This window comes from Peribacillus sp. Bi96, assembly GCF_918698115.1.
Lineage (GTDB): Bacteria > Bacillota > Bacilli > Bacillales > DSM-1321 > Peribacillus.
Map to the genome: position 1 here is coordinate 57,672 of NZ_CAKKLV010000017.1, position 57,312 is coordinate 114,983.

General features: G+C 39.7%; 63 protein-coding genes, 3 pseudogenes and 2 riboswitches (2 of these 68 running past the window's edge). Of the genes and pseudogenes, 52 read left to right on the top strand and 14 right to left on the bottom strand.

The annotated features are described in order from the left end of the window. The 9 genes from LQ203_RS19035 to LQ203_RS19075 all read left to right on the top strand — a co-directional run. Window positions 1–164 carry the end of a dihydrofolate reductase gene (locus LQ203_RS19035; protein WP_230160293.1) on the top strand. It extends 322 nt beyond the left edge of the window, so 164 of the gene's 486 nt are visible here — the last part of the coding sequence; its start codon lies off the left edge, out of view; its stop codon occupies window positions 162–164. A 150-nt stretch (window positions 165–314) separates the two neighbouring features. Then, entirely contained in the window at window positions 315–1,583 is a 1,269-nt protein-coding gene (gene ilvA / locus LQ203_RS19040) for a threonine ammonia-lyase IlvA (RefSeq protein ID WP_230160295.1), read from the top strand. A gap of 193 nt (window positions 1,584–1,776) precedes the next feature. Beyond that, window positions 1,777–1,968, top strand: a complete 192-nt coding sequence (tatA, locus tag LQ203_RS19045) for a twin-arginine translocase TatA/TatE family subunit (protein WP_230160297.1) — start codon at window positions 1,777–1,779, stop codon at window positions 1,966–1,968. Between the two features lie 85 nt (window positions 1,969–2,053). After that, a complete protein-coding gene (tatC, locus tag LQ203_RS19050; RefSeq protein WP_230160299.1) occupies window positions 2,054–2,800 on the top strand; it encodes a twin-arginine translocase subunit TatC in 747 nt (248 codons plus the stop codon). A 153-nt stretch (window positions 2,801–2,953) separates the two neighbouring features. Then, window positions 2,954–3,199: a DUF2535 family protein gene (locus LQ203_RS19055; RefSeq protein ID WP_230160301.1), complete on the top strand. Its 246-nt coding sequence runs from the start codon at window positions 2,954–2,956 to the stop codon at window positions 3,197–3,199. Between the two features lie 221 nt (window positions 3,200–3,420). Continuing rightward, complete coding sequence (locus LQ203_RS19060) at window positions 3,421–4,263, top strand: DegV family protein (RefSeq protein ID WP_230160303.1); 843 nt, start codon at window positions 3,421–3,423, stop codon at window positions 4,261–4,263. Between the two features lie 152 nt (window positions 4,264–4,415). Beyond that, complete coding sequence (locus LQ203_RS19065; RefSeq protein ID WP_230160305.1) at window positions 4,416–5,006, top strand: SCO family protein; 591 nt, start codon at window positions 4,416–4,418, stop codon at window positions 5,004–5,006. 289 nt (window positions 5,007–5,295) lie between these two features. Beyond that, entirely contained in the window at window positions 5,296–6,138 is an 843-nt protein-coding gene (locus LQ203_RS19070; RefSeq protein WP_230160307.1) for an SGNH/GDSL hydrolase family protein, read from the top strand. Next, entirely contained in the window at window positions 6,135–6,719 is a 585-nt protein-coding gene (locus LQ203_RS19075) for a YpmS family protein (protein ID WP_230160309.1), read from the top strand. The genes LQ203_RS19070 and LQ203_RS19075 overlap by 4 nt, the downstream gene beginning before the upstream one ends. 53 nt (window positions 6,720–6,772) lie before the next feature. Here LQ203_RS19075 and LQ203_RS19080 read toward each other — a convergent pair whose 3' ends face one another. Beyond that, complete coding sequence (locus LQ203_RS19080) at window positions 6,773–7,516, bottom strand: DUF4397 domain-containing protein (protein ID WP_230160311.1); 744 nt, start codon at window positions 7,514–7,516, stop codon at window positions 6,773–6,775. Between the two features lie 155 nt (window positions 7,517–7,671). Here LQ203_RS19080 and msrA point away from each other — a divergent pair, with 155 nt between their 5' ends. Further along, entirely contained in the window at window positions 7,672–8,244 is a 573-nt protein-coding gene (gene msrA, locus LQ203_RS19085) for a peptide-methionine (S)-S-oxide reductase MsrA (protein ID WP_230160412.1), read from the top strand. Further along, complete coding sequence (msrB, locus tag LQ203_RS19090; protein WP_230160312.1) at window positions 8,234–8,662, top strand: peptide-methionine (R)-S-oxide reductase MsrB; 429 nt, start codon at window positions 8,234–8,236, stop codon at window positions 8,660–8,662. The genes msrA and msrB overlap by 11 nt, the downstream gene beginning before the upstream one ends. A gap of 51 nt (window positions 8,663–8,713) precedes the next feature. On the opposite strand, the gene LQ203_RS19095 is transcribed toward msrB, so the two are convergent. After that, window positions 8,714–9,802: an SGNH/GDSL hydrolase family protein gene (locus LQ203_RS19095; protein WP_230160314.1), complete on the bottom strand. Its 1,089-nt coding sequence runs from the start codon at window positions 9,800–9,802 to the stop codon at window positions 8,714–8,716. 306 nt (window positions 9,803–10,108) lie between these two features. Between LQ203_RS19095 and LQ203_RS19100 the strand changes: the two genes are divergently transcribed. The 12 genes and pseudogenes from LQ203_RS19100 to LQ203_RS19155 all read left to right on the top strand — a co-directional run. Next, window positions 10,109–10,258, top strand: coding sequence for a YjcZ family sporulation protein (locus LQ203_RS19100; protein ID WP_230160316.1), 150 nt, complete (start codon window positions 10,109–10,111; stop codon window positions 10,256–10,258). A gap of 390 nt (window positions 10,259–10,648) precedes the next feature. Further along, a complete protein-coding gene (locus tag LQ203_RS19105; RefSeq protein WP_230160319.1) occupies window positions 10,649–11,623 on the top strand; it encodes a S66 peptidase family protein in 975 nt (324 codons plus the stop codon). Between the two features lie 216 nt (window positions 11,624–11,839). Beyond that, window positions 11,840–12,169 (top strand): hypothetical protein, encoded by a 330-nt coding sequence (locus LQ203_RS19110; RefSeq protein ID WP_230160321.1) that lies wholly within the window; start codon window positions 11,840–11,842, stop codon window positions 12,167–12,169. 168 nt (window positions 12,170–12,337) lie between these two features. Next, window positions 12,338–13,702 (top strand): aspartate aminotransferase family protein, encoded by a 1,365-nt coding sequence (locus LQ203_RS19115; RefSeq protein WP_230160323.1) that lies wholly within the window; start codon window positions 12,338–12,340, stop codon window positions 13,700–13,702. Window positions 13,703–13,704: 2 nt separating this feature from the next. Further along, entirely contained in the window at window positions 13,705–14,415 is a 711-nt protein-coding gene (locus LQ203_RS19120; RefSeq protein WP_230160414.1) for a CoA transferase subunit A, read from the top strand. After that, the gene (locus tag LQ203_RS19125) at window positions 14,382–15,047 is read left to right on the top strand and encodes a 3-oxoacid CoA-transferase subunit B (RefSeq protein WP_230160325.1); all 666 of its coding nucleotides are present in this window, start codon (window positions 14,382–14,384) and stop codon (window positions 15,045–15,047) included. The genes LQ203_RS19120 and LQ203_RS19125 overlap by 34 nt, the downstream gene beginning before the upstream one ends. A gap of 9 nt (window positions 15,048–15,056) precedes the next feature. Beyond that, window positions 15,057–16,328: a peptidase gene (locus tag LQ203_RS19130; RefSeq protein ID WP_230160327.1), complete on the top strand. Its 1,272-nt coding sequence runs from the start codon at window positions 15,057–15,059 to the stop codon at window positions 16,326–16,328. Window positions 16,329–16,409: 81 nt separating this feature from the next. Then, on the top strand, window positions 16,410–17,258 hold the full coding sequence (ablB, locus tag LQ203_RS19135) for a putative beta-lysine N-acetyltransferase (protein ID WP_230160329.1): 849 nt from the start codon (window positions 16,410–16,412) through the stop codon (window positions 17,256–17,258). A gap of 84 nt (window positions 17,259–17,342) precedes the next feature. Beyond that, entirely contained in the window at window positions 17,343–18,728 is a 1,386-nt protein-coding gene (locus tag LQ203_RS19140; RefSeq protein WP_230160331.1) for a sigma 54-interacting transcriptional regulator, read from the top strand. Window positions 18,729–18,849: 121 nt separating this feature from the next. Further along, entirely contained in the window at window positions 18,850–20,253 is a 1,404-nt protein-coding gene (gene ablA / locus LQ203_RS19145) for a lysine 2,3-aminomutase (protein WP_230160333.1), read from the top strand. Beyond that, window positions 20,246–20,536, top strand: a complete 291-nt coding sequence (locus tag LQ203_RS19150) for a YokU family protein (RefSeq protein WP_230160335.1) — start codon at window positions 20,246–20,248, stop codon at window positions 20,534–20,536. Before ablA ends, LQ203_RS19150 begins: the two co-directional genes overlap by 8 nt. A gap of 151 nt (window positions 20,537–20,687) precedes the next feature. Beyond that, window positions 20,688–20,789: pseudogene (locus LQ203_RS19155) on the top strand (aspartate--ammonia ligase); the annotation flags it as partial. Window positions 20,790–20,851: 62 nt separating this feature from the next. On the opposite strand, the pseudogene LQ203_RS19160 reads toward LQ203_RS19155, so the two are convergent. Further along, window positions 20,852–21,034, bottom strand: a pseudogene (locus tag LQ203_RS19160) (amino acid permease); the annotation flags it as partial. Between the two features lie 193 nt (window positions 21,035–21,227). Here LQ203_RS19160 and qoxA point away from each other — a divergent pair. The 11 genes from qoxA to LQ203_RS19215 all read left to right on the top strand — a co-directional run bounded on the left by qoxA (window position 21,228) and on the right by LQ203_RS19215 (window position 32,533). Next, window positions 21,228–22,172: a cytochrome aa3 quinol oxidase subunit II gene (gene qoxA, locus LQ203_RS19165; protein ID WP_230160416.1), complete on the top strand. Its 945-nt coding sequence runs from the start codon at window positions 21,228–21,230 to the stop codon at window positions 22,170–22,172. 50 nt (window positions 22,173–22,222) lie between these two features. Then, window positions 22,223–24,181, top strand: coding sequence for a cytochrome aa3 quinol oxidase subunit I (qoxB, locus tag LQ203_RS19170; RefSeq protein ID WP_230160337.1), 1,959 nt, complete (start codon window positions 22,223–22,225; stop codon window positions 24,179–24,181). After that, the gene (gene qoxC / locus LQ203_RS19175) at window positions 24,172–24,768 is read left to right on the top strand and encodes a cytochrome aa3 quinol oxidase subunit III (protein WP_230160339.1); all 597 of its coding nucleotides are present in this window, start codon (window positions 24,172–24,174) and stop codon (window positions 24,766–24,768) included. Before qoxB ends, qoxC begins: the two co-directional genes overlap by 10 nt. A gap of 2 nt (window positions 24,769–24,770) precedes the next feature. Further along, window positions 24,771–25,058 carry a cytochrome aa3 quinol oxidase subunit IV gene (gene qoxD, locus LQ203_RS19180; protein ID WP_230160341.1) on the top strand — a complete coding sequence of 96 codons (288 nt, stop codon included), beginning with the start codon at window positions 24,771–24,773 and terminating at the stop codon, window positions 25,056–25,058. A gap of 509 nt (window positions 25,059–25,567) precedes the next feature. Next, window positions 25,568–25,795 carry a YozE family protein gene (locus LQ203_RS19185; RefSeq protein WP_230160343.1) on the top strand — a complete coding sequence of 76 codons (228 nt, stop codon included), beginning with the start codon at window positions 25,568–25,570 and terminating at the stop codon, window positions 25,793–25,795. Between the two features lie 29 nt (window positions 25,796–25,824). Beyond that, on the top strand, window positions 25,825–27,591 hold the full coding sequence (locus tag LQ203_RS19190) for an ATP-binding protein (protein ID WP_230160345.1): 1,767 nt from the start codon (window positions 25,825–25,827) through the stop codon (window positions 27,589–27,591). A 185-nt stretch (window positions 27,592–27,776) separates the two neighbouring features. Then, the gene (locus tag LQ203_RS19195; protein WP_230160347.1) at window positions 27,777–28,484 is read left to right on the top strand and encodes a hypothetical protein; all 708 of its coding nucleotides are present in this window, start codon (window positions 27,777–27,779) and stop codon (window positions 28,482–28,484) included. Between the two features lie 166 nt (window positions 28,485–28,650). Further along, complete coding sequence (locus LQ203_RS19200) at window positions 28,651–28,821, top strand: YozD family protein (RefSeq protein WP_064505166.1); 171 nt, start codon at window positions 28,651–28,653, stop codon at window positions 28,819–28,821. A gap of 246 nt (window positions 28,822–29,067) precedes the next feature. Next, window positions 29,068–29,772: a purine-nucleoside phosphorylase gene (gene deoD / locus LQ203_RS19205; protein WP_057912766.1), complete on the top strand. Its 705-nt coding sequence runs from the start codon at window positions 29,068–29,070 to the stop codon at window positions 29,770–29,772. Window positions 29,773–30,071: 299 nt separating this feature from the next. Next, window positions 30,072–31,529, top strand: a complete 1,458-nt coding sequence (locus tag LQ203_RS19210; protein ID WP_230160349.1) for a S41 family peptidase — start codon at window positions 30,072–30,074, stop codon at window positions 31,527–31,529. A gap of 116 nt (window positions 31,530–31,645) precedes the next feature. Further along, window positions 31,646–32,533, top strand: coding sequence for an LCP family protein (locus tag LQ203_RS19215; protein ID WP_230160351.1), 888 nt, complete (start codon window positions 31,646–31,648; stop codon window positions 32,531–32,533). A 137-nt stretch (window positions 32,534–32,670) separates the two neighbouring features. Here LQ203_RS19215 and mtnA read toward each other — a convergent pair whose 3' ends face one another. The 3 genes and pseudogenes from mtnA to LQ203_RS19230 all read right to left on the bottom strand — a co-directional run bounded on the left by mtnA (window position 32,671) and on the right by LQ203_RS19230 (window position 35,660). Beyond that, window positions 32,671–33,717 carry an S-methyl-5-thioribose-1-phosphate isomerase gene (gene mtnA / locus LQ203_RS19220; protein ID WP_230160353.1) on the bottom strand — a complete coding sequence of 349 codons (1,047 nt, stop codon included), beginning with the start codon at window positions 33,715–33,717 and terminating at the stop codon, window positions 32,671–32,673. Window positions 33,718–33,731: 14 nt separating this feature from the next. Beyond that, window positions 33,732–34,934, bottom strand: coding sequence for an S-methyl-5-thioribose kinase (gene mtnK, locus LQ203_RS19225; RefSeq protein WP_230160355.1), 1,203 nt, complete (start codon window positions 34,932–34,934; stop codon window positions 33,732–33,734). Between the two features lie 74 nt (window positions 34,935–35,008). After that, window positions 35,009–35,163, bottom strand: a riboswitch (SAM riboswitch). Between the two features lie 71 nt (window positions 35,164–35,234). Beyond that, window positions 35,235–35,660 (bottom strand): annotated as a pseudogene (locus LQ203_RS19230) (nitrilase-related carbon-nitrogen hydrolase). Between the two features lie 99 nt (window positions 35,661–35,759). Here LQ203_RS19230 and LQ203_RS19235 point away from each other — a divergent pair. From LQ203_RS19235 to LQ203_RS19265, 7 genes are all read left to right on the top strand, one after another. Then, entirely contained in the window at window positions 35,760–36,932 is a 1,173-nt protein-coding gene (locus LQ203_RS19235; RefSeq protein ID WP_290370618.1) for a pyridoxal phosphate-dependent aminotransferase, read from the top strand. 122 nt (window positions 36,933–37,054) lie between these two features. Then, window positions 37,055–37,207, top strand: a riboswitch (SAM riboswitch). 102 nt (window positions 37,208–37,309) lie between these two features. Beyond that, window positions 37,310–38,542, top strand: a complete 1,233-nt coding sequence (mtnW, locus tag LQ203_RS19240) for a 2,3-diketo-5-methylthiopentyl-1-phosphate enolase (RefSeq protein WP_230160358.1) — start codon at window positions 37,310–37,312, stop codon at window positions 38,540–38,542. A 6-nt stretch (window positions 38,543–38,548) separates the two neighbouring features. Further along, a complete protein-coding gene (locus tag LQ203_RS19245) occupies window positions 38,549–39,208 on the top strand; it encodes a 2-hydroxy-3-keto-5-methylthiopentenyl-1-phosphate phosphatase (protein ID WP_230160360.1) in 660 nt (219 codons plus the stop codon). Continuing rightward, the gene (locus LQ203_RS19250) at window positions 39,205–39,834 is read left to right on the top strand and encodes a methylthioribulose 1-phosphate dehydratase (protein ID WP_230160362.1); all 630 of its coding nucleotides are present in this window, start codon (window positions 39,205–39,207) and stop codon (window positions 39,832–39,834) included. Before LQ203_RS19245 ends, LQ203_RS19250 begins: the two co-directional genes overlap by 4 nt. Before the next feature lie 25 nt (window positions 39,835–39,859). Further along, window positions 39,860–40,393 carry a cupin domain-containing protein gene (locus LQ203_RS19255; protein ID WP_230160364.1) on the top strand — a complete coding sequence of 178 codons (534 nt, stop codon included), beginning with the start codon at window positions 39,860–39,862 and terminating at the stop codon, window positions 40,391–40,393. Between the two features lie 124 nt (window positions 40,394–40,517). Continuing rightward, a complete protein-coding gene (locus LQ203_RS19260) occupies window positions 40,518–41,444 on the top strand; it encodes a CobW family GTP-binding protein (protein ID WP_230160366.1) in 927 nt (308 codons plus the stop codon). Window positions 41,445–41,503: 59 nt separating this feature from the next. Beyond that, window positions 41,504–41,671: a hypothetical protein gene (locus tag LQ203_RS19265; RefSeq protein WP_230160424.1), complete on the top strand. Its 168-nt coding sequence runs from the start codon at window positions 41,504–41,506 to the stop codon at window positions 41,669–41,671. Window positions 41,672–41,707: 36 nt separating this feature from the next. On the opposite strand, the gene LQ203_RS19270 is transcribed toward LQ203_RS19265, so the two are convergent. Next, window positions 41,708–41,950, bottom strand: coding sequence for a hypothetical protein (locus LQ203_RS19270; RefSeq protein WP_048688669.1), 243 nt, complete (start codon window positions 41,948–41,950; stop codon window positions 41,708–41,710). 75 nt (window positions 41,951–42,025) lie between these two features. On the opposite strand from LQ203_RS19270, the gene LQ203_RS19275 reads away from it, so the two are divergent. The 6 genes from LQ203_RS19275 to LQ203_RS19300 all read left to right on the top strand — a co-directional run bounded on the left by LQ203_RS19275 (window position 42,026) and on the right by LQ203_RS19300 (window position 47,175). Beyond that, window positions 42,026–42,325, top strand: coding sequence for a hypothetical protein (locus LQ203_RS19275; protein ID WP_230160368.1), 300 nt, complete (start codon window positions 42,026–42,028; stop codon window positions 42,323–42,325). A 119-nt stretch (window positions 42,326–42,444) separates the two neighbouring features. Beyond that, a complete protein-coding gene (locus tag LQ203_RS19280; protein WP_230160370.1) occupies window positions 42,445–43,407 on the top strand; it encodes a WD40 repeat domain-containing protein in 963 nt (320 codons plus the stop codon). A 6-nt stretch (window positions 43,408–43,413) separates the two neighbouring features. Next, on the top strand, window positions 43,414–44,100 hold the full coding sequence (locus LQ203_RS19285; protein ID WP_230160372.1) for a response regulator transcription factor: 687 nt from the start codon (window positions 43,414–43,416) through the stop codon (window positions 44,098–44,100). Beyond that, entirely contained in the window at window positions 44,097–45,512 is a 1,416-nt protein-coding gene (locus tag LQ203_RS19290) for a HAMP domain-containing sensor histidine kinase (RefSeq protein ID WP_230160374.1), read from the top strand. Before LQ203_RS19285 ends, LQ203_RS19290 begins: the two co-directional genes overlap by 4 nt. Window positions 45,513–45,531: 19 nt before the next feature. Continuing rightward, window positions 45,532–45,969, top strand: a complete 438-nt coding sequence (locus LQ203_RS19295; RefSeq protein WP_230160376.1) for a FixH family protein — start codon at window positions 45,532–45,534, stop codon at window positions 45,967–45,969. Window positions 45,970–46,437: 468 nt separating this feature from the next. Further along, window positions 46,438–47,175 (top strand): CAP domain-containing protein, encoded by a 738-nt coding sequence (locus LQ203_RS19300; RefSeq protein ID WP_230160378.1) that lies wholly within the window; start codon window positions 46,438–46,440, stop codon window positions 47,173–47,175. Window positions 47,176–47,367: 192 nt separating this feature from the next. Here LQ203_RS19300 and LQ203_RS19305 read toward each other — a convergent pair whose 3' ends face one another. Beyond that, window positions 47,368–47,844, bottom strand: a complete 477-nt coding sequence (locus LQ203_RS19305) for an Hsp20/alpha crystallin family protein (RefSeq protein ID WP_230160380.1) — start codon at window positions 47,842–47,844, stop codon at window positions 47,368–47,370. 159 nt (window positions 47,845–48,003) lie between these two features. On the opposite strand from LQ203_RS19305, the gene LQ203_RS19310 reads away from it, so the two are divergent. Beyond that, window positions 48,004–48,777: an SDR family oxidoreductase gene (locus tag LQ203_RS19310; protein ID WP_230160382.1), complete on the top strand. Its 774-nt coding sequence runs from the start codon at window positions 48,004–48,006 to the stop codon at window positions 48,775–48,777. Window positions 48,778–48,840: 63 nt separating this feature from the next. Here LQ203_RS19310 and LQ203_RS19315 read toward each other — a convergent pair whose 3' ends face one another. Next, window positions 48,841–50,196 (bottom strand): MATE family efflux transporter, encoded by a 1,356-nt coding sequence (locus tag LQ203_RS19315; protein ID WP_230160384.1) that lies wholly within the window; start codon window positions 50,194–50,196, stop codon window positions 48,841–48,843. Between the two features lie 427 nt (window positions 50,197–50,623). Continuing rightward, window positions 50,624–51,736 carry a mechanosensitive ion channel family protein gene (locus LQ203_RS19320; RefSeq protein ID WP_230160386.1) on the bottom strand — a complete coding sequence of 371 codons (1,113 nt, stop codon included), beginning with the start codon at window positions 51,734–51,736 and terminating at the stop codon, window positions 50,624–50,626. A gap of 192 nt (window positions 51,737–51,928) precedes the next feature. On the opposite strand from LQ203_RS19320, the gene LQ203_RS19325 reads away from it, so the two are divergent. Both LQ203_RS19325 and LQ203_RS19330 read left to right on the top strand, forming a co-directional pair. Further along, window positions 51,929–53,017, top strand: a complete 1,089-nt coding sequence (locus LQ203_RS19325; protein WP_290370619.1) for an undecaprenyldiphospho-muramoylpentapeptide beta-N-acetylglucosaminyltransferase — start codon at window positions 51,929–51,931, stop codon at window positions 53,015–53,017. A 52-nt stretch (window positions 53,018–53,069) separates the two neighbouring features. Then, entirely contained in the window at window positions 53,070–53,219 is a 150-nt protein-coding gene (locus LQ203_RS19330; RefSeq protein ID WP_230160388.1) for a DUF2639 domain-containing protein, read from the top strand. 34 nt (window positions 53,220–53,253) lie between these two features. On the opposite strand, the gene LQ203_RS19335 is transcribed toward LQ203_RS19330, so the two are convergent. The 4 genes from LQ203_RS19335 to LQ203_RS19350 all read right to left on the bottom strand — a co-directional run bounded on the left by LQ203_RS19335 (window position 53,254) and on the right by LQ203_RS19350 (window position 56,192). Then, on the bottom strand, window positions 53,254–53,937 hold the full coding sequence (locus tag LQ203_RS19335) for an LrgB family protein (RefSeq protein WP_230160389.1): 684 nt from the start codon (window positions 53,935–53,937) through the stop codon (window positions 53,254–53,256). Further along, window positions 53,912–54,304 carry a CidA/LrgA family protein gene (locus LQ203_RS19340; RefSeq protein ID WP_230160391.1) on the bottom strand — a complete coding sequence of 131 codons (393 nt, stop codon included), beginning with the start codon at window positions 54,302–54,304 and terminating at the stop codon, window positions 53,912–53,914. Before LQ203_RS19340 ends, LQ203_RS19335 begins: the two co-directional genes overlap by 26 nt. A 203-nt stretch (window positions 54,305–54,507) precedes the next feature. Beyond that, entirely contained in the window at window positions 54,508–55,062 is a 555-nt protein-coding gene (locus LQ203_RS19345) for a GNAT family N-acetyltransferase (RefSeq protein ID WP_230160393.1), read from the bottom strand. Between the two features lie 350 nt (window positions 55,063–55,412). Then, a complete protein-coding gene (locus LQ203_RS19350) occupies window positions 55,413–56,192 on the bottom strand; it encodes an undecaprenyl-diphosphate phosphatase (RefSeq protein ID WP_230160422.1) in 780 nt (259 codons plus the stop codon). Window positions 56,193–56,415: 223 nt separating this feature from the next. Between LQ203_RS19350 and LQ203_RS19355 the strand changes: the two genes are divergently transcribed. Then, window positions 56,416–56,736 carry a DUF4870 domain-containing protein gene (locus tag LQ203_RS19355; RefSeq protein ID WP_230160395.1) on the top strand — a complete coding sequence of 107 codons (321 nt, stop codon included), beginning with the start codon at window positions 56,416–56,418 and terminating at the stop codon, window positions 56,734–56,736. Between the two features lie 237 nt (window positions 56,737–56,973). Beyond that, on the top strand, window positions 56,974–57,312 hold the start of the coding sequence (locus LQ203_RS19360; RefSeq protein ID WP_230160397.1) for a hypothetical protein. 456 nt of this gene lie beyond the right edge of the window; 339 of the gene's 795 nt are visible here — the first part of the coding sequence; the start codon lies at window positions 56,974–56,976; its stop codon lies off the right edge, out of view.

Sequence of the window (57,312 nt, forward strand, 5' to 3'; positions counted from 1 at the left end):
TTACCGACCGATTGTATATAACGGAAATTCATGAAACCTTTGAAGGTGATACTTTCTTTCCATTGATTAATGAAAAAGAATGGGATAAAACCTCTTCAATCCAGGGCACCATGGATGATAAAAATCGATATGCACATGATTTTATTATTCTGCAAAAAAAATAAATGTTAAAAACCGATTATGGGCAATGACCATAATCGGCTTTTTTTGGTGTAGAATGAGCAAAAGAAAGAATTTTTAGAAAAATCAATTACATTAATAACAGTAAAGTGCTATAATGATTGAATTGATTAGGAAGGAAATGAGGGATTAATATGAATCAAACTGCATCCATGAATAGGGGGATTCAATTGGAAGACATTCTAATTGCCTATAGAGAACTGAAAGAGATTGTTTTACATACTCCATTACAAAAAAATCAGAGGCTCTCTGATAAATATGAATGTAATGTTTATTTAAAACGCGAGGACCTTCAACATGTTCGCTCTTTTAAATTAAGAGGGGCTTACTATAAAATGAAAAGTTTGACCCAGGAAGAGACGAAGAATGGGGTCGTTTGCGCCAGTGCAGGAAACCATGCACAAGGAGTTGCTTTTTCGTGCAGTCAATTAGGTATCCACGGAAAAATTTATATGCCTGCCACAACACCAAGGCAAAAGGTCGATCAAGTTCAGTTATTCGGCAGGGATAATGTGGAAATCGTCCTGATTGGTGATACATTCGATGATGCGTTTGTGATGGCAATGGAATGCTGTGAAAAAGAAGAGCGTACCTTTATCCATCCGTTTGACGATGTAAAGGTAATTGCCGGTCAGGGTACGACCGCTGTTGAAATCCTGAATGATTGTGAAGATGGAATCGATTATGTATTCGCAGCTATCGGTGGTGGCGGATTAATGGCAGGGGTATCAAGTTATTTCAAATCGGTTTCACCAAAAACGAAATGCATTGGGGTGGAGCCGCAAGATGCTGCTTCGATGAAATATTCGTTCAAGGAAGGAAAAGTTACCGAACTTGAAAACATCGATACATTTGTTGACGGGGCAGCTGTCAAGTGCGTAGGACAGCTGACATATCAGACCTGTAAGGAAAACCTGGAAGATATCGTTGTCGTTCCTTCAGGGCAAATCTGTACGACGATACTCGATTTATATAACCAGCATGCGATTGTCGCTGAGCCGGCAGGGGCTATATCTGTAGCTGCTTTGGATTTGTACAAAGAACAAATCAAAGGCAAAACGGTTGTTTGCATGGTCAGCGGGGGAAACAACGACATTGGACGTATGCAGGAAATTAAGGAAAAATCGTTACTATATGAAGGACTGCTATATTATTTTATCGTGAATTTTCCACAACGAGCTGGAGCTTTAAGGGAATTCCTAGATGAGGTGTTAGGACCGAATGACGATATAAGCCGTTTTGAATATACGAAGAAAAACAATAAAGAAAGTGGTCCGGCCCTTGTTGGTATAGAGCTAAAATATAAAAATGATTATGATGGACTCATTCAAAGAATGAACAAAAAAGGATTTTCGTTCGTTGAGGTCAATAAAGACAGTAATTTATTTCACTTATTGATTTAATCATGGACAAAATGATAAATTAGGATAGAATAATACTTATGTTTTTACATTTTATTCTACCTGCCCGGCGGTTACGAGCATACTGTCGATAATTGTTACCATTGTATGACGAATTGCGGGTTTACTTTCAAATGGTTGGAAATGGTATTATAATCGGAATAGGTCTAATTACAACACCAAAGGGGATGTATCCATGTCAAACATTGGAGTACCAGGTCTAATTCTCATCTTAATATTGGCATTAATTATTTTTGGTCCAAAAAAACTTCCCGAGATTGGCCGTGCTTTTGGGCAAACACTTCGTGAATTTAAAAAGTCCACGAACGATTTGACAAAAGGTGATTATGAAGAAGATAAGAAATTACAACAAAAAAATCAAGAATGATTGAATGCTGGGCGTAAGATGGAATCGTCTTACGCCTTTATGCTGGAACAAAGATACGGATTTTCAGATGAAGGCGTGATCAACTTTGGAAGATAAAGAATTAAATATCATCGATCATCTCGATGAATTGAGAAAACGGCTTATTATTACTGCGGTTGCTTTTGTCATCTTTTTTATCGCCAGTTTTATTTATGTGGAAGAGATTTACAATTGGTTTGTGAAGGATCTCGATTTTGACCTGATGGTATTGGGACCGAGTGATATTATCTGGATTTACTTTATGCTTTCAGGTGTTGTAGCCATTGCTGCAACGATTCCGATAGTAGCTCTGCAAATCTGGTTATTCGTTAAACCCGCTTTGATGCCAAATGAAGTAAGAGCGACCCTTTCCTATATACCGGCACTTTTCTTGCTTTTTATCGGAGGGCTTGCTTTTGGTTATTTTGTCATCTTCCCGACCATTCTTCAATTTTTGATTGAATTGGGCGATGGGATGTTCATAACCAGCTTTACAGCGGATAAATACTTTTCATTCGTCTTTAATATGACAATACCTTTTGCTGTTTTATTCGAGCTTCCTGTCGTTACTATGTTTTTGACCTCCATTGGGATAATTAATCCATATGTGCTTCAAAAATTAAGAAAGTACGCTTATTTTGTACTTGTGGTCATAGCGATTTCGATTACGCCGCCTGACTTTATGTCAGACTTTTTGGTAATGGTTCCACTACTGTTGTTATACGAAGTCAGTATTTCATTATCTAAATTTGTCTATAAACGCAAGGTGAAGCGTGAAAGCTTGCGGGAAAGCAACTACGAGGAAGGTATATGATAAAAGGACTCATGAAGGCTTTTGGCCCTTATGGGTCTTTTTTAATGGAAGACAGGCAGGATTTGTGCTTTTTTTATACATTTGAATATTTATACTTTTTGATTTATTGTGTATAATGTAAGCAATCGGTTAAAAATGAGGATTGATATTTTGATGTTCAAATGCTTGGAATTCAAAGATTGTTTTGGACATAAGGTCACAATTTCAGAAATACCTGTCTTACTGCCAAGTGATCCGAATTTTTTTATGTTGACCGTGCGTTTGGAAGTATTTGTAAAGAAAGTTTTTGCTAATAAAGATCATAAAGAAAATTACTCATTCAAGCATTATTTAGCATCCGTACTCAAATGGCCTGTTTATAACAAGATTTTTTTTGGGAGTTTACTAAATAATGCTTAATCTGGACTGTTCCATAGCTAACTTCTCCGATAAAAGAGATGCCACGAATTTCATGCAATATCGAATAATGCGGCATGCTCTGGTTAGCTAATGGGATGGTCTTTTTTTGTGTAATCTTTTCGTTCAGTATTAATCCTTCTGCAAAAAAGTAACCTTTAGTTTGAATGCCTACCTTGAATAGGTATAATACAATAGATATGTTAATCTAGGGATGTGTAATGATGAATAAAGTTAAGATTGTAACAGACTCAACAGTGGATATGACACCGGAAGAACTGGAATATTATGATATCACAATGGTTCCTTTATCGATCTTTATTGATGGGGAGACTTTTTTAGATAAGGTTGAAATCGAACAAGAGGAATTCTTGAAAAGAATGAACCAGTCAAAAGAACTTCCAAAAAGCTCACAGCCAGCCGTAGGTACATTTGTGGAGGTGTACGATGAACTTGGTAAGGACGGCAGTGAGATCATTTCCATTCATATGACAGGTGGTATGAGCGGCACTGTACGCTCAGCGGAGAGTGCAGCAAGCATGTCTGAAGCGAAGGTCACCGTTTTGGACTCGAAATTCATTTCCAAGGCGATGTCTTTTCAGGTGATCGAGGCAGCGAAACTGGCGAAGGAAGGGAAATCCGCAGCAGAGATAATTGAACGCCTTGAACAAATTAAAAAGCAGTCAAGTTTGATCATTGTCATAGAAACACTAGATAACCTCGTCAAGGGCGGAAGGATTGGTAAAGTTTCCGCTTTAATCGGTTCACTTTTGCACATAAAGCCAATAGCGCTACTGGATGATGGTGTACTGAATCCTGTATCCAAAGCTCGAAGCCAGTCCCAGGTCGTGAAGTTCATCATCAAGAAGTTTAAAGAAGATACACAAGGAAAAAAAGTTAGGGGCATTGGTTTTGTACATGCAAATGGACTTGGAATTGCAGATAAAGTCCGCCATGCCATTTCAGAATTATCGGGTTTTCAAGACATAAAAATAGAAGCAACCACTGCCGTCGTCAGTACCCATACAGGTGAAGGTGCCATGGCAATCATGTATTATTGGGACTGATAAAGCCGATTGAAATATGCCTATTGCAGAAGGGTCCAAAACATTTTTACACATGTCTTTATTTCGTTGAAAGAGTTGCTGTTCTCATTTCAATTGGTCTGTTAAAATTAATGAAGTAACAGAATATTTTATACATAAAGGACGGGGTAGAGATGAGAAAGCTGCATTTGCTTATGGCAGCTATGGGGGCTTCAATTTTATTGCTATTAACGGCATGCGGTTCCAATGGAGTACCTGATGCTAAAAATTGGGATTTGGAAGACTTTAGTTACATTGATCAGGAAGGCGAGCCTTTTTCAAAAAGTGATCTTAAAGGAAGGGTTTGGGTGGCGGATTTTATATTTACAAGCTGCGAGACAGTTTGTCTGCCCATGACTGCCAATATGTCGAAGCTGCAACAGCAATTGAAGGATGAAGGTATATCAGATGTAGAGTTCGTTTCTTTTTCTGTGGATCCTGAGATAGACAAGCCGGATGTTTTAAAAAAGTTTGGAGATCAATTTAACGTTGATTACGGGAACTGGCATTTTCTAACCGGTTATGGTCAGGAAGAAATCGAGCAGTTTGCATTGGATAACTTTAAAACGATCGTCAAAAAACCTGAAGCAGAAGATCAGGTGATTCATGGGACAAGCTTTTTTCTAATGGATCAAGATGGAAAAATCATTAGGGATTACACAGGTCTGCAGGATATCCCTTTTGATGAAATCATTAAGCATATTAAAATTTTACAGAATTATTGAACAGGTTAATTGACCTGTTCTTTCTGTTTTCTTTTATTCTTTATTGATTTTTAACAAGAGCCTATTTGCGACGGTGAATATGAAGCATGTAGTTTTTGAAGAAACAGCGGAAGTGAAGAATGATTTTACCTGCACAGTACATGCTAAATTTTATAGGACTAGCTTTAATTCCTTGCATTTTTCATAGTGTATAGGAAGGAATGCTCTAGCTAGATATGCAATGAAGGTATATTGTTTGCAATCTTTGGTTTTCTACATGATATAATATATGGGTAGGAAGGTGAGGGTCATGAGGTACAGAATCACCTGTCTTTTCATATGCATAGTTTGGATTTCAGGTTGCGGTCAAAGTGAAACAGCTTCAAATCAACCATCCGTTCAGCAGAAAAGCATAATAGAGCTGAGTGAAAAGGATACTATTCCTGCCAGCTTTTTCCCGGATCCTGTGCAAATCGTGTCGATTGGCGATTCCTTGACTCAAGGGGTCGGTGATAGTAAAGATAATGGCGGCTATCTGCCTTATTTACAAAATAAGCTGGAAAAAGAACCATCCATTACTTCTGTAGAGATGATAAATCATGGCATACGTGGAAATAGGACCGACCAACTATTGAAAAGACTGGATAAGGCTAGGATTAAAGAAGACATAAAACAAGCAGATTCGATTGTTGTCACTATCGGTGGAAATGATATCATGAAGGTCTTTAAACAGAATTTCTCCAATTTGGAACTGAATCAGTTTGAATCGGCAAAGGTAGGGTATGAAAAAAGATTAAGGCAGATACTTGATAAGGTGCGCTCTGAAAATGACCATGCCCAAATATACCTTGTGGGCGTATACAATCCATTTTCCAAATGGTTCGCAGATTTTTATGAACTTGATATGATCATGAATGAATGGAATGAAAGTGGGAAAGAGATTATAGAAGAATATGATTCAGCCTATTTTATTGAAATAGCAGATATTTTCAAGAATTCCGAGGAAGATTTACTCTATGCAGAGGATTATTTTCATCCCAATGACCGAGGATATGAATTAATCGCGACAAGAATCTATAATGACATGGATATAACCACAATTGGAGAGGACACGTTGGAGGCGAGTGCCAAAGGAGATGATGACCAAGAATGACAAATGTCAAATGGAAGGCTTTGTTTATTTCCCTATTAGCCCTAAACATCCTGGTCATCCTATTTGTTCTGATTTTAGTTAATCTACCGACTAAAGATGATGAGCTGATACCAAAAGTAAGCCACGAAGAAGATATCCAATTTCAAATCCATACGAATCGGGAAGATTTGACAAGGTTAATCAACCAGTATCTTGATAAAGAAGGATTGACGGGATCCATTCATTACGAAGTATATTTAACGGACGTAGTCGAATTATATGGAACCATGCCATTTTTCAATCGTGAAGTAGAAATGAAATTAACTTTTGAACCAATAGCCCAAAAAAATGGGGACTTGATCCTAAAGCAAAAATCCATTGCTGTCGGAAAAATGAACCTTCCTGTTTCATATGTAATGAATCTAATAAACGAGCGTTATAATATGCCGGATTGGGTAAGCATTAGCCCCAATGACGAAAGTATTTATGTGTCATTACAGGATATGGAATTGAAAAGTGACATTAGGGTTAAGGCAAAAAAATTCGATCTTGAAAATGATGACATTTCATTTTTATTGACCATCCCCTCATCATTGCAATGATAGTGATTAAATCGATTAAAAACCAGGATCAATGTTTCCTGGTTTTTATCCATTTATGGGGATAACGTTAGGGCTTCTAACGTCGATGATTCCCGGTTTAACCCTAATATATAAATGGTTGAGGAGGTATTTCCCTGGAAATCCTTGTTAGGAAGTGAAAGTATAATCTCTTTTGTCCCTGCTTTCCTTACTTCGAAGTCAACGATCATGGGATGTATATTAAGGTATTCACTTGCTTTCCTGAAGGAGAGATTTTCAAAAACGACATCTCCATCTTTGACGGCAATATCGACTGACGGTAATGGGGATGATAGATGGATGAATCGAACCTTGGCTTCATTTTTGGGAACAAATGGATTATCTTCGAAAGTTAATATCTTCACCGATTCATATGACAATGCAGCGGCCACTGTATAGGATATCCCGCTTTCAAGCCCCACTTTACGGCTTAGCAGGGGTGAGGTGGATTGTCCGCTGGGGTATAAATCCAATTGGTACTTGCCGGGGGCGAATGGTAAATACCCATTGATATCTCTATATGAAAAGTTTTTGAGAATAGGCATTTCATTGACATAAATATCAATTGAAGGAGTTGTTGGCGCAGCATGTAAAATGCGTACTTGTGCAGGAAGTAAGACCTTCATATGTTCATATCTTACTTGTTGCCTTGCTTTTTCAAGATTTATCAAGTACTTATGGTAATAATAATCATGCAGATGTGGTTTGCTGTACTTATAATAAGACGATAGTAAATCATAAGTTACAGCTTTTTGTAAATATGATTGTTTATCGCTCATTTCCAACACCTCTCATTTTCCATTATGACCTATCATATGGTGTGATGCTTGGGCATGTGTCAACCCTTGAGTGGGAAAGGAGCGCTTTCGTTAGAAGGATTGGTCGGCATATTATTTTACAAGGCAAAATAAAAGCGTTAAAATGCTTTCAATGGATGGTTTGTAAAAAAAGGAGGATTTTTCATTTGACAAAACTATTGGAGAAAGCAACATTCGCAGGTGGATGTTTCTGGTGCATGGTGAAACCGTTCGATGAACAGCCTGGTATCGAATCCGTCATTTCGGGCTATACGGGCGGGACAACGGAAAATCCCACGTACAAAGAAGTCTGCTCAGAAACGACGGGACATTATGAGGCTGTACAGATTACCTTCGATCCAAACGTATATCCATATGAAAATATAATCGAGTTATTTTGGCAGCAAATAGACCCGACCGATGCTGGCGGGCAATTTTATGACCGGGGAAGTTCTTATCAAACTGCCATTTTTTATAATGACGAAAACCAACGTGAAATTGCTGAGACATCCAAGGCGAAGCTGCAGGCGAGCGGGAAATTTTCCAAACCGATTGTAACGCCGATAATACCAGCCAAAACGTTTTATCCAGCTGAGACCTATCACCAGCAATATTATAAAAAGCAACCTGAGCATTATGAAAGATATTCGATTGGATCAGGACGAAAAGCATTTATCCAACATCATTGGGGGGAAAAAAATGAAAAGTAAAGAAGAATTAAAACAGAAACTTTCACCAATTCAATATGAAGTCACCCAAAATAATGGAACGGAACCAGCTTTTCACAATGAATACTGGAACTTGAAGGAGGATGGGTTATATGTGGACATCGTTTCAGGTGATCCGCTTTTCACTTCAAAAGAAAAGTTCGATTCAGGCTGCGGTTGGCCAAGCTTTACCAAACCGCTAAAAGAAGAGGAAGTGGTGGAAAATCTCGATACGAGTTATGGAATGAGAAGAATCGAGGTTCGCTCAAAAAAAGCCGATTCTCATCTTGGTCATGTTTTCAATGATGGTCCGGGACCGCCGGGATTACGCTATTGCATCAATTCTGCCTCTTTGAGATTCATCCCAATCCAAGATCTTGAAAAAGAAGGATACGGAGAATACAAGAAGCTATTTGATTGACTGAAAAACCCCTATCATAGGATGATAGGGGTTTTATCAATTTTGCGGGATTTAATCGGTGATGATCGACGCGATCCGGACATATGGAAAGGTGATATGATCTATTGCATTTGTTCTGGCAGTTACCTCAAAACGGACCGTATGTGAACCTGGAGGCAGTCCATTGGTGATAAATAAATATCTTTCACGGGCAAATGGCCACCATGTATTCAAAGTCGTGATTTCATTGCCATCGATCCATACATTTACTTCCCCTCCATCGGGACTTCTAAGCAATTTCACACCAAGAATACTTCCCTTGAAGTTATATTCAATGACACTGCCTTTTTCTTTACTTGAAAAATACCCCCCCATTGGACGAAAACCTTTCATTTTTACATAGTGGTCAACTTCCTTTAAATCTAAATCAGAGCGGGCATGAAGTTTAGGGGGAAGGGCTGCAACGGTCTTCTCCCGTTTTATATTATCTAGGAAGTGATCATAAATTGCATTGGCATAAAATTTATAGCCCAGGCCATTTGGATGAATCAAATCTCTAGTCAACTGTTTCTCCGTATAGCCTGAATCCTTGAATATAGGACGCATATCCACATTCGTTGCACCATAATGCTCGGATAAAAGTTTGATGGCAGATCCAAATTCCTTGAATTTCAAGGAACTTTCAGTTATTGTGAATAATTCTGCATGAGGGTGGAGACGTTTTGCCTCTCTGATTAAAGCTTCATACGTCATCGTGAAATCATCGACACTCATATACTTGCGGTCATTTTCACCGAATACGATGAAAATCAAATCCTTATGGTCATGCTGCCTTCTTTGGGAAAGCTTAAAAAGACCTTCAAAAGCAGTGGACCCGCTTTGGACCACGTAATCCCCGTGGAAAGGGATATCATTTGTTTCATACATCTTATTTTCTAACTGTTTGAACCATGTTAGATTAGGAGTTTCAGCTCCTGACCCTCTTCCAATACTATCTCCAATAACAAGATACTGAATGGGCTTGCCTGATTGGAATTTTTGATAAACATCTATCGAATCATCCGATCCATATGTTTTAGGAGTTTTTTGAAGGATATAGCTGATTAGAAGAATCGTGGCGATTGCAGCGAAAGGGATGAAGGATTTTGCTTTCTTTTTCAATTGTGTTCCCCCGTATTAACCTTTTATGTATCTATTATAGGAATGAGATAGCTTAAAGAGGCTAAGAATTGTTTTTTCCTTATTATATCCTAAATAAAAAGTAACACAATAAATATGAAACGTTTTTAGCCATTTCTCATAGTTATATTTGGTGGGCCTCATTTAATTAGTAACGATGATGAAGGTGCTCATTCGAAAGTTTTTTCTTAAATCAAGAAAAATAGGCATATGCACAGACCGAGGCGGGCGTATTGTCATATGGTAAGGTGTAAAGAGAAATCAGAAATCTAAAAGGAGTGAATCTTAATGTACGGATATGGTGGATTTGGTGGCGGAGGATACGGTTATGGTGGTGGCTGCGGCGGCGGCGGCGGTTGCGGATTTGGATCAGGCTTCGCTTTAATTGTTGTCTTGTTCATTCTGTTGATTATCATCGGTGCTTCATTTTGCTGCTAATTGAATAACCCAAAGACCAGTTGAAAAAGCTGGTCTTTTCTTAATGTAAGGGATTTTTTAATTGGACGGGGTATCGCTCTGACTCGAAAGGTTGTTGTACTTAAATAAGAAGATCCTACTATGTACCAGGGACAAGCGATACATAACAAAATTTCAGTACCGGCAAAACGCGATTAACAAGGATGCCAATGATGAGGAAAACGAAGTAAAGCGGAACTGGAGGGCAATCGGGACATCCAGTTTTTTTTTAGGGGAAATGGCAAAAAAAGAATGATGGAAGCCTCATTACATGGAGTTGCCCGACTGTTGTTCCTTAAGGTTCTTGATTTTTATTTATTCCCCATATCTGCTAAAATAACGATTATGTTATTAATTTAGGGGGATAAAGATATGAAACCTTCCCGTTTACAAGCAGGGGATGAAATTCGCGTTATTGCACCTTCGAGAAGCTTGGCGATCGTCAAAGGGGAACAACGCAGATTGGCAGAAGAAAGATTGACGGAGCTTGGTTTTAAAGTGACATATGGTAAAACGGCTTTGTTCCATGATGACTTTTTCTCGAATTCGATTGAAGATCGGATCGAGGATTTGCATGATGCGTTCAGGGATCCGAATGTAAAGGGGATCTTTACAGCCATCGGCGGTTATAATGCCAACCAATTGTTACGATATATTGACTACGATTTGATTAAGGAAAATCCAAAAGTAATGATGGGGTATAGTGATATAACCGCAATCTTATTGGCTATTTATAAAAAAACTGGCTTGACTACATACTCAGGTCCCCATTTCTCGACGTTCGGGATGAAGGCAGGTCTGGAATATACGATGGAACATTTTAAAAAGGCCATAATCGAAAGTGAAGGCTTTTATCTTGAGCCAAGCGAAACGTGGAGTGATGACTCTTGGCATTTAGAACAGGATGATCGAACTTTCCACCCGAATGCAGGATATATGGTCATTCAGGAAGGGGAAGCGGCTGGAACGGTCATTGGTGGGAATCTTTGTACACTCAATCTTTTACAAGGTACCGAGTTTATGCCATCCTTGCAAGACAGTATCCTGTTCATAGAAGATGACGAAGAAAGCCATCCATTCAGTTTTGACCGGGATTTACAATCATTGCTGCATCAGCCCGATGCAAGTGGGATTAAGGGAATCGTAATTGGCCGTTTCCAAAAGGAATCCGGTATGACTGAATATGCTTTACAGGAAATCATTGCAACCAAAAAGGAGATAAATGGCATACCAGTGATCGCTAATGCCAATTTTGGCCATGTTCATCCATTTGTGACGATGCCGGTCGGTTCAAAAGCTGTTATGAAGGTTAAGAACGGTAAAGCAACGATACAAATCGATTCATAAAACAAAATAAAGACGCCGTTCAAAAAGTGGACGGTGTTTTAACGAATATATATAAATATAGTATTCGTTTTTGGTGTTTTTTAGGAGTCTGTCCTCTTATCTTCTCTGGAAATTTTCCGATTTTCCATGCATTATTAGGGAATATGAGTCTAATTGTTCAAATTCTATATTTTTCTGATATAATACTAAGAGATTTAAAATAGAAAAGGTGATTATGTGTTATTAACAATTCCCGCATCCATACGTTTAGAAGGGGTTTTGGCCGAGTATAATAAAAAAGGCCGTGTGAGCCATACATGTTTCGTTTGTAACGAAGACACTTCTAATGGGGATGCAAGTAACTTGAACTACTATAAGTTAGGAACAAAAAAAGTTTGTCTTTCCTGCATGAAAAATGTTTTGCGTCATCCATCTTTAAAAGAGTATGAATATGTACATACCTCAGTTATTGATAAAACTGCTTTTTATAAAAATGTGCTGGCTGTTTTAAAGGATGAAAGTTTTTTGGAGTCAGTTCGTGAAGAAAAACTAAATAGCGCATTGTAAGAAAAAAAGTGTATCTCTTGCGGATACACTTTTTTTGTCCCCTTTTTTAGACAAATTCATTTACACACTTTACGAGCATAGGTCAATTTCCTTAGCAAGATTCCCTTCTTCTGGACATACACTTTACTATATTGCATTTGTTTTATAAAAGAAGGAGAGTGTGGGCTAATGGAGCAGTCTTCATTGATCAAGCCGATCTTGGGAGGAGCCTACCCGACTATCAGTCATGGTCAGGGCGTATTTTTATACGACAAAGAAGGAAAGGATTACCTGGATGCTTCTTCCGGTGCTGTAACTGCCAACATTGGCCATGGTGTTCAGGAAATCTATGAAGCAATGGCAAAACAGGCTAGATTGGTTTCGTTTGTATATCGTTCTCAATTTACCAGTGAGGCTGCAGAGAAACTTGCCGAAAAAATTGCTGAATTAACCAAAGGGGACCTGACTTATAGTTTTTTTGTAAACAGCGGCTCTGAAGCGACTGAAACGGCCTTGAAAATCGCCATTCAGCATTGGCAGGAAAAAGGCAAGCCCAAGAAACAAAAAATCATATCGAGGTGGATGAGCTATCATGGCATCACCATGGGGGCTCTTTCGATGTCTGGACATCCGATTCGCCGGGAACGGTTTACTCCAATGCTTGAATCATATCCTTCAGTATCTCCTCCATATTGCTACCGATGTCCACTTCAACTTGATTCCCATACGTGCGGAATGGCCTGTGCTTCGGAATTGGAAGCATCAATCCGACGTATTGGCAGTGAAAATATAGCGGCTTTCATCGCAGAACCTGTCATCGGCGCAGCAGGGGGGGCCATCGTTCCTCCTGATGGTTACTTTCAAAAACTCAAGAAAATCTGCGAAGAGAATGACATTTTATTCATTGCCGATGAAGTCATGACTGGCTTTGGCCGAACCGGTAAAATGCTTGCTTCCGAATATTGGGATGTGGAACCTGATATCGTAACATTTGGTAAAGGCATGAGTGGCGGGTATACCCCGATTGCTGCCGCAGTAATGACCAAAAGTGTGATGGAGCCAATCATGAAAGGCTCACGGTCAATTATCGGAGGCCATACGCTTAGTGCGAATCCATTGTCGTGTGCGGTATCTTTAGCCGTTTTGGAATATGTCGAAAGGAATGAACTTGTCGAAAAATCTGCCGATAGAGGGAAAGACCTGATTAGGGGGCTGAAGAAGATAGCCAGGAAGTACTCCTTTATCGGTGACATCCGCGGCAAGGGTTTATTGATCGGCATCGAATTTGTCCAGGATAAGGCCACGAAGGCCCCATTTCCAAAAGAAGCCAATGTGACGAATGAAATGATTGAATTGGGTAGTAGAAATGGAATCCTCCTGTACCCCGCAGCAGCAGGCCAAGACGGTGTAACAGGGGCAGCCATCATTATTTCCCCTCCTTTAACGATATCGGAAGAGGAATGTGCCGAATTGTTAATGAGGGTTGATATAACTTTTCAGCAATTCAATGAGTCCATAGGAAAACGGCCATCCAAACAAGGAAGTGAGTCATAGTGTTGGAAAATACTTTCCGGAAAATTTGTCGTTTGGAGGATGTCCTCCACCTTTTTAAAGATAACCAGTCCATTCTTTATGGGGGATTCGGTGGTATAGGGACACCTCCGGGATTAGTTAACCTGATATTGGAATCAGGTATAAAGGATTTAACCTTGATTGGGAATGATACAGGTTTCCCCGATATAGGAATCGGAAAACTGGTCACGCAACGCCGAGCGAAAAAAATCATCGTTTCCCATATCGGTTCCAATCCAAATGCAGGACTATTAATGAACAATGGTGAGCTTGAAGTGGAGTTTTCTCCGCAAGGGACGCTCATCGAACGCATCCGGGCCGGAGGGATGGGGCTAGGAGGGATTTTGAGTGATATTGGCATGGACGCCGATATCGTCCGGGACGGCAAGCAAACGGTTAGTATAGATAAGAAAAATTATCTGGTGGAACCGGCATTAACGGCCGATATCGCAATTGTTTACGCAGAAATGGCAGACCCTTATGGAAATCTGATATTTGATAAAAGCGCAAGGAATACGAATCCACTCGTGGCTACGGCCGGACAAATCACGATAGTTGAAGCCATGCAGATCGTTCCCCTTGGCTCTCTGGATCCAGAGGACATCATTGTACCGGGTGTTTTTGTGGATTATATCATTCCATCAAAAGGAGTCGATTGGAAATGGGTATGGGAACCAGTGATAGAAATAAAATAGCGAAACGTGCAGCAGCAGAAATAAGCGATGGAATGCTGGTCAATTTGGGAATTGGCATTCCATCACTTGTTCCGAATCATCTTTTACATGACCATAAAGTTATGTTTCATGCTGAAAATGGCCTCGTGGGAATGGGCAGTTCACCTGAAAGTGGGAAGGAAGATGCGCATCTTTGCAATGCAGGGGGACTACCGATCACCATTAGAGCCGGGGCATCCTACTGTGACAGCTCGGTTGCATTTGGAATGATACGGCGCGGAAAGGTGGATATCACGATTCTTGGTGCCCTTCAAGTAAGTGAAGGGGGAGATCTCGCAAATTGGATTGTCCCGGGTAAGCGAGTGCCAGGTATGGGCGGTGCCATGGAACTGGCTGCTAAGGCAAAAAAGGTCATCGTCCTGATGGAACATACCGATAAAGCGGGGATGTCAAAATTGGTCGAAAAATGTACGTTGCCGTTAACTGCCAAAGGATGCGTACATATGATCATCACGGAATTAGGCGTGTTTTCTGTAACTTCAGAAGGCCTCCTATTAACGGATGTATTTGAAACGTCCAATATCCGGGAAATCAGGAATCGGACCGAAGCCACGTTTACCGTCTCTGAAAACATCCATATTTTAAAAGAATGAGAGAGGAGAATGGATATGTATGAGGAAAAAATAAGAACATGGTTGACTGAACATCGGATGAATGGGGTTCAGCTTTTGCAAAAACTGGTTCAGGAACCAAGCAAGAGGGGGCAAGAAGGGAGTGCACAAGCCATTGTAGTCGAGAAGTGCAGACAGCTTGGTCTTGAAATAGATCTATGGGAAATCGGGGATGAACAATTGAGAAATCATCCTCATTTTTATTGCGATCGCAGGGACTTTAAAGGAAATCCGAACCTTGTTGCTATTAAAAGAGGAACCGGCAAGGGGAAATCTATTATTTTAAACGGACATATTGATGTCGTTCCCGAAGGAGATCATGCAGCATGGCATGATGATCCTTATAGCGGCAAGTTACGTGATGGGAAAGTGTTTGGGCGGGGAACGACAGATATGAAAGGCGGCAATGTTTCTTTATTGCTAGCAATTGAAGCAATCGTCGATTCTGGCATCCAATTGAAGGGAGACCTGATATTCCAGAGTGTGATTGAAGAGGAAAGCGGCGGTGCCGGTACACTTGCGGCAGTCATACGTGGATATAAAGCTGATGGGGCAATCATTCCGGAACCCACCAATATGAAACTATTTCCATTACAGCAAGGTTCGATGTGGTTTCGCCTCAAAATAAAAGGCAAGTCTGCACATGGAGGCACGAGGTATGAAGGAGTTAGTGCAATAGATAAAGCAGTTGGTGTAATGAAAGAAATCAAGAAGCTTGAACAAGAAAGAAATGAGTCACTTCGTCATTCACTTTATAAAAATGTCACCATCCCCATTCCAATCAACATAGGAAGCATTCAAAGCGGGAATTGGCCTTCTTCCGTGCCGGATACGGCTGTCCTTGAAGGTAGATTCGGCATTGCCCCGACAGAAACCATGGAAGAGGCACAAAGCTCGCTGATACAACGAATCGAGGCTCTAAACCAGAGTGATGCATGGTTCAAAGAAAAACCGATTGAATTAGAATGGTTTGGTGCAAGATGGTTGCCTGGCAATCTCGAAATTGATCATTCACTTATGAAAACCATTGGCACATGCTATGAAAAAGTGGTGGGTGAAGAACCACTTGTCGAAGCCTCCCCTTGGGCGACGGATGGGGGGTATCTTTCATCGGTTGGATCAACCCCTGTAGTTGTATTTGGACCAGGGGAGACGAAGCTGGCACATGATTCGAACGAATATATAGAAGTGGATAAAATGATGAAAACCGCAGAAATCATCGCATTGACCATTATTGAATGGTGTGGCGTGGAACACAAATAATTATGTTCCCATTGGTCTGATTCTAAAAAGGGGGTCAGGCCTTTTGCTACAATAATCGTCGATGGGAAAGGAGCGAAACAAATGGAAACGGGAATTATTGAAAGAAGAATTCAAAAGCCACGGTCCACTATACATATTACGATCGACCATTTTAATAAGCGGGTCAGGGTTGAAGATTATCTTGGTCATTTTCAAGAATGCATAGAGGAATCTTTGAAGGCGGCCAAGGACATATCAGCAGAGAAAATCATCTTCAAGACACGCAAAGAAAATGTTCTGGAATTACTTGCTCAGGGCTTCTTATATGAGGGAAGCATTGATAAATTCTTCTTGGGAAGTGATTGTTTCTTCCTTGTTAAGTATATTAGGAATGATAGGCGAAACAGTGAGGAATGGGAAAAGGAAGATCGGCTCATCACCGATGTTCTGAATCTGCCGATAAAATCAGAACTGGATGTTTTGCCGCCAGCTTATCAAGGTCGAAAGGCAGAAGTTACAGATGCACCTCAGCTTGCACAATTGTATGGGAAGGTATTCAAAGTGTATCCCACTCCGATGAATGATCCGGTATATGTGCAAAAATGCATGGAAAATGGAACGGTTTTTTATATTTTTATCCATGATGGTAAGATCGTCAGTGCGGCTTCAGCAGAAATTGATGGCTTTTACCATAATGCGGAAATCACTGATTGTGCAACATTGCCGGAACATCGGCAGTACGGTTTGATGAAGCACTTGATTGCAGCGCTTGAAGACTATCTAATTTCGCATGAAATTTATTGTATCTATTCAATTGCAAGATCGCTCTCATTCGGCATGAACGCTGCATTGCACCAGCATGGTTATTCATATCGCGGACGTTTGGCCAATAATTGTTACATCTTCGAAAAGCTTGAGGACATGAATCTTTGGGTAAAAAATTATACATGATTGCTCAATTTTAGGCGGTTCATGACAAGTTTTCGGCATTTCCCTCATATACATCTAGCAAGAATCAACTTGAGGAGGGATATTTTGCCAAGTGAATTTTTTAATACAAGTGAAGTATTGGAAGCAATATTAGAAACCATTGATGAAGGCATTCATGTGGTTGATCCAAAGGGACAGACCATCTTTTATAACGGAGTGGCTGCCAATCATGATGGAATGAAAAGAAGTGAGGTACTTGGGAAACCGTTGCTTGAAGCCTTCCCTTCTTTGAATCACAAATCATCGACCTTACTCCGTGTCATTAAAACCGAAAAACCAATCTACAACTATAGCCAATCGTATGTAAATGCACATGGGCGAATCATCGAGACGCTAAATACAACGCTGCCCATATATGTTGATGGGTTTATGATAGGTGCAATAGAAATTGCTAAGGATTATTCACGTCTAAAGCAACTATCTGAACGGTTAGCTGATCTAGAAAGCTCGCTCAAGACAATCAAAAGTCCTGAAAAGAAAGAGGTGGCTGGGAAAAGCGGATTGTATTCGTTCACTGATATCTTAACTAGTGATACTCCATTCAGAAGTCTGATATCACACGGAAAAAAGGCTGCGCGTTCCTCATCATCGGTTTTGGTATATGGTGAAAGCGGTGTAGGAAAAGAGCTTTTTGTTCAAAGCATCCATCAGGATTCCAGTCGCCGAAAAGAACCATTCATCGCGCAAAATTGTGCAGCTTTGCCGGAAAATTTGTTGGAATCACTATTATTCGGTACGGCTAAAGGCAGTTACACCGGTGCTGTCGAACGTCAGGGATTATTTGAATTAGCTAACGGGGGAACGTTGTTTCTGGATGAATTGCAATCGATGCCGATTGACTTGCAGGCCAAGCTTTTGCGTGTGCTTGAAGAAGGGTTCATCAGGAGGATAGGTGGCGCTAAGAGTGTGCAGGTGGACGTCAGGATCATGGCAGCAATGAATATAGATCCTAAAAAGGCTGTCTCGGAAAACAAGCTAAGGCCTGATTTATTTTACCGATTAAATGTATTGAGCTATGAGCTGCCTCCGCTAAGGGAGCGTGCTGATGATATTGAGCTCCTTACTGACCATTTCATATCAATATTTAACAGGGAATTAGGACTGTCCATTAAAGGAATGGATGAGAAGACAAAGGTTTTTTTTCAGAAATATCATTGGCCAGGAAATGTAAGGGAGCTTAAGCATACGATTGAATTCATGATGAACCATACGGAGAAGGAGGTTTTGAACCTTGAAGATTTGCCCCAGTTCTTAAAAAAACGTTCCCCTTCATCAGAAAAAATACTTCCGCTTCGTGAGGCCATGATGGATATCGAAACAAAATTGATTACAGAAGCCCTTCTTCAAACAAATGGAAATGTATTTCAGGCATCGAAGCTATTGCAGATTCCACGGCAGACACTGCAATATAAAATAAAAAAACATATTTGAATGGAGAAACATCCGGATTGCAGTCTGCAGTCCGGAATTTTTTTATGGCAAGTGAATTTTTGGGTCATTTTGGCACCCTTCTTGCATTTAATAGTACTATCATAACTCAGGAGGTATTACCATGTTATTTGACTTATATAAGCCAGAGCGCAATTGGAAAGATATAGAGCTATGGAAAGATGTAACCGAAGAACAATGGAACAACTGGCTGTGGCAGCTTACGAATACTATCCGAACTGTTGATGATTTGAAAAAAGTAATTAACCTGACTCCGGATGAAGAGGAAGGCGTAAGGATTTCCACTAAAACCATTCCATTGAATATCACCCCATATTATGCTTCGTTAATGAATAAAGATGACCCACGATGTCCTATCAGAATGCAATCAGTCCCCATCTCGGAAGAAATGCATAAAACCAAATATGACATGGAAGATCCCCTTCATGAAGATGAGGATTCCCCTGTCCCGGGCCTGACCCATCGATACCCTGATCGAGTCCTTTTTTTGGTGACGAATCAGTGCTCCATGTACTGCCGTTATTGTACGAGAAGACGCTTTTCAGGACAAATCGGGATGGGCGTGCCAAAAAAACAATTGGATGCTGCAATCGGCTATATACGTGATACACCAGCAGTTCGGGATGTCCTTATATCCGGTGGGGACGGATTATTGATTAATGACACGATCCTTGAATATATCCTTAAAAACTTAAGGGAAATACCTCACGTAGAAATAATCAGGATAGGTACGCGGGCCCCAGTTGTCTTTCCTCAAAGAATCACGGAAAATTTATGTACCATTTTAAAAAAGTATCATCCGATTTGGTTGAATACTCACTTCAATACCTCGATAGAAATTACCGAAGAGTCGAAGAAAGCATGTGAGATGCTTGCTGATGCAGGTGTACCGGTTGGCAATCAGGCCGTTATATTAGCAGGGATAAATGACAGTGTCGCAATCATGAAAAAGCTGATGCATGACCTTGTCAAGATTCGAGTCCGGCCTTACTATATTTATCAGTGCGATCTCTCGGAAGGCATCGGTCATTTCAGGGCTCCCATATCAAAAGGGATTGAAATCATAGAGGGACTCCGCGGACATACATCAGGGTATGCCGTTCCTACATTTGTCGTCGATGCTCCAGGAGGGGGAGGGAAAATTACACTGCAGCCGAATTATATCCTCTCACAATCCCCAACCAAAACGGTGCTCCGCAATTTTGAAGGTGTGATTACAACATATCCTGAACCAGAGCATTATACTCCTGGACTTGCAGATGATTATTTTAAAGGGGTATATCCTGATATGGAAAAAAAACGGTCAGATATAGGTGTTTCCGGTTTAATGAACGACAAGCAATTCAATTTAGTGCCTGAAGGACTAAAGCGAATGAATCGACGGGAAAAATACGTGACCAACCCAGAGCATGCTACATTGAAAAACCAACGTGAAAAGAGAGATCTGTTAAAAGAAAAGAAATTTCAGGCACAGCAAAAAAAGAGCACTCCAAAGGGAGATGAATAGAGTGGAGACGTGTCCATGGTGTGAGGTAGGAACATTACAATCGGTAACTGATACAGTGTTTTGGGAGTTGCCAGATGGATCGAGAGCGGTTGAAATTGATAAAACGCCATCGTTCTATTGTGGTAATTGCCATGCGCTATTTCAGAGTGATGAAACGACTAAAGAGATTGAAGACCAGCTGTTTTTAATTGATACGAAACAGTTAGGGAAACAGACGACGTATGACGAGTTATTGAAGATGAAACGGTTGTTAAAGCGGAATTATTTTGATTTTGGGAAATAACAAAATAATTAGAAGTTGCCTCATCTACTTTTTGTGGTGAGGTTTTTCTGTGCGCCCGGCGGTGCGGTCTATAGGGTGCGCATCTCGAACAGTGAAGGCATTATTAGCGGTTGCTTTCCCTGGAGACGCGGAATTCTGAAGGAAGCAAGCGGTAAATTGAGATATATTATTTTGGAAGCCTCTTTTGGAGAGGTTTTTTGAAATTTCTTCAATGGGTATTAGGGTAGATGAAAAAGCACTGTTAAAACAACTAATTTTTATTTTCAAAATACGAAGAGCAGAAGTAATTGTGAAAGACCAATTGAACAAAATTCAGATCCCTGGGGCTATCGTAAAGGAAAGGACAATTGAAGGGCCTGTTATTTTTATACCAATGGCCGACCCAAGAAAAAATCCAGTACCAATCGTGCAGCCAAACCCTATTAAGGACAACTGCCACCATTTTAAATTTTCATCTTCACTCCCCTTACTTTGCCCACTAGGCATAAAAAAATCCATGCAGTATCTCCTCACATATACAAATTCCTTTTCAAAGCAAGTAGGTATTTAGATTACCTGTTTCTCTGAACATTCCCCAAATGAATTCATACATACTCATCCCGCCTATAAATGTGATTGTGAGAAATTACCATTCTTAATAAACATTTTTTGGGATAACTTAGAAATGAATCTTAAAAGAAAGGATACATATATGAAAATAAAATGGGTTTTATTAGCTATTCTTTCTACTACCATAGTCAATGTGCTTTCTGGCTGTGAATCATTAGCGGTCTTAGATCCTAAAGGACCTCAAGCCCAAACGCAAGCCAATGTGATTTGGCTATCAATTGCGATCATGGCGGTTATTGTTATAGTTGTTTGTGCTATTTTAGTCTTTGTGTTAACGAAATACCGTGACTCTAAACTACCTAAAGATTATGAACCACCCTACATTGAAGGGAATCATGTTGTTGAAACGATTATTGTTGGGGTGCCAATTTTAATCGTCATTTTCTTCTCCGTTGTTTCTGTAATTTCCAACAATAAAGTGGAAGCCACTCCGGAAGGGTACAAAGGTCAAGATCCATTAGTTATTTACGCTTCGTCATCTGACTGGAAGTGGCATTTTAGTTATCCAGAAAACGATATCGAGACAGTAAACTACTTGTATATTCCAACAAATAGACCACTTGAATTTAAACTTTATTCATTCGGGCCTATCACGAGTTTCTGGATTCCACAACTTGGCGGTCAAAAATATGCCATGTCTAACATGGTGACCACATTACACTTAGCAGCGGACGAATCAGGGGAAATGATGGGACGAAATGCAAACTTTAGTGGGAAAGGATTCGCTGAAAATACGTTCCACGTCGAAGCGATCTCACAAGATAAGTTTGATGAATGGGTAAAGGAAGTTAAAGAAACTGCGAAACCTATTACTGAAGTAAGATTCAATGAATTATTAAAACCGGGTCATGAGGGACAGTTAACGTTTACTGGAACGCATTTAGACTTCTCACCAGCTCCAGAAGGTGAAAATGCTGGACATCATCATGGCTCAAGTGACTCTAACGCGAATTCAAAAGGTGAACATATGAAGCATGATCATAAGTCAAGTAATAGTAAAGAAAAATCAGGACACAATCATGAATAATTTATTAGTCTATCTCAAGAAAAATATGTTCAGAAAGGAAACACAAAAGTATGGGTTTTTTCTCTAGATTTCTTATACCTAATCCTAGTCCCGTCATATACTCATCAATGGTTGCCATTGGTGTTACTGTTCTCTTGATCATTTTTGGTTTAACCCACTTTAAAAAATGGTTTTATTTATGGAGTGGCTGGCTAACAACAGTCGATCATAAAAGAATAGGTATTATGTATTTAATATCTGCTTTGTTGATGCTTTTTCGTGGTGGGGTAGATGCTGTGATGATGCGTGCGCAACTTGCCGTACCGGATAATAAATTATTAGATTCACAGCACTATAATGAAATTTTTTCAACACATGGGGTTGTGATGATCCTCTTTATGGCGATGCCGTACATTATGGCCTTAATGAATTTCGTAGTGCCATTACAAATTGGAGCCCGAGATGTAGCATTCCCACGTCTAAATGCCATAAGTTTCTGGTTATTTTTTATGGGTGCGATGCTATTCAACATCTCTTTTGTAATTGGTGGTTCGCCTGATGCAGGGTGGTCATCTTATTTCCCGCTTGCAGGTAATGAATTTAGCCCGCATGTTGGAACGAATTATTATATGATTGGTATTCAGATAGCCGGAATAGGTACATTAATGACGGGGATTAATTTTTTGACGACTATTCTTAAAATGAGAGCACCCGGTATGACATTAATGAAAATGCCAATGTTTACATGGTCTGCTTTAGTCACAAGCATTATTATCATTTTCGCATTCCCTGTATTAACAGTGGCGCTGATCATGGGAACAATGGATCGACTATTCGCAACCAAGTTTTTCACAATGACTGATGGCGGTATGGATATGCTTTGGGCTAACCTGTTCTGGGTTTGGGGACATCCTGAAGTATACATCTTAATCTTGCCTGCATTTGGTCTTTTTAGTGAGATAATCCCAACCTTTTCACGACGTAACCTATATGGCTATCGATCAATGGTTGCTTCAATGGTATTTATCTCTATATATTCATTCTTCGTTTGGACGCACCATTTCTTTACAATGGGGCAAGCAGCATATGTTAATAGTATTTTCTCGATTACAACGATGGTAATTGCTATTCCGACTGGAATCAAGATCTTTAACTGGTTGTTCACGATGTGGAAAGGTAGAATCAGATTTACCGTACCTATGCTTTATTCAATAGGTTTCATACCTCTCTTCACAATCGGTGGAGTTACCGGGGTTATGCTTGCGATGTCAGCGGCGGATTATCAATACCATAATACAATGTTTTTAGTAGCTCATTTCCACAATGTCATTATTCCGGGTGTAGTATTTGCTGTGCTTGGTGCCGGAACTTACTACTGGCCGAAAATGTTTGGTTTCATGTTGAATGAAAGGATTGGGAAATGGGCGTTCTGGTTTCTAACCATTGGTTTTTGCTTAGCATTCTTCCCTATGTATATCACTGGTTTAGATGGTCAAGCACGTCGTATATACACATACTCTGAATCGAGTGGATTTGGACCATTGAATATGATTTCGTTTATCGGGGCAGCTTTAATGGCAATCAGCTTTGTATTAATCGTGTATACGATTTACTATAGCATTCGCCATGCTCCGAGAGATGTTGTTGGTGATGATCCGTGGGATGCACGTTCCCTTGAATGGGCTACTCATAATCCAGTACCAGAATATAACTTTGCTATTATTCCACAAGTGAACTCAAGGGAAACGTTTTGGGATGCTAAATATAAAGGTCATGAATTATTCAAGGGTGACTATGAAAAAATTCATATGCCCAATAACAGCGGCGGACCGTTTATCATGTCCTGTATCTTCTTTGTCTTTGGATTTGCGTTAGTATTCAGCATATGGTTTCTTGCGATTATTGGGTTAATCGGTATCTTTGTTTGCATGGCTCATCGTTCATTCGAAATAGATCATGGGCATTACATTTCTGTAGAAGAAATTAAAGCGACAGAAGCAAAATTCGGGGGTGTTAATAAATGGAAATAGATCACTCGCAACCTCTTGAATATAGTACAGAACAAAATCGTCTAAATATTTTAGGCTTCTGGATTTTCCTTGGAGCCGAAATTATGCTTTTTGCAACACTCTTTGCATCTTATTTTACATTAGTAGATCGTACCGGTAACGGTCCTACTGGAGCAGAAATTTTTGAAATCACTCCAGTACTTGCTGAAACATTCTTGCTCTTAACAAGCAGTTTTGTCATCGGGCTTGGAATTCATGCCATGCGACTTGGCAACAAGAAAGCCATGTTGACATTCTTCATAATCACTCTCCTTCTTGGATTAGGATTCTTAGGATTTGAAATTACTGAGTTCATTACCTATTATCGCGAAGGAGCTACACTGCAAACTAGTGGATTTACATCAATGCTCTTTACAACATTAGGGACACATGGAGCACATGTTACATTAGGACTTTTCTGGGGGTTATTTATTATCCTTCAAGTGAAAAAACGCGGGTTGACACCTGAAACAGCCAATAAATCCTTCATTTTCTCTCTTTACTGGCATTTCTTAGATATCGTTTGGATCTTCATCTTCACCTTTATCTACATGAAAGGAATGACATAAACATGAAGGAATTATTCCCGGCTAAACAAGTATGGGGTTTTGTATTTTCATTGATTTTGACGGTTGTAGCTCTTTTGGTTTACTTCTTCAATATGTCAAAAGCAACAGGCATGACGATTTTTATATTGACAGCATTCATACAAGCAGCTGTTCAACTAGTTGTGTTTATGCATGCTCGTGAAACTGATGATAGCAAATCAATTTTTATGACTCTATATGGCGCTATATTCCTAGCTCTAATTACTGTCTTCGGTACAATACTATGTATGATCTGGGGTTGGAGTTATTGATATGAAACAGCTTGCAAAACAGACAAAGTACATGGAGTTAATGAACATGAAATTGTTGCTGAAACGTACTATTTTGACTTTTAGCGTAGGGAAAGGCTACTTTTCCATATATGTTTGAATAAATAAAACCCCTCATTTAACTGGAACGATGGAAACGACTTATGCCATCGTCCATGTAGGGGTTTTTCCCATTCGCAAAATGGGAATTTAAAGTAAGATTGGAGTCTGCTGGATCAAAAAGAACTCTTTCTCCATCAATTGAAGTACTAAGCACTTTTAAAAGCTAAAAAAGATTTCCCGTCTATAAAAAATGGAAGCAATATGGATTGAGAACTATATCTATATTACAGGACGATATATATCGATTGCCTCTCCTGATGAAAAATCGTTGATGGTCTATGAACAGGAGGAAGAAGATTCTCATATTGATTTTAAAAAAGTGGACGGAAGGGAAAGTTTCCGATATATTAAAGCAGAAATCATAGTTATTTTTAAGGGGGCTCGACAATATGAGACCATTTTATTTATATTTAATGAAGTTTCGACAACCGAAGGAAATTGACGCCATCACTAAATTTGCCAATTATGCCTATCAGGACCATGGCTTCCCAAAGCAATCGACTGATTATAATGAAGTGAGCAGTTATTTAGAATTGAATGCAGACTATCTCGAAAGTATGTCTGTGTTTGATCATGCTTGGGAGCAATATGTCCAAATAGAAGAAGGACTTCTTTAGGGAAATCAGGAATAGGGAGGATCGGAAGGATGTTTAAGAGCCTTCAAACCCGAATTTTGCTTTATTCTTTGCTTATAGCCAGTGTACCTGTTCTCATATTGGGTATCATTTCATATGGATCACAACGATCCTTGCTTGAAAAGGAAGCAAGAAATGCCTTGAATGCAGGCTCATTGAATATTGTCAATGAAACATATAACTATTTGAACGAACGGATCAGTGATGTGAAGCTAATGAGTGCAAATTCGGTAGTCATCAATCCTGACTCATCAAAAGAAGAGAAGTCCGTTGAACTAAAAAAGTTCATCGATGCAAAAGGAAATTATTACGGGATATTGTACTTGGATTTGGAAGGGAATGTAATTGTTGATACCTCCAATAAAATGATTGGAGATCGATTCGCGAATAGGATATGGTTTAAAGAGGCCTTGGAAGGTCATGAGTTCCTTTCTGACGTAAATAAAACCAAAGCTTACACAGAACCCTTTATAGCTGTAAGTGCACCGGTACATGATGTCACAGGAGAAATGATCGGTGTCGTCTCGCCAGCTTTCCGTTTGGAAAGGCTTTGGGAGATGATGGAGAAAAAGGCTAATGAAATTAGCGATAAGTATCCAGTGAACTTTTTCATGATTAACCAAGAAGGCATCATGATATCAAAAAAAGACCCGCATGGTGTATTAAAGGATTCGGCCTTGGAGGAAATGGGACTAACAAAAGAGAAACTGATGGAAGCTTCGATATCTGATGAATTGTACAGTGCAGAGAATGGAGAAAAAATATATTCCATTCAGCCTGTCCATACGATAGCGCAAACGGAGAATAAATGGTTTGTAGTTGTGGGTGCAGATAAGAAACAGGTGTTTCAGCCTTTGCATGACCTTTTAACACGTTATCTGATAATCTACAGTATCGTATTTGTTTCTATTATTCTGGCTGTCTATTTACTTACTAGGACTCTTGTGAGGCCTGTTCAGGATCTAGTGGTGGCGACAGAGGATTTCATTGAAGGGAAAGAATTCGTCGTTTCCGATAAGAGTAGCTTCGAAGAAATGGAAAAATTGCACCTTGCCTTTGTAAGAATGATGGAAACGATTGAAGATCGCGAAAAGGAAATCGTCCGAACTGAAAAATTAAAATATGTTGGTCAGCTTGCTGCCGGGGTTGCCCATGAAATCAGGAACCCACTGACGACAATAAAGGGTTTTTTCCAACTATTGAAGAGCCAGGACCATGATAAAACATTAATAGAAAAATATAGTGATGTCATGCTTGATGAAGTGGATCGGGTCAATGTATTCGTGACACAACTCTTGGATTTGGCAAAACCTCATCAACTCGAATGGGAAAAAATGGATTTGAAAGATCTTATTGATGAAATTATAGATACCTATACCTCTTCAACTCCGAGTTCTCATGTAAAGTTAATTAATGGATTGTCACAATCCGTCTTTGTTTATTCCGACAAAAACCGGTTACGGCAGGTTCTCTTGAATGTCTTGAATAATTCTTGTGAAGCCATCGATGGAAATGGGCAGATAGAACTGCGAATGACTGCCGTTTCACAATATGTCAATTTAATGATCAGAGATGATGGAAAAGGTATCAGTCCCGAGAACTTAAAAAATATCGGCATGCCCTTTTATACCACTAAGCCTGATGGAAACGGCTTAGGTGTAGCGACCTGCATCCAGATCATGGAGGAATTGAAAGGGAAATTCCAAATTGAAAGCACCTACAGCGAAGGAACGAAAGTGACCCTCGTTATCCCTACTACGAACCGTCTCATTAAATGAGGCGGTTTTTGGTCGTCGCAAGAAAAGGTAACAGGTTTTTCATTATTGGAACCTGCCCCGTATTAAGGGTGGCAAGTTATTATCTAAATGAGCAAAATGCCCTCTCATTTCCATTAACCTCTATGTTTGTTTGTGCATATAATTTACTAATCAAACGATAAGGACCATATTGGGGGATGTCTCTTATGGGCAAAAAAAAACAGCCGAAATTTAAAATAGGCGATACAGTCGTAATAACAATGTATGGGACAGTCGGGAATATAACCGATGTAAAATTTCTCGATGGTGCTTATGTGTATGAAGTGAACTATAGTGAAGGCCTTTATATTGAAAAAACATTGCAATCGATAAATGAATATGAAGGAGAAATCCTTTATCAAAAGGAACAAATCGATATTGAATATAAATATTTATTAGGTGACTTAGTCCAGGTAGATGGATATGAACATGATTATTTCAAGATTATCGGCTATCGAACGGAAATTTGGCGCTATAAGGAAAATGCCTGGGAGGATGTAATCTATGAGTTATCACGAATCTCAGACAGTGAATGGCTTGAAGCGCATGAAGAAGAACTGACTTTAATAGCCGATGCTAAACGTGCAGATGGGATTATTCGAAAATTAGGGCTGCTCCTTTCTAAAAAGAATAATGAGCTTGCTATCATTGCTAAACAAAACAACCCTGGTAAAGGTGAGCGAGAAATGACAATGACAAAAAATGAAAAAAAGGAAATGATTGATGGACTTTTGGATTTATACAATGATTACTGTAAGCTCTATGAGCATTTTGGCGATGATGAATATCGTCATATCATGAAGATTGCCCTTGCGAAAATTGAAAAAGCGGCAGAGGAAATTTATCCAGATCATAAAAAGAAGCAAACGAAGTGAAAGGTTTCCATGATTAGGGGCGATATTCCTTGAAAAAGCTTTCATTCAAAATGGTCAGGAATGGTCCTTAATACATGAAGGCAATTCATATGATTTTTCATTATGGAATGCAACTGGAATATTTGTCTCTAGTCATTCATACACCTTTAATTAAGGGGGCGATGATTTGCGAGAAATTGAGGTTTTTATTGATACAGAAGAGATAGCGGAATTCTTTTTTCAAGAATTGATAAGACGGGGCTATCTTCCAACAGAAGCTGAAGTTGAAGATCTTGCTGACATCACATTCGAATATCTTCTTGAAAAATGCATAATTGATGAAGAAGTCGATGAGTAACCTGTCATTAGACGGTTAGCAGCTTCCTTACCCTTAAATTAAAAAAATCTTTTAAAAAAGACGGCGGACCACCGCCGTTTTGTTTGCGGTTTAATAGGAAGGGTGCCACAATCCTTTTCATGATGTCTGCGTTTACTTTTCTTTAAGGTGCTCTTGGATAATGTTCAATTTTCCTAACTTGTGGTTGATATGGTATAGTAGTTTGTGAATATCATTTCACCCACAAGTTAAGGAGGACGTAGTTGTATGAGCGTACATATTGGTGCTAAAGAAAATGAAATTGCTGAAACGGTCTTACTTCCTGGAGACCCATTGCGTGCAAAATATATTGCTGAAACATTTTTAGAGGATGCTAAACTTTACAATGAAGTACGTAACATGTTTGGATATACAGGTACATATAAAGGTAAACGGATTTCTGTCCAAGGTACAGGCATGGGTGTACCATCCATTTCCATCTACGTGAATGAATTGATGAATAGTTATAATGTCCAGAAGCTGATTCGTGTTGGTACTGCCGGAGCCATTCAAAAAGATGTAAAAGTCAGGGATGTAATCCTGGCAATGAGTGCTTCAACCGATTCACAAATGAACCGCATGACATTCGGTGGAGTGGACTTTGCCCCGACTGCGGATTTCGATTTGCTTAGAAAAGCTTATGACGCGGGCACGGCTAAGGGCTTGCAATTAAAGGTCGGCAATGTGTTTACGGCCGATCAGTTTTATAACGATAATAGTGAATTGGAAAAATGGGCAAAATACCAGATACTTGCGATAGAAATGGAATCAGCGGCTTTATACACGCTTGCTGCTAAATTTGGACGCCAAGCTTTATCTGTATTAACCATTTCCGATCACATTTTAACTGGTGAGGAAACGAGTTCTGAAGAGCGTCAGTCAACTTTTAACGAAATGGTTGAAGTGGCATTGGAAGCAGCTATACAAGACTGATAATTGGATGTAATGACAGGCGGGTGACCATGTAATAAGTGATGCTGTATAATGACAGTCGGGATACAGGCTCATTTATTCCTTGGTATCCGCATTTTTGTAATGTAACGGATGATCAATTCGGAAATGCGGAATGTCATGAGTATTCCTTTTGATTTTACATGTGTGAACGGTTTAAAAAATACATATGAACAAAATTGTTATTTTTGATAACTATTATTTTTCGATTGGCACGAAAGCTGATAAAATAGAAAGAAATCGTTTATTTCGTCATGAAGAATGAAAGTGGTGAGGCTTCAGTGGAAGAAGAAAATCAAAAACAGCCAAAAGAGGCAGGGAAATTCATTAAAATAAAGAAGTTTACGTTCATTATGGGGATTTTCTTAGTCATATTCCTAACCGCAGGGATTACTACAATAGCCTTGACCTTTGGAGATGAAAAAGTAGATTCATTAGCACCGGATAAACATTCGGAGTTTGAAAAGCTGTATTCTACATACGATACGATAAAAGATAACTATTATGAAGAAATTGATGAAGACAAGCTTGTTGACGGTGCAATTAATGGGATGATCAATTCATTGGATGATCCTTACTCTGCTTATATGGATAAAAAGGAAGCTTCGAGTTTCCATGAGAGCATCTCTTCCTCCTTTGAAGGTATCGGTGCCGAGATACAAGAGCAGGATGGACAAATTATGGTCGTCTCACCGATTAAAGGATCTCCCGCCGAAAAATCAGGGATAAAACCGAATGATATCATTTTAAGTGTGGACGGGAAAAGCGTAGAAGGTTTAAGCTCTTCTGAAGCTGTCCTGAAAATCAGGGGCAAAAAGGGAACGAAAGTGGATTTATCCATCTCAAGAGCTGGTGAGTCCGCACCGATTGAGCTCACGATTAAACGTGACACAATCCCGATTGAAACTGTTTATGCAGAAATGCTTGATGATGGGGTTGCAAAAATTCAAGTAACCAGTTTTTCCGAACATACTGTCCAAGAGCTGAAAACGGCGCTTGAAGAAATGTCCAAGAAAGATATGAAGGGTCTAGTTTTGGATTTACGAGGAAACCCCGGTGGGCTGCTTGACCAAGCTATAGATATGGCAAGCCTGTTCATACCAAATGGGGAAGTGGTCCTTCAAGTTGAGGAGCGTAGCGGGAATAAAGAAGTCTATAAATCGAAGAATGACGGAGAGTTGAAGATTCCGATAGCTGTATTGATTGATGATGGCAGTGCCAGCGCTTCTGAGATTGTCGCAGCGGCCGTCAGTGAATCTGCGGACATCCCATTGATTGGTGTTAAATCATTTGGGAAAGGGACTGTCCAGACTGCCCAAGACTTCGATGATGGTTCTAACTTCAAATACACGGCAGCTAAATGGTTGACTCCTAAAGGCAACTGGATTCATAAAAAAGGGATTAAGCCGGATATTAATGTCAAACTTCCTGACTATGCCAGCCTTCCATACATTTCGCCGGATAAGGAATTGAAAGCATCCGATTCTTCCAGTGAAGTGAAAGCAGCTGAAGAGATGCTGAAGGTAGCTGGTCATGATCCAGGTAAGATAGATGGATTCTTTGATCAAGAAACAACCAATGCAGTCAAAGCATTCCAAAGGGACCAAAAAATTAACGAAACTGGCACCATTAAAGACGATACTACCGTCAAATTGATGCAAGTCATCCGTGAGAAAATCCTTAAAAACGACACACAAGTGAAAAAAGCGGTAGAAGTAGTAAAGAAAGAAATCAAATAAATATTTTATACTAAAAAGCCTGTCAGCGGTTACCGTTGACGGGCTTTTTTGTCGTTACATGCATATTATTCCAATAAAAGGTAAAAATATGGGTAAATTTCCGATGAGGTGAGGTAATGAAAGAAAAGGTACTTTTCATATATCTAATGGTCTTGATTCTGGCAGGCTGCACCTATGCCCCTTTACCCAAACAAAATGGAAATGCAGATACGGAAAAAAAGTTAACCAAAGAAGATAACCAAGAAAGCGAGAAAACATTTCTATTTATTGGTGTTGATTCTAGGGGGGAGAAAAAATCCCGATCAGATGCGATTATGCTGGCAAAGTACTACCCTGAACAGGAGAAACTTAAGTTGGTCTCCATCATGCGTGATAGTTATGTGAAAATCCCAGGATATAAATCCGGATATAATAAAATAAATGCAGCCTATTATTATGGCGGAAGGGAACTGCTCAAGAAAACCATCCGCGAAAACTTTGGAGTAAAAGTCGATCATGTAGCAGTCATTGACTTTCAGGGTTTTGTGAAAATGGTGGACTTGCTTGCCCCTGAGGGGGTAGTGGTGGATGTGGACCGGGAAATCATTGATAATATGAGCATTCAAACAAGCATTGGTGAAAATGTTTTACATGGTGAGGAAATATTGAAATATGTCCGCTTTAGACATGACGATGAAAGTGATTTTGGAAGGGTAGAACGTCAACAAGAAGTAATGGTTCAATTAAAAACAGGATTTATAAACCAAATCTCATCCTTTGAAGGGATGGTAGCCCTTCCTGAAATAATCGAACAAGGCCTTTCATATTTAGATACGGATATTGGATTGAAAACGATAATGGAAATGGGTCCAAAAGTCGTCTTTCATACACCAGACACCGTCGAAACTTTAAGGATCCCAGTGGAAGGAAGCTTTAAAGATGAAGTATATCCAGAGACCGGAGCCGTGTTGGAAATGGACTACGCTAAAAATAAGAAGGCACTTCAAGATTTCTTTTCAAAGTAGGAATTCCTTCGAAAACATCATATAAAGTTGATCATGCTATAATTTTATAATACACCTCGCAAGAATAAATCAATAAGTTGAAAAACGAGAACGGATATCCGTCTCGTTTTTTTAGTCGTCAATAAATGAAGCCTGAATCACTTAACATAAAGTGGAATGTTTTTGACAAAATCCGGTTGAATGATTCCGTTTTCCGTAATAATACTGGTAATTAGATGATTAGGTGTTACGTCAAAGGCTGGATTGAATGTCTTTACATTTTCCGGGGCGATTCGTACACCTTGAATGAAAGTGATTTCATCTCCATTCCGTTCTTCGATTGGGATGGATGTACCTGACTCGATAGAAAGATCGAATGTGGTTGATGGAGCGGCCACATAAAATGGGATACCATAATGCCTGGCTAATATGGCCAATCCCAATGTCCCGATTTTATTGGCTGTATCTCCATTTGCCGCAATCCTATCGGCCCCAACTATAATACCATTGATTTGTTTCTGATGAATCGTATGGGCTGCCATATTATCAGAAATTAAGGTGACGTCGACACCGGCTTGCATCAGTTCCCAAGCGGTCAAACGGGCCCCTTGCAGGACTGGTCGGGTTTCACAAGCGTACACCTTTATCGGAAAGTCCCTTTCTTTAGCTAAGTGAAAGGGAGCCAAGGCCGTGCCATACCGGGCAGTGGCGATTCCACCGGCATTGCAATGAGTTAGAATGGAATCTCCTTTAGCAAATAGGGACAATCCATGTTCCCCGATTTTCCTGCACATTTCTTCATCTTCAGTAAAGATGGCTTTGGCCTCCGATACCAGTGCTTCTTTGGCAGTCGAAATGCTTTGTGCTGCATTTAATATGTTCTCCATTCTCTTTAAAGCCCAAAAAAGGTTGACTGCAGTAGGCCGGGAAGAGGCAAGCTTCTCAATATGGCTCATTACATTTTTTTTGAATTCCCCTAATTCCGTGGATGTTTCTTGTTTGGCACCCAGTGCTACCCCGAATGCTGCAGTCAGTCCAATTGCTGGGGCCCCGCGTACCTTTAATGTTAAAATGCTGTCATATACATCATCAACTGAATGAAGTTTAATAAATTCAGTGATAGAGGGAAGGCCTTGTTGATTTAATAGGGTGATATGGGTATCATCCCATTGTACCGAAAATGGTAATGGCGCTAGCGTAGTCATGTATAGGTCTCCTTTTAAAGGGTTGTATAAGATGGCAGTGTATGTTGCTTCAACACTTCAATTATTGCTGGAACATCCAATTCATCCCGTTTTTTAATTAAACGTGCACCAATCTCCAATGATATCGTTTTGGCTGCGACCCTTGTTTCTTTATCTTCAATGACATTTAAATCTGCAACATGAGAAAGGCCGATTGTTCTCCGAATCAGTTCGCAGCCGGCAAAACCGAATGCGTCTCTTTTGAATTTAGTCAGTAAATAGGTCAAATAACCATTCACATGGCGGAAGGGACTTTTATTTTGGGTGTTCCAAAGTTCAGTATATGTTTCTTCAAAGGCATTCCAAAATTCATGGAGGTATGTGAAGATCTCTTCTTTCCCAGCTGCATTGCGTGTGACTGCCTGAAAGAGAAGGTTGGCGGTGTATTGGCCTAGGTCAAAACCGACGGGGCCATAAAAAGCGAATTCTGGATCTATAACCTTTGTTTCAGTTTTACTTGCAAATATACTTCCAGTATGTAAATCTCCATGAAGCAAGGCTTCCTGCTCGGTTTCAAAGCTTTGTTTCAGCTTAGCGACTTCGAGTATCACTTCTTGATCATTCCAAATCTTTTTGGCGGCATCAGTCAATTCCACCTCGAAATCTCCTGGGAGCTCCTCGAAAAATGGATCCGTGAAAATAAAGACCTCGGTGATTTTGCAGAGCTCTGGATTCGTGAAGTGACGGGCCACTTCTTTTTTCGCAGGTGGTTCTAAATGATAATCGGAAGTGAAGAATGTCGTCTTTGCAACATACTCACCAATATGTTGTGAAAGCAATGGATAGGGATCACCATCAATCAATCCCGTCCTTACGATTTTTAAGTGTGATAAATCTTCCATGACTGTGATGGCAAGCTGTTCATCCGAATAATATACTTGCGGTACGAATTCGGGGCAATAGCTTTTGAAATGAATAAGTGCATTTGCTTCAATGGCAGCCCTTTTCAAAGTCAGCGGCCAGCTTTCGCCAAGTACCTTGGCATAAGGGACCGCTTGTTTGATTATTATCCCTTTATTTGTGGCTGTGTCAGTAATATGAAAAACGTAATTTAAGTTGCCATCGCCGATTTCTTTACAGTTTAAACTGGCATCTGAATTGACCAACCCTAGTTTTTTTGCAAGGGTTATAGCTGTTTCATTTGTTAATATTTTAAAATTTGAATGGTTTTGAGTCATTCTTTTCCCCTCCACATTTTAAGAATAAAAAAGCCTCTTTCATTAAGAAAGAGGCAGAAGTTTTAGCTTCGGACCTCTTATCTCCCAGAAAAAAGTTTTCTGGTGGAATTAGCACCGTGCTCTGCGGATTTCAAAATCCGGCGGTGAATCCGCCCCATTTCACAATGGTATTACAGTCGGTTGCTGGGCTTCATAGGGCCTTTATCCCTCAGCCTGCTCTTGATAAGAGTATATGTTTTCTGAAATTTTAATCTTCGGGAAAATAATAACAACTTTTTAAATAGTTTGTCAATGGGGAAATTAATAATAATCCGGACGGCGATCTTCAAAAACAGGTATTTTGTTGCGAGCTTTCGAAACTTTCTTGTAGTCCAGCGTGCCTGGCAACAGTTCGTTTTCATCTCCGGCTTCACTTACGATAGCTCCCCATGGATCTTTAATCAAGGAATGTCTGGCAAATATATTTTTGACATCCGTACCTGAACGATTCACGGCTACAACATATACGTGGTTTTCGACGGCACGGCTAATCAATAGGGGTCTCCAGTGATCGGCAATCTCATTTAACCTGGTCAAGTCGTATCCGGTTGTCCAAAGCTCTGGTAAAATAAAGATATCGGCTTCTGATCGTGCAGCTTTTTCGATCCGTTGTTCTGCAACCTAAAAGTTGATATCTGGTTGCTCAAAGGCAATATCGATTTGGAGGCAGGCTATTTTCCGTTTCATTGTATAAAACCACCACATGTAAAAAATGCTTTACAAGACGATGATAAACATATATCATTTGTGACTAGAATTTCAAGAAATTTCAGAGAAGGTGTAAAAATGTTGCAATTTGAAAAATCAAGACTGCTTCAGGAACTGCCCAAGCAGTTTTTTGCCTCTCTAGTCGCAAAAGTCAATGCGATTACAGCACAAGGACATGATGTCATTAATTTAGGTCAGGGAAATCCTGATCAGCCGACACCTGAGCATATTGTGAAAAGTCTACAGGCAGCCGCTGAAAAACCGATTAATCATAAATATTCACCGTTCCGTGGGCATCAATATTTAAAAGATGCTGCCGCTGTCTTTTATGAACGTGAATATGGGGTCAAGCTCGATCCCAATAGCGAAGTCGCGATTCTCTTTGGTGGAAAGGCAGGACTTGTGGAATTGCCACAATGTTTATTGAATCCTGGGGATACGATTCTGGTTCCTGATCCCGGCTATCCTGATTATCTTTCCGGTGTTGTTCTAGCTCAGGCAAAAACGGAAGTCATGCCGCTGACAGAAGAAAATGGTTTTCTTCCGGATTACAAAGATATACATAGTGACGTGCTTGATAAAGCAAAAATGATGTTCTTGAACTATCCGAATAATCCTACTGGTGCATCTGCAACTTTAAGTTTCTTTGAGGAAACGGTCTCCTGCGCAAAAGAGCATTCCATTTGTGTGGTCCACGATTTTGCATATGGGGCGATAGGATTTGAAGGGAAAAAACCGATAAGTTTTCTCCAAGCTGAGGGAGCGAAGGATATAGGAATTGAGATATATACACTATCGAAAACATATAATATGGCAGGGTGGAGAGTCGGCTTCGCAGTTGGGAATAAAAGTGTCATAGAAGCGCTTGAGCTTTTGCAAGACCATCTTTATGTGAGTCTCTTCCCGGCGATACAAGAAGCAGCGGCAAGTGCTTTACTTGACTCGCAGAGTTGTGTAGAGGAGTTAGTGAAGAAATACGAGGGGCGAAGGAATGTTTTCATTGAGGGATTACAGGCCATCGGCTGGGATGTCAAAGCTCCGGACGCCTCTTTTTTTGCCTGGCTCAAGATACCAAAAGGGTTTACATCCGAGAGTTTTGCGGATTATTTATTAACGCATGCCCACGTAGCTGTAGCTGCTGGAAATGGATTTGGTGAATTTGGCGAAGGGTACGTCAGGGTAGGGCTTCTTACTTCCGAAGAACGGCTTAAAGAGGCTGTCGAACGGATACGCGCATTAAACATATTTTAACTGGGGGAGAAGTTATCCACCTTAAATAATCATAAACCTATTGACAATGTACGGATTACCTGTCAGAATACAAACTAAATTCTTAATCTTTCGATACTTAAACATAACTATATATCAGCGTTTTCTTATTTTGAGCAGGTGGAGGGACTAGCCCTATGAAGCCCAGCAACCGACCGTAATTCCATTGTAAAATGGGGCGGAATTCTTCGCCGGATTTTCTTGAAATCCACAAGGCACGGTGCTAATTCTTGCAGCTAATGGCTGGGAGATAAGAAGATGGCTTTTTAAAGCCTCTTCATTGTGAAGGGGCTTTTGCCAATTTGAGATTTAAAGTTAATGACTTCGAGATTCTACTAACGTGTTATAGGAGTGATCAGATGAGCGAGATAATCGCTACTTACTTAATTCATGATTTTGATGGAAAACATGAGAAAAAAGCAGAAAGCATTGCCTTGGGTTTGACTGTGGGAACATGGACGGACCTGCCCCATTTAGTTCAGAAGCAGCTGGAAAAGCATAAGGGACGTGTCGTCTCTGTGACACCATTAGCTGAAGAAGAGAAGGCTAACCGCTATTTTGATCGTAAAGTGTACCGTTCATTCATTAAAATTGCTTATCCAGCAGGGAATTTCTCTAATGATTTACCCGCAATCCTCACGACGGTCTTCGGTAAACTTTCATTGGACGGTGAAATTAAACTGATCGACTTGGATTTTATCGGTGATATTCACAAGGCTTTTCCTGGTCCGCAATTTGGTATTGCAGGCATAAGAGAGAAGATTGAAGTATATAATCGGCCTCTTGTGATGAGCATTTTCAAAGGTGTGTTAGGACGGGATTTAACATTCCATAATGAGCAACTGAAGCAACAGGCATTAGGAGGTGTCGATCTTGTAAAAGACGACGAGATTCTCTTTGACCAGGAACAGACTCCTTTTATCGATCGAATTAAAACCGGAAAAAGAATATTGAATGAAGTCTATGAAACCACTGGTCACCGAACTTTATATGCTGTCAATCTATCAGGGAAAACATTTGAATTATTGGATAAGGCAGAGCAAGCGGCTGAAGCAGGGGCAGATGCTTTATTGTTCAACGTTCATACATATGGTTTGGATGTAATGCAAGCCTTGCGTGAACATGATCGAATCAAGCTGCCGATCATGGCACATCCCGCATTTAGCGGAGCGTTGGCTTCTTCATCTTTTTATGGAATCGGCTATCCATTATTGCTTGGTAAATTAGTGAGGCTATCAGGTGCAGATTTATCCTTATTCCCATCCCCTTATGGAAATGTCGCACTTGAAAAAGACGAGACATTAGCCATTGCAAAAGCTCTGACAAAAGATGAACTTTCTTGGAAAAAGGCCTTCCCTGTTCCTTCAGCTGGTATTCATCCGGGCATGGTTCCCGACCTAATCAAGGATTTCGGTATAGACAGCGTAATCAATGCCGGAGGTGGTATCCACGGACACCCTGACGGAGCAGAAGGCGGGGCCAAGGCTTTCCGTTCTGCTGTGGAAGCCGTTCTAGCAGGAAAGGACCTATCTGAAGCGGCGGCTGAGGAAGAAACACTAAAAAAAGCTCTTGTTTTATGGGGAGGCTTATAAGAAATAATGAAACCGATCATCTTTTGTGATTTTGACGGTACGATCACCAACACAGATAATATCATTTCTATCATGAAAAAATTTGCGCCTCCAGAATGGGAAGAGTTGAAAGATGCGGTTCTTCAACAAAAAATCAGTATATCCTCTGGGGTAGGCGATATGTTTTCCCTGCTTGACAGTACCTTGAAGGATGAAATCATTCAATATGTAATAGACACAGCTGGCATTCGGCCAGGGTTTTATGAATTCGTTGAGTATACGAAACAAGCTAACATTCCTTTATATATAGTAAGCGGAGGCATGGATTTTTTTATCGAACCTCTTTTACATGAAATCTTGCCCCCAGATTCCGTTTTTTGTAACAATGCCTACTTCGATAAGGAAAGGATCTATATAGAGTGGCCCAATGCTTGTGATGACCAATGTAAAAATGATTGTGGCTGCTGTAAGCCTTCAATTATGAGGGAAATTGCAGGCGAGGATGATTTTAAACTCGTCATCGGAGATTCAGTGACTGATTTTGAAGCAGCAAAACAGGCTGATTTTGTCATTGCTCGTGACATTCTGCTTGAGAAATGTAATAAAGATGGAATCCCACATCAAGGATTTGAAACGTTTTATGATGTAATTGACATTTTAAAGCAGCGGGAGGAGCCACGGGCATGAACACACAGAGTAAAGAATGGCTGGAATTGGCGGAGATTAAAGCAGAACTGGCCGAAAGGGATTGGTTCATGGGAACAAGCGGGAATTTATCCATTCGTGAACCCAAAAGCCCTTTCTTTTATATTACGGCAAGCGGTAAGGATAAACGAAAGCAATCGGATTCGGACTTTTTACTGGTGGATTTAAAAGGAAACCCAGTTGAAGAAACGGAGTTAAGACCTTCGGCCGAAACTTTGCTTCATACCGTTATTTACGGGAAAACCAATGCGAACTGTGTACTCCATATCCACACAGTGGAAAATAATGTGATGTCGGAATTGTACGGGGATGAAGGTCAAGTGACTTTTCGGAATCATGAAATCATTAAAGCGACTGGTAGGTGGGATGAAGATTCAGAGTTTCGCATTCCAATCATATATAACCACGCTGACATTCCGCTGTTATCTGAAAAATTCAAGCCGCATGTCGAAGAAGACTCTGGTGCCGTGCTCATCCGTAATCATGGTATAACGGTTTGGGGTGAAAGCGGGCTCGAAGCAAAAAGAATACTTGAAGCTTGTGAATTTTTATTTCAATATCAACTTTTGCTCAATCAACAACAGGCACTTGCAGGTTCTGTAAAATAAAAACTATATCGAGGAGGAATGAATGATGGCGACAATTAGATTCCATGAAACAAACGAGGTTATTGAAAACGGTGAACAGGTAAAAGGTTTTTTAGAAACACAGGGCGTAATATATGAGCAATGGGATATTTCGAAATTACCAGCTCATCTTGTAGAAAAATATGATCTAACAGATGCTGACAAAGAGGAAATCCTTTTAACATTCAAATCCGAGATAGCGGAAATTTCGGAAAGAAGAGGCTATAAAGCGCATGATATCATCACATTATCCGATGCAAATCCAAACCTGGATAAAATGCTTGAAAACTTTAAGCAGGAACATCACCATGAGGATGACGAAGTGCGTTTCATAGCAGGCGGAACGAGTATCTTTGCCATTGAAGGCAGTGATAAACAGTGGTTTGATGTACGGCTTAATCCAGGAGATCTGATTAGCGTACCAGAATCAACAAGACATTATTTCACGTTGGCGGAGGATAGGAAAACCGTTGCAGTTCGGATTTTCGTTACAGCGGCGGGCTGGGTGCCAATTTACGATAAAGACGAAGTTCAAGCATGAGTCATTGTTGAAAAACCAGCTTACGGGCTGGTTTTTTTATGTGGTCCCGGCAAATGATTTAGAAGGATAAGTATGATAGAATTTAACGGAATCAAATTTAACAGGATCATAGGAGCAGATACGAATGAAAACAACGGAAGTTTACATATTAGGCGGTTTTCTCGGCAGCGGGAAAACGACGCTTCTACGAAATATTTTAAAACAGGAAAGTGAAGCGGGTAGAAAAGTGGCCGTTCTTTTAAATGAACTCGGCAGTGTATCGGTGGACAGTGGGTTGATAGGTGATGAAGTCCCTCTGAAGGAGCTTTTTGACGGGTGCATTTGTTGTACCATTCAGGATAAGCTGGAGGTACAGCTCCATGAATTGTTAACTGAAAACGACCTGGACGCCGTTTATATTGAAACCACAGGCGCTGCACATCCTGTTGAAGTACTGGATGGTATCATGTCGCCGCTTTTCGCTAAAAGGCTAGAATATAAAGGGATTATAACAGTTGTCGATTTATTAAGGTGGCGCGATCGGGAAGAGCTCTCGCCGCAGCTGCGGCAGTTGCTTGCTGAACAAATTCACCATGCGGATTTCATATTATTGAATAAAGCGGATTTAGTTAGTGAGATGGAAGCCGCACAGCTGATTTATACGATACAGGCGCTGAATACGGATGCGGTATGTTTATTGACAGAGTATGCAGCCGTTTCCTTGGCATCGCTGCAACAGATGCAACGAAAAAAACAAAAGGGCGTTCAAAAGCTTAATGTCCACGACCATTTGCATCTATCTGCAGTCGTTCATACTTTTGAAGGAGCTGTGGAACAAACTGACTTTGAAGATTGGCTTAGGTCTCTTCCGGAAACGGTCTATAGAATGAAAGGATACATTTCCTTTACACATTCACAATACCCTCATTTATTCCAATACTCATACGGAATGCCGATGTATATGAATGAAATGATAAAAATGCCATTGAATATCGTCATAATCGGGGAAAAGTTGGAGAGGGAGAGTATTATCAGTACGTTGAAGGCTTTGGAAGCGAAAGCGGCTCAATAACGTTTACCGCCTATTTATGAAGGGAAATATTAAAGAGACTTTCTAAGGAGGCGGTATACATGCCATGGAATAATAATGATTACCCGGATTCAATGAAGAATTTAGATAAAGATGTCAGGGAAAAGGCTATTGAAATTGCAAATGCAATGTTGGATGAAGGATATGAGGATGGAAAGGCCATTCCAATTGCCATAGACCGGGCTGAAAAGTTTGTGGGAAAAGATTGAAAAAATGGTCAGACCCATTATTGGGTCTGACCATTTTTATTGCTGCATTCCAAAGGCGGCAAATGTCTTTTCGTCTTCTATTAATCCGCAAGCAGCACATTGAACCCGAACTTCAGGACCATTATATGCTAGATGGAATGGCTGAAGGGAATCGTTTGAATATTGTTCAACAATCTCACCGGATTGCGGATCCTTTTTAATGGGGGTTGCTACTTGCTGAATGAGATTGAAGCGAGATTTATTTGTCCGGCAATTTGGACAGCGGTATACTTGAGACATTGTACTCACTCCCTTTTGAATTTTTAAAAGCGTAATCGTATTATTAAGATAGTCTTTACAAAGTTGATTCATAATATGTATAAATTAGTAATGGATGGAAGGGATAAAATGAAAGAAACAGACATGCAAGAAGAATTGTTGGAGGCTTATTTAAGTATATGGAATAATCGCAAGGTGACGGATGGAGACGGAAGGGAAGTGTTATCTGAACTCATCCGTCGTGAGCTTTTGGATGAAAATGCACATCCGCGTGCCCGAAAACCAGTCTTGGAGAAGTTTTACCTCAGCATTAAACGTGTGATGCAATCTTCACTTTCTAACGAGATGAAAACCGCGATCGCCATGGCCTATGTCACTGAACTGGAAAGATTATGATCGCCGTTCAGACACTGCGAATGCTGTTGGCAAATTTTCTTTTCCGCTTCATACTTTTTTCACAACTCATTGTTAAAATTTTATAAAACTAGTTATTTAATGAATAAGGAGCTAAAAATATGAAGTGGGGCATTGCGCTTTTACTTGCCGTCTTACTGCTTACTGGATGTACTAGCAGTAATACTTTTACTAAAATAAACAAAGGTGAATCTTTCTTGGCGACCGTCAATATCAAGGATACCTCCCTTACTTTCATAGATGAAAACTATCATGCTTTTGCCACATGGGATATTTCAGAACCATTTACCGGAGCGTTGCTACTGGCAGATAAAGATACTATCCTAATTTATGGGAAAGAGATGGAGAAAGTCCAGGCGTATTCTTTATCAGCTGGAAAACTGATTAACAGCTGGGAAGTAGGGAAAGGAATCGTCAATATGCAGTTGTTGCATGATGGAAAAAGCATCGTGGCAGTCAATCAATCGAATCACTCCATATACTTTTTTAATGATGAAGGGGAGGAGCAGGATATAGTCAAGGTAGGAAAAAGCCCCTTGACCGTTCTTCAAGGAGTGGAGGAGAATCGTTTGTATGTCATTAACTTTGGTGATACAAAATGTTCAGTGATAAATCTTGAAACGAAAAAGGTCGATTTTGAATTTCCTATACATAGTTCTAGCACCGGCTCTTTATTAAGGGAAGAAAAGGATGAAATATGGATAGGGGGCCATGGTGATGGGGACCAAGTGGAAGAAAATCTATATATTTATTCGGCAAGTACCGGAGAGTTGAAGAGTAAGTTGAAGGCTCCCACCATGCCGATAAAGTTCCTTGAGAATGATGATGGCATTTTTGTCCTTAGTCACGGTACAAGCTCCTTATATAAATTAAATGATCAATATGAGGAAGTGAAAAGCAAAGTGGTCGGCGTCAATCCTTTTGAAATGGCGAACTTTAAGGAAGATGTGGTTGTGGCGGGGTATGATAGTGATGAAGTGTATGTGATGGATACTGAAACAGTCGATGTTAAAAAAACGATTAAAGTCGGCGAAGGTCCATTTCAATTCATGTTGAGGGAGTAGATTGACATGCATGTTTACACCATTTTAGTCGTTGATGATGAAGAAGATATGCGGAATCTGGTTGAAATGTATTTGCTGAACTCAGGTTATCCATGCCTTCAGGCTGCAAATGGAAATGAAGCCGTAAGTATGATTGAAAAAGAGGAAGTGGATTTAATTCTATTGGATATCATGATGCCAGGTATGGACGGTTTCTCGGTTTGTGAAAAAATCCGGGAAAATTGGGATATCCCTGTGATCTTTGTCAGTGCGAAAGGTGAAGAATGGGATAAAGTGAAAGGGTTGAAGCTCGGTGGGGATGATTACATCGTCAAGCCGTTCAATCCAGGAGAATTGGTCGCAAGAGTTGAAGCGGTATTACGAAGGACAGGAAAACTATCTATGAATGAAGAAAGTCAAAACTATGTCCGATTCGGTAAAATCAGCTTAAACTTACAATCCAGAACGGTCTCGGTGGAAGGGGAAACGATCAATTTAACCTTGAAAGAATTCGAATTGCTTTTATTCCTTATGCGTCATAAAAGTCAAGCACTCAGCCGGGAACAACTTCTTGAAAATGTATGGAGCGGGGAATATGGAGGTTCTTTACGGACCGTGGATACACATATTAAAACGTTGCGGATGAAATTAAGGGCGGCCGATTACATTCAAACCGTCTGGGGAATCGGTTATAAGATCGAGGAGAAGAAATGAGAGCCAATTGGAAATCCCTTTCTATTAAATTATGGCTGACCATCATCACTGCCATCATCCTATCCGTTCTGTTCGCATACTCCCTTTCTCAATATTATTATAAAAATCTATATGTGGAGAAGCTTAAAACGGATTTAGTCAATGAAGCATCATTGCTTGGCGCGGATTATTCTGGTGGTGAAATCACCGATGACTTCAAACAAAAGGTTGAATGGTTTAACAGCAAGAATGACAGCGAGGTCTTTGTCGTCAACAACCCGAGGGAATTGAGTGCCTGTCTGCCTTTTGAAATCAATTATGACACCCTAATATCTGAAGAAGAACGACAAATGCTTTTAGAAGGAAAAGCGGTTGAAAAAGAAGGCTATGAGAAAAGGTTTGAAAAGAATATCGTTGCGGCCATTATCCCCCTTATTGACGATGACCGCCTCGAAGGCATCATCTATACCTATATTCCAGTAGACTCAATTACGGTCTTACTTAAGGAATTTGCTGCAAAATGGATTGCTGCGGTTCTTTTGTTCTTGATTGTCGCGATTTTTTTTACAACGAAATGGTTGAAAAAGCTAATCAGTCCGATTAAGGAAATCGAGACTGCTGCTCATCGTGTCTCTGAAGGGAATTATGACATACAGGTTCAAGTAAGGAGTCATGATGAAATAGGTAAACTGGCACAAGCCTTCAATGATATGGCCAATTCCATCCATTTGGAAGAAGAAAGGAAAAAAGAGTTTCTTGAAAATGTTGCACATGAACTCAGGACTCCGCTTAGTTACGTAAAGGGTTACACGCAGGCTATATTGGATGGTGTCGTGAAGAATGATGAAGAGGAACGCAAATACCTTCAACTCATTTCAAGGGAAGCTCTTAGGCTGCAGCGGCTTGTAGGTGATTTGATGGACTTATCTAAATTGGATAGTGATTCATTCGTTTTACATAGAACCCCGATTGCCTTTGCACAATTCATCGAAGATGTGCTTGTTAAATATGAATCGATCATAAAAGAAAAGCAATTGGACCTGCAGCTTCAGCTAGATCCGGACCCAATTATTTATGGGGATGAAGGGAGGATGGAGCAAATCCTACATAACATTTTTGATAATAGCATTCAGTATACCGAATCTGGAGGATCCATCAATATTACTCTAATTCAGCATAAAGAAGATTGTGAGCTAATGGTTACTGACACAGGTAACGGGATCCCTGAAGCAGATCTGCCATATGTAATGAACCGTTTTTACCGAGTGAATAAAGCACGCAGTCGTTTCGATGGCGGGTCAGGGCTCGGACTTTCCATCGTTAAGAAATTGGTGGAATTGCAAAATGGCAAAATAGAAATTGAAAGCAAGGTAAAAAGAGGAACAAAAGTCAGGGTTGTGCTGCCGACAATAAAAGAAGAATGGAATTCATAAAAAGGGGATACGTGTAAAGATGAAAAAAATCATGTTATTTTGCATGGCGTTAATTTTGTTGGCTGGTTGTGGCAAGGAAGAGGAAATTCCGCAAATGTTAAATGTCGATTTATCAGTCGTTCCTAATAAGGGCAAAGTGAATGAGCCTGTGAAGTTCCAGGCAAAAGTATCGTATGGCGATGAAGAAGTGACAGATGCAGATGATGTCAGTTTTGAAATTTGGCTTGCAAATAGCGATGATCATGACAAGATTCCTGCAAAACATAAAGGGAACGGTATTTATGAATTGGAAAAACCGTTTGAAGAAGAAGGAACCTATTATGTATATGCTCATGTAACGGCACGGGATATGCACAACATGCCCAAGAAAGAATTCGTCATAGGTAAACCAAGTCCTCCAGAACAAAATGATGATAAAAAGGAAATGGACGAGATGAACGGCGAAGAAACGAAATGAGTAGAATACCAAAACAATTCGGGTTTTATATCCGGATTGTTTTTTATTTTGTAAAAATATTCATTTTAATAGGGTTGTTTGAAATAGACTTACCTTTTCTTATCAATGGAAGGACAAAAAGTGAATTTAAATCGAAAAATTTGTAACATAAAAGTAAAGAAAGTCATATTATTCAGCTTGGAAACGATATGTCAATTAAAAGTTATTAGTATTCCATGGAAATGGTTCTATGTAACTACCATTGACAAGGAATGTTTGGAAAAATATGAGCATTTATACTGTTGGCAGAAACATAGATAGTTCAAGCATTCTTGCTTGCTTTCTCTGAAAATTGAATAATAATATTTTCTCATTCGAATCCTGTGAATTTGATGGGAATTGTTGGTGCATATATTACAAAAAATGCATGATATGATAATTCCAGAAGCAAAGCACAACACAAAACGAACATCACAGGAGGAATTACGAATGAAAAAGAAAATGTTTATGTCAGCAGCAGCGGCTGCAGCTATTATATTCACAGGAGTAGGAGCTAACCAAGCTGAAGCAGCCAACTGTGATACTGTTAAACCAGTAACTTTTAAATATACTAATAAAGAGGATATGCAAAAAGTCCTTGACAAATATCTAGCTAAATACAATATCACTTTACCTGCTGCACAGGTGCAACAGCAACAAAAGCCGGTTGAAAAACCAGTTCAAACACCAGTTCAGCAAGAAGTTGGAAAAACGAACCAAGCAAAACCTGAAGCTACACAAGCAAAACCTCAAGCACCAGAAGTAACACCAGAAAAATCCACTGATAAAAAACCAGAGACTAGCTCTGAATTAAGTGCTTTTGAACAAGAAGTTGTGAAATTAACGAATGCAGAGCGTGAAAAACAAGGATTGGCTGCTCTAAAAGTTGACACTGAGTTGAGCAAAGTTGCACGTATCAAGTCTCAAGATATGAAAGATAAAAACTACTTTGATCACAATAGCCCAACTTACGGCTCACCTTTCGATATGATGAAACAATTCGGAATCAGCTATAAAACAGCTGGCGAAAACATCGCTCAAGGTCAACAAACTCCTGAAGAAGTGGTACAAGCTTGGATGAATAGCCAAGGACACCGTGAAAACATCATGAATTCTAGCTTTACTCATATTGGAGTAGGTTACGTAGAATCTGGTAACTACTGGACTCAACAATTCATCGGAAAATAATAGATTAATAGAAAAGTGCACCCCAAAGCATGGGGTGTGCTTTTTTTTTGCGCGAATAATTGATTTCATTTAATGGAATAAATTCAATTGTGATCGATTGTGTTTATAGTATGTACCGAAATTTAAAATAGATAGGCACCAAAAAATAGCAGGAACCACACCTTATGATTAGCGTGGTCCCGTTGAAGCAACTTAAATCTCGGATACATCGATTTCTGAATACTGGGTATTGAAACTTTTCTGAAGACGTATTTCCAATGTAGATTCTTTATATTGGGCTGATGCCCCTTTTTTCTTCACAAGTGCGGGGAGTGTGATGACATGCCGATCCGACTTTTCTGGAATCCCCTCGATGATGGATTGGTTAGAGGTATGGTAAAGTTTCATTTTCTTTAGCCAAGATTCATCTTCAATGGGAATTCTTACAAAAACATATAAGTGGGTTTCAAATACATCAGCATGTAAAGGATGTTCTGTTCTGACATTTTCCTTTTGTGATTTTTGTGAGCCGCTATCATGTTGGTTCATCATACCTTGCATATTGTCAGGGATTACCTGTGAAAATACTTTTTCAATGAATGATTGAACATCACTTTGCTGCATATTTTTCATGAAGTCCTTTTGGTTCGGGTTATTCTTAAAAGAAAAAAGTGAATTCCAGGGAAACATGTTGAATTCCTTTCTCCTGCATGTGGACTGACAGGTTTATTTCTTATATTTTATGCAGGCGAAAGCCTATAGGTTCGTTTTTATAATTACTAAATTATAGAAAATGCGCACAACTTATGTATAATTAAGTAAAATCCTTTAGATAAAGAGGGAAAGCCTGTGGATGAAAAAGTAGCTTTTATTACTGGAGGAGCAACGGGAATCGGCAAAAGAATGGCATTTTCACTGGCGGATAATGGAATGTCCATTATCATTACTTATCGAAAAAGTAAAAAGGCAGCATTGGACTTGGTGGATGAATTACAAGAAAAGTATCAAGTAAAGGCACTTGCGATTCAAGGCGATGCCTCAAGTGAGAAAGATTGCAAAAATATCATTCAGTTGATTCTGGATGCCTTTGGCCATGTTGATATCTTCATTCATAACGCTGGGCCTTATATGCATGATCGTAAACCAATGACAGAGTATAGCAGTGATGAGTGGAAGTATATCATGGACGGTAATTTAAATGGTTTTTTCTATATTGCCAAGGAGCTTATTCCGCTAATGCGAAGAAGAAGTTGGGGAAGGGTCATTTCATTAGGTTTTGAACGGAGTGAAACCGCACCAGGTTGGATCTATCGTTCCGCTTTTGCCGCTGCAAAGAGCGGATTGACCTCACTAACAAGAACATTAGCTGCGGAAGAAGCCGCCTATGGGATCACCGTGAACATGGTCTGTCCTGGCGATATCATAGGTGAATGGAAAGAGGAAGAGATTAAGGGTGCGAAAATGGTGAAAGATGTAACTGTTCCAATCGGCAGACCGGGTACAGGGGAGGATATAGCGAGGGTCATCACATTCCTATGTGATGAAAAATCGGATTTCATTACCGGAAGCATCATACCGGTTACAGGCGGGAAAGATGTTCTCGGGAAAATATATAAGGCCTAGTGGTGTAGGTTGTGATCATCTGAATGAAAAAAAGAGTGAGGCCATTATCCAGCCTCACTCTTTTTACGCCATTTTTTTATATTTTACTTGCTGTATGAACCTTAAGCGAGCAGCCAATCCTATAGCTCCGAGAGCCAAGCCGGAAATTAAGCCGATCCAATAACCAAAGGCTCCCAAATCCGAATACTTTGCAAAGAAAAAGCCAATGGGAAGCCCGAGAATCCAATACGAGACCAGAGACATCGCAAAGGTGACATTTACATCTTTATATCCACGCAATATACCCTGTATAGGGGCCTGCAGGGCATCTGAAATCTGAAAAAAGATGGCATATATTAAAAAATGTGAAGTCAGCATCATTACGTCATGATCTTTAGTGTATGCAGAGGCGACAGGTTCCCGGAATAGGAATAATATAGTCGATAAGACAAGCGACATCGTCAGTGCCATGGAAATGCCAATCCAGCTGTACTCTTTGGCATCTTTATAACGAGCTGCCCCAATTTCAAATCCTATGACGATCGTCAATGCCATGGATATGCTTAACGGCATCATATAAAGCAGTGACGCAAAATTCATGGCAATCTGATGTGAAGCGATTGTCACGGTATCATACTTACTCATCAAAAGAGTAACGGCCGAGAAAATGCTTGTTTCGAAAAAGATAGCCAGCCCTATTGGCACGCCAATCAATAATAAGGATCGCCATTCTTTCCAGGAGACCCGAAAAAATTCACCGAAAACCTTATACGTTGAAAATGGGTTGATTTTCACCACTACGAGGATGGCAACAAGGGCAATTAACCAATAAGTTATGGCTGTAGCATACCCGGAACCGACGCCGCCAAGTTCGGGGAATCCAAACTTTCCGTATATTAATAGGTAATTAAATAGGACGTTAATCGGAAGTGCGCACAACGTAATGAACATGGAAATCCTAGTCTGACCTAGTGCATCTATGAAGGCTCTTAACGCATTATATACGAATAAAGGAATGATTCCGATGGAAAGGGCAATCAAATAATCATGCGCCACCCGATGTACCTTATCTTCTAGATTCATGGCATTCAATATGGGATTCAAAGAAAACGCCCCAATGATTAAAATGACCAAGGCTAAAGCGACAGCTAAATAAATGGCCTGCATAACTGAATAGGAAACGGATTTAGACTGCCTGGAACCAACGAGCTGTGAAACCACAGGTGTTAAAGCAATCAATATCCCGCTCAGCCCCGTGTAAACGGGTGTCCAAAGAGAACTGCCAATCGACACACCGGCAACGTCCTGGGTGCTGTACTGTCCCGACATCATGACATCAAAAAAAGTCATCGCATATAGCCCGATTTGAGTGATTAGGATAGGTATCAATATATAAAATAATAGGCGGATCTTTTGTGATTTTGTATAAGTCTGTTTCATTGATGTACCTCAATATCAATATTTGTAATTTTCAACACAATGAAAGAATTATATCACATAAGCATGTGATGTTTTAAGATTTTATTGTTGAAGCTAAAAAAAGACTTGTTTGTAAGGCAAGTCCTAGACTGTCTTGAATTCGAACGTTGATTGGTGCGTAGAGCACTCGCTTTTTCATCATGAGTATCGTACATTCGTTCCAATCAACTTTGGTTTTGACATTTCGTGAGTACAAATCACCCAAAACCATATGTGCGACTTGTTCATTTTTTTACATTATCCGGAAAGTGGGGACACGCCATATTTGGCAAGAATATATGGAAGAAGTAAAAACTATATATGTGAAACGCAAAGCTCTATAACTGCTTCAATTCCAATATAAAAAATCAAAAAGGTTACGGAATGAGACATTCCGTAACCTTTTTTGTCAGTCGCGCATGGATTCAAAATCATTCATGGCTTCCATATTTGAGTCTTTTTGAAGAATGAAGGCTTGAGCAGGGATGGCAATTTGTACATCTTCCTGTTCCAATATCTCCATAATTTTAAAGTTCACATCTTCTTTGATTGATAAATATCCTCCAAAGTCCGTTGCTTTCGTGAAGAAATAAAGATAGAGATTGAAACCGGAATGACTAAATTCATCAAATTTAACCAGAATGGTTTCCGGGTGTACATCTGTGTGATCAATCAACATGTATTCAATGTCTTTAATGACATTTTCCAACTTATCTTTTGGTGTTGTAACACTCACACCCAAATGGAAAGCAATCTGTCTTTTCCCCATTTTTGACCAGTTAATGATCGGTTCATTCGAAAGGGTAGCATTCGGCACGGTAACCAGCGCTTGGGCAAAAGTCCTGACTTTGGTGCTTCGGAAGGTGATGTCTTCGATGGTTCCCTCTACACTTGGCGTTTTGATCCAATCTCCTATGGTAAACGGTTTTTCGGTAACGATGACGATTCCTCCAAAGAAATTGCTGACAGTGTCTTTAGCGGCAAGAGCGAAAGCCAATCCACCCAAACCAAGCCCAGCAACAAATCCATCAACATTGAATCCCCATTCTTCCGCAATGATGGAGGCACCAAAAGCAATGATGATTAATTTGATGATTTTCGTAAAGAACGGCATGACAATTTCATCGACTTCAAGGCCAAATTTACTCACTATTTTTGGGAATAAAATGGTTAAGATCGAACTGATATTGAAAATCGTCCAAAAGAACAAGAAAACAAAAAATGATCTGTATATTTTCGATCTTAGTTCGAGCGATGGTGTGTCAATCGGGAAATAGTGCATTGAAATAATTACACCAATCAAAACGATGAGCAATCTTACCGGCTGTTCTATAGCGAGCATTAAGTTGGCGGCAAATTCAACTTTATGTTTTTCTGCGATTCGAAGAAAGAATTTGAATATATACGTAGTAAATACTTTCCGAAGCAAAAGGAAGATTAGAAAAATACCTATTGATATTCCTAATTTGGTCCAGGCTTCGATTCCATCAAATTGATGGAGAGATTCAGAAACTTCTTGCAATGTATTACTCCTCCAATGTATCTTGTAGTATTGTAGAATACTAAGATTATAATATATTCATGCTGAAAAAGGAAAAATAATCGATGATTACATTAAGAAATGGGTTTTACGGTTCACTTAATCCTTTTTCAAGTTATTAATGGCAAGAATATATGGTAATATGGATGCAAAGTGATTTTTTAAGTTTGGAAGGTGGAAATATTGACTAAGAAAATAGTGTTTACCGGAGGCGGTTCTGCCGGTCATGTATCTGTTAATGCAGCAATCATCCCAGAATTTTTAAAGCATGATTGGGATGTTACTTATATTGGTTCAAAAAAAGGCATTGAAAAAAATATTATCGAAAAGGAATTTCCCGAGGTCCGTTATGAAACGATATCAGTTGGGAAATTCCGACGTTATTTATCTGTTGAAAATATGAAAGACCCTTTCCGAGTAATTAAAGGAATTTTTGATGCACGAAAAATATTAAAAAAGACCAAGCCGGATTTCATTTTCTCAAAAGGTGGATTCGTTTCCGTTCCCGTCGTTTTGGCAGGGAGGATGCTGAGAATTCCAATCGCGATTCATGAATCGGATTATACGCCTGGCCTGGCCAATAAAATTGCCATGCCGCTTGCATCGAAGATTTTCACTACTTTCCAGGAAACGGAAAAAGGCCTTCCGAAGGAGAAGGCCATGTATCTTGGAGCTGTTTTGCGCGATGGGATTTTTAAGGGGAACCCTTCTGCTGGTAAGGCATTTTGTGGATTCACGAATAATAAACCGGTGTTACTCGTTATGGGAGGCAGCCTTGGGGCCGTAAAAATCAATAACTTGATCACAGATAACCTAGATGCCCTATTAAAGGATTATCAGATCATTCATATATGTGGCAAGGGAAATGTGAAGACTGAATTGAAACAAAAGGGATATGCTCCATTTGAATTCGTTCATGAAGAATTATTTGATCTTTTGGCGGCAGCTGACGTCGTTGTGTCAAGGGCTGGTTCAAATTCAATCTTTGAATTCCTTGGTTTGCAAAAGCCGATGTTGCTTATCCCTCTTAGTGCCAATGCATCCCGTGGCGATCAAATATTGAATGCTTCCAGCTTTGAAAAACAGGGCTTTTGTAAAGTCATTCAAGAAGAAGATCTAAATGATCAGATTTTTAATACTACATTAGCAGACTTAGTGAATCAATCGGATGAATATCAGGAGAAAATGCGTCAAAAACGCCCATTCAAAACGGCTACTGAAATGTATGAATTATTACTTGAAATCATGACTGCAAAAAAATAAGTATCAATCCCCTCTTTAAAGCATATCTTTTTCGAACAGAGGAGGGGGTAAGATGGCGTATGAATATTCAAAAGGATGGTTCATTCAGCAATTAAAAGCCGAAGGGATTAGCTATCATCCCATTGAGAAAAGAAAGCTGGAGCTGTATAAAACCCATATTCTAAGGCGTTTATACAGCGACCTGCAAAAAGATAAAACATAAAAGAGCCGCAACGTCATCGACGTTGCGGTTCTTTTTATAGGAAATGATTTATTAAAGGAAAGAAACAGGAAATAAGGATACCTGCGATAGCCATTGCCGCACCTGCAACTGCTCCAGTAAACTCACTTTCCTGAGCCGCTTGGGCTGTTCCGAGACCATGGGCGATTGTACCATAAGCGATCCCACGGGCGAAGGGCATGGTAATGTTTAATTTATCCATCATTTTTGGGGCAATCATCGTACCCAGCACCCCGGTCAAAATAACGAAGGCTGCTGAAATATTAGCGTTACCACCATAAAGTTCCGTAATTTCTACCGCGATTGGCACTGTAATGGACTTAACCGCCAGCCCTTGAAGTATGAACTGCGGAAGTGAAAGGGCTTTTGCAATGGTGAAGGCAATGATCAATGTGACCATAAGACCAAAAATCATGCCGCTAATCGCCGGTATTGCATATTTGACGATTATCTTTCTGTTTTTATAAAGCGGTACAGCCAACGCAACGGTAGCAGGGCCCAAGAAATAGGTGATGATGTCTTTTCCTTGTGAATAATCATCGAAGTCCAAACCGCTGATAAGCAATATGAGAATAATCGTAACCGTACTGAAAAATACGGGCGTCGTAAAAGGTGATGGATGTTTAGCATAAATTTTTCTGCCAATGAAATAGGCGAGGATGGTTATCAAGATGCTATAAATTGTGATGAGCACTGTCATGCTGATTAACCTCTCCTCTATGGGATAACTTCTGAACAGTCCAAGCTGCAACGATGAATCCAAAGATCAAGCTGACTCCCAAAGTTAGTGCCAACGGCAAACCAAAATCAATGAAAAGCCATCCCATGGTCATTAAACTGATCGAAATGGGAATGAAGAAAAAGGCCAGGTGTTTCACTAAGAATCCTGAAGTAAGTTCGATCCACTCGACTTTTAGAACCTTCGTCTGTAATAAAATGAATAACAGGATCATGCCGATGACATTGCCTGGAATCGGTAAATGAAGTAGATCAGCTAAATAATAGCCGAGCTTACAAATGATGAGCAACAGTATAAGTTGTACGATAAAAGCAAATGTTTTATTCATAATTAGATCCTTTCAATGATGCCATTAATGTTGAATTGTATTCATTATAAAAAAATATTTCTAAAAAGAATAGGGAATTGCAACAATCTTTCCTGAACATCTATGAAAATGGAAAAAAGAGCTTTCCAATTTTGGAAGCTCTCGGCCTTTATATGAAAAGATAAGAAAATTGATTTTTTAATCAACTGCATTGTATTATCTTTTTATGCTTCAAGTAATTGCTGTTCGTCATCATCAGGCTGCCTAAGGATATGAAAGGTGTATAAATCTTTAGGGATTTCATACAAATCGAAGATATCTCCTTCATGATTGATCTGATCATAAAGGGACTTTCTTGTTTCGTTGGCATTGACAGCATAGGGAAGTTTTTCTGCGGCTTTTATAGAGCGGATATTTTTTTTGCGAATACGCATGAAGACCGTTTCCAAACCGAGCTCGAAAAAAAGCTCTTTAAAAAAAGCGTCTTTTGCGATGGCATTATACCCTTTTCCATGATAAGGCTTGCCAAGCCATGTGCCTAAGAAACCTGCACCATTTTCAATATCGTATAAAGAAATGCAACCGATGGGATTTTCCCATTCATCCAAGATTGTTCGTGAAATGAGTTCCCCAGCATCTTCTGCCTCAATCGTTTGCTTAGTAATGAAAACATATTCTTCATATGAATCTACTTTATGGCGCACGAAAGGGAAGACATCTGGATGCGTCATTTGTTCATAAAGAGAAAAACAATCTGTGAAATCTCTCTTTTTTAACATTTCCGTCCCTCCGTTTGAGGGCAGATTTTATGCGTAGTCGCTGCCCACCCTCGAAATTTTTTAAGTCGTTCATCAAAAAATTTCGGGGTGGGAATCGAACCCACTAGAACCGGAAACCGGTGGCGCACCATTTGCCTTCCCTATTTTTATTGTCAGAAATTATATAAATCTAAAGAACCTTACGAAGGTATAATACTAAAAAAAAAACGGTTTGGGAATAGGTTTTTTGCCTTTTTTTTTCGTCAAATTTCAACTTTTTTTTGAAGGATAAAATTGGAGTGCAAACGCCTGCTTTTTTTCTTGAAAAACTGCTTTTTTCGCCTGTTTTTTAAAGAGAAATGGAAGCTTTTTTAAAATTCACCTGTGAATTGCATGAATAAAATGATTGCTCCGAGTGACCATACATATATGGAGAATATTTTCAGTGAACGCTTCTTCAAGAAATTGATCATCCATACCACGGCAATATAACCGAATATGGCTGAAGCAAGGGTACCGACGAAAAGTGCGGTGATTGGAAGCCGTTCAACCTCGCCTGTAAATATTGGTTTCATTTGAAATGCAATGCCCCCTGAAATGGCTGGAATTGAAAGCAAAAAGGAAAAATAGGCTGCAGTGGCCCTATCCAGCTTGCAGAAGAGCCCAGCGGCTATCGTCAAGCCGGAACGTGAAAGAGCTGGCATGATGGCAGCTGCTTGAAAGCTTCCGATGATCAGGGCATCTTTAATGGAAATTTCATTCAGTGTTTTTCCCCCTTTTTTCACCCCATCCGCTACCCATAAAATCAGACCGGTTGCTAAAAATTCCCATCCGATGGTCACACCGGATTTTGAAAGGCCATCAAACCAATCACTGAGTAAAAGGCCGGCAATCACTGCAGGAATCGTTCCAGCAACGAGAAGCAGAGTCATTTTGGAGAAAGGGTTTTTCAAAATGGAAAGGATGTCATTCTTGTATACCGCCAATAATGCCAGCAAGGTTCCGATATGCAGCATGGTATCCAAAAAAATGCCGGCCTCGTCAAGATGGAATATATGCCGTCCTAAATATAAATGTCCCGTACTTGATATAGGTAAAAACTCAGTCAAGCCTTGAATGATTCCAAGGATAAAGGCTTGAAATTCGTTCAGCAAAAAAAATCACTCCAATCTAGAAGGTATAGGACAATCCATTATTTTATCTGTATGCACAAGACGGATGAATATGTTCAGATTTTTCTTCATATGAATTACCACAATGTTTTATGAAGAAAGGATAGTCCCATTTAAAGTTTTTCGAATATAATAAAAGGAAAATGAAACTATTTTTCATCTTATTCGTAAATATTTATAGGAGAGAGGAGGAGTTAACATTATGCCTACTAAAGATGAAAGAGTGTTTGCTGCTCTTATATATGTGATCAGCTTTTTTACAGCATTTATCGGTCCGTTGGTCCTTTGGTTATTGAAGAAGGAATCGTCACAATTTGTGGATTATCACGGAAGGGAATACCTTAATTTTTTCATTTCCTATACCGTATATTCGATTATTGCAGGGATACTGACAATTGTATTGATTGGATTCTTGCTATTGCCGGTCATCGGGGTTGCTTTAGTCATATTCACCATCATTGCAGCGGTTAAGGCCTATGAAGGAACGGATTACCGCTTCCCATTGATTTTTAGGATATTATAGGATGATAAAAAGGACTCCGATCCATTCGGAGTCCTTTTTATCTGGAATGAACCATGAGGGGAAATGCCCTATTATTAAAAAAGGGAATAGATCACATTAAAGCGAATAAAGTATTATGATATGTACTTCAATGCGCTTTAAGGGAAGTGGAAGCCGGATCGGCTTGCGGCACACCTAATCATTGGTTGCCATTAAGGTGGCAAGCTTTCTTGTAAGGAGTGAGGAGCAGAGCTGAATATGAATATACGCGAATATTATCAAAAAACGAGCAGTTCAAATTTTCATTCATCCTGGATTTCTCTTGGAATGGCCGTTGTTTTTTTCATTTGTCATATTTTTTCGCTGATCCCAGGAAATATATTATTGATAACGGCTCCCTTTATTTTATTTAGTATTGCCCAATTTGTCAGTCATCGAATTTATGAAAATAGAATCAAGGAATTGCCTATTGGACCCATCGAATTGAAAGCCGGGTTATTAAAAACTGAATATGTTTTATTGACATTTATGCCAGCACCGACATTGCGATTACTTCTCTATGCGCCTAATGGATCTTTAATGGGTGAGATCCGGGAT

Excerpts from the sequence above, each read along its gene's own strand:
- LQ203_RS19355 (WP_230160395.1), top strand. The coding sequence starts at position 56,416 with ATGCCTACTAAAGATGAAAGAGTGTTTGCTGCTCTTATATATGTGATC.
- ablA (WP_230160333.1), top strand. The coding sequence starts at position 18,850 with ATGTTATTTGACTTATATAAGCCAGAGCGCAATTGGAAAGATATAGAG.
- LQ203_RS19125 (WP_230160325.1), top strand. The coding sequence starts at position 14,382 with ATGGGTATGGGAACCAGTGATAGAAATAAAATAGCGAAACGTGCAGCA.
- mtnK (WP_230160355.1), bottom strand. The coding sequence starts at position 34,934 with ATGACTCAAAACCATTCAAATTTTAAAATATTAACAAATGAAACAGCT.
- LQ203_RS19070 (WP_230160307.1), top strand. The coding sequence starts at position 5,296 with ATGAGGTACAGAATCACCTGTCTTTTCATATGCATAGTTTGGATTTCA.
- msrB (WP_230160312.1), top strand. The coding sequence starts at position 8,234 with ATGAAAAGTAAAGAAGAATTAAAACAGAAACTTTCACCAATTCAATAT.
- LQ203_RS19195 (WP_230160347.1), top strand. The coding sequence starts at position 27,777 with ATGGGCAAAAAAAAACAGCCGAAATTTAAAATAGGCGATACAGTCGTA.
- LQ203_RS19270 (WP_048688669.1), bottom strand. The coding sequence starts at position 41,950 with ATGTCTCAAGTATACCGCTGTCCAAATTGCCGGACAAATAAATCTCGC.
- mtnA (WP_230160353.1), bottom strand. The coding sequence starts at position 33,717 with ATGACTACGCTAGCGCCATTACCATTTTCGGTACAATGGGATGATACC.
- mtnW (WP_230160358.1), top strand. The coding sequence starts at position 37,310 with ATGAGCGAGATAATCGCTACTTACTTAATTCATGATTTTGATGGAAAA.
- deoD (WP_057912766.1), top strand. The coding sequence starts at position 29,068 with ATGAGCGTACATATTGGTGCTAAAGAAAATGAAATTGCTGAAACGGTC.
- ablB (WP_230160329.1), top strand. The coding sequence starts at position 16,410 with ATGGAAACGGGAATTATTGAAAGAAGAATTCAAAAGCCACGGTCCACT.
- LQ203_RS19295 (WP_230160376.1), top strand. The coding sequence starts at position 45,532 with ATGAAAAAAATCATGTTATTTTGCATGGCGTTAATTTTGTTGGCTGGT.
- LQ203_RS19130 (WP_230160327.1), top strand. The coding sequence starts at position 15,057 with ATGGATATGTATGAGGAAAAAATAAGAACATGGTTGACTGAACATCGG.
- LQ203_RS19290 (WP_230160374.1), top strand. The coding sequence starts at position 44,097 with ATGAGAGCCAATTGGAAATCCCTTTCTATTAAATTATGGCTGACCATC.
- LQ203_RS19345 (WP_230160393.1), bottom strand. The coding sequence starts at position 55,062 with ATGTTAAAAAAGAGAGATTTCACAGATTGTTTTTCTCTTTATGAACAA.
- LQ203_RS19115 (WP_230160323.1), top strand. The coding sequence starts at position 12,338 with ATGGAGCAGTCTTCATTGATCAAGCCGATCTTGGGAGGAGCCTACCCG.
- LQ203_RS19275 (WP_230160368.1), top strand. The coding sequence starts at position 42,026 with ATGTATAAATTAGTAATGGATGGAAGGGATAAAATGAAAGAAACAGAC.
- LQ203_RS19100 (WP_230160316.1), top strand. The coding sequence starts at position 10,109 with ATGTACGGATATGGTGGATTTGGTGGCGGAGGATACGGTTATGGTGGT.
- LQ203_RS19245 (WP_230160360.1), top strand. The coding sequence starts at position 38,549 with ATGAAACCGATCATCTTTTGTGATTTTGACGGTACGATCACCAACACA.
- LQ203_RS19215 (WP_230160351.1), top strand. The coding sequence starts at position 31,646 with ATGAAAGAAAAGGTACTTTTCATATATCTAATGGTCTTGATTCTGGCA.
- LQ203_RS19265 (WP_230160424.1), top strand. The coding sequence starts at position 41,504 with ATGCCATGGAATAATAATGATTACCCGGATTCAATGAAGAATTTAGAT.
- LQ203_RS19060 (WP_230160303.1), top strand. The coding sequence starts at position 3,421 with ATGAATAAAGTTAAGATTGTAACAGACTCAACAGTGGATATGACACCG.
- LQ203_RS19055 (WP_230160301.1), top strand. The coding sequence starts at position 2,954 with ATGTTCAAATGCTTGGAATTCAAAGATTGTTTTGGACATAAGGTCACA.
- LQ203_RS19250 (WP_230160362.1), top strand. The coding sequence starts at position 39,205 with ATGAACACACAGAGTAAAGAATGGCTGGAATTGGCGGAGATTAAAGCA.
- LQ203_RS19280 (WP_230160370.1), top strand. The coding sequence starts at position 42,445 with ATGAAGTGGGGCATTGCGCTTTTACTTGCCGTCTTACTGCTTACTGGA.
- qoxD (WP_230160341.1), top strand. The coding sequence starts at position 24,771 with ATGAAGGAATTATTCCCGGCTAAACAAGTATGGGGTTTTGTATTTTCA.
- ilvA (WP_230160295.1), top strand. The coding sequence starts at position 315 with ATGAATCAAACTGCATCCATGAATAGGGGGATTCAATTGGAAGACATT.
- LQ203_RS19255 (WP_230160364.1), top strand. The coding sequence starts at position 39,860 with ATGGCGACAATTAGATTCCATGAAACAAACGAGGTTATTGAAAACGGT.
- LQ203_RS19105 (WP_230160319.1), top strand. The coding sequence starts at position 10,649 with ATGAAACCTTCCCGTTTACAAGCAGGGGATGAAATTCGCGTTATTGCA.
- LQ203_RS19330 (WP_230160388.1), top strand. The coding sequence starts at position 53,070 with ATGGCGTATGAATATTCAAAAGGATGGTTCATTCAGCAATTAAAAGCC.
- LQ203_RS19150 (WP_230160335.1), top strand. The coding sequence starts at position 20,246 with ATGAATAGAGTGGAGACGTGTCCATGGTGTGAGGTAGGAACATTACAA.
- LQ203_RS19190 (WP_230160345.1), top strand. The coding sequence starts at position 25,825 with ATGTTTAAGAGCCTTCAAACCCGAATTTTGCTTTATTCTTTGCTTATA.
- qoxA (WP_230160416.1), top strand. The coding sequence starts at position 21,228 with ATGAAAATAAAATGGGTTTTATTAGCTATTCTTTCTACTACCATAGTC.
- LQ203_RS19075 (WP_230160309.1), top strand. The coding sequence starts at position 6,135 with ATGACAAATGTCAAATGGAAGGCTTTGTTTATTTCCCTATTAGCCCTA.
- qoxC (WP_230160339.1), top strand. The coding sequence starts at position 24,172 with ATGGAAATAGATCACTCGCAACCTCTTGAATATAGTACAGAACAAAAT.
- LQ203_RS19300 (WP_230160378.1), top strand. The coding sequence starts at position 46,438 with ATGAAAAAGAAAATGTTTATGTCAGCAGCAGCGGCTGCAGCTATTATA.
- tatA (WP_230160297.1), top strand. The coding sequence starts at position 1,777 with ATGTCAAACATTGGAGTACCAGGTCTAATTCTCATCTTAATATTGGCA.
- LQ203_RS19235 (WP_290370618.1), top strand. The coding sequence starts at position 35,760 with ATGTTGCAATTTGAAAAATCAAGACTGCTTCAGGAACTGCCCAAGCAG.
- msrA (WP_230160412.1), top strand. The coding sequence starts at position 7,672 with ATGGTTTGTAAAAAAAGGAGGATTTTTCATTTGACAAAACTATTGGAG.
- qoxB (WP_230160337.1), top strand. The coding sequence starts at position 22,223 with ATGGGTTTTTTCTCTAGATTTCTTATACCTAATCCTAGTCCCGTCATA.
- LQ203_RS19285 (WP_230160372.1), top strand. The coding sequence starts at position 43,414 with ATGCATGTTTACACCATTTTAGTCGTTGATGATGAAGAAGATATGCGG.
- LQ203_RS19080 (WP_230160311.1), bottom strand. The coding sequence starts at position 7,516 with ATGAGCGATAAACAATCATATTTACAAAAAGCTGTAACTTATGATTTA.
- LQ203_RS19340 (WP_230160391.1), bottom strand. The coding sequence starts at position 54,304 with ATGAATAAAACATTTGCTTTTATCGTACAACTTATACTGTTGCTCATC.
- LQ203_RS19335 (WP_230160389.1), bottom strand. The coding sequence starts at position 53,937 with ATGACAGTGCTCATCACAATTTATAGCATCTTGATAACCATCCTCGCC.
- LQ203_RS19185 (WP_230160343.1), top strand. The coding sequence starts at position 25,568 with ATGAGACCATTTTATTTATATTTAATGAAGTTTCGACAACCGAAGGAA.
- LQ203_RS19065 (WP_230160305.1), top strand. The coding sequence starts at position 4,416 with ATGAGAAAGCTGCATTTGCTTATGGCAGCTATGGGGGCTTCAATTTTA.
- LQ203_RS19260 (WP_230160366.1), top strand. The coding sequence starts at position 40,518 with ATGAAAACAACGGAAGTTTACATATTAGGCGGTTTTCTCGGCAGCGGG.
- LQ203_RS19305 (WP_230160380.1), bottom strand. The coding sequence starts at position 47,844 with ATGTTTCCCTGGAATTCACTTTTTTCTTTTAAGAATAACCCGAACCAA.
- LQ203_RS19315 (WP_230160384.1), bottom strand. The coding sequence starts at position 50,196 with ATGAAACAGACTTATACAAAATCACAAAAGATCCGCCTATTATTTTAT.